The sequence below is a fragment of the Marinobacter sp. tcs-11 genome (genome assembly GCF_002049515.1).
Classification (GTDB): domain Bacteria; phylum Pseudomonadota; class Gammaproteobacteria; order Pseudomonadales; family Oleiphilaceae; genus Marinobacter; species Marinobacter nauticus.
This window is the reverse complement of the sequence record NZ_LLYU01000025.1, coordinates 1-52756: the sequence shown is the minus strand read 5'-3', so window position 1 is coordinate 52756 and position 52756 is coordinate 1. Positions and strand designations below refer to the sequence as shown.

At 55.5% G+C, this 52756-nt stretch carries 57 protein-coding genes; 40 read left to right on the top strand and 17 right to left on the bottom strand.

The genetic code is table 11. From position 1 onward, the window contains the following. Positions 1 to 160 precede the first annotated feature (160 nt). The 4 genes from ARC85_RS17900 (at position 161) to ARC85_RS17885 (ending at position 4107) form a co-directional block, all read left to right on the top strand. Positions 161 to 427, top strand: a complete 267-nt coding sequence (locus ARC85_RS17900; protein ID WP_076657156.1) for a DksA/TraR family C4-type zinc finger protein — start codon at positions 161 to 163, stop codon at positions 425 to 427. A 441-nt stretch (positions 428 to 868) separates the two neighbouring features. Next, positions 869 to 1198 (top strand): YMGG-like glycine zipper-containing protein, encoded by a 330-nt coding sequence (locus ARC85_RS17895; RefSeq protein WP_199452419.1) that lies wholly within the window; start codon positions 869 to 871, stop codon positions 1196 to 1198. 369 nt (positions 1199 to 1567) lie between these two features. Further along, positions 1568 to 3061: a type VI secretion system PAAR protein gene (locus ARC85_RS17890; RefSeq protein WP_199452418.1), complete on the top strand. Its 1494-nt coding sequence runs from the start codon at positions 1568 to 1570 to the stop codon at positions 3059 to 3061. A 419-nt stretch (positions 3062 to 3480) separates the two neighbouring features. Continuing rightward, complete coding sequence (locus tag ARC85_RS17885; protein WP_199452417.1) at positions 3481 to 4107, top strand: ankyrin repeat domain-containing protein; 627 nt, start codon at positions 3481 to 3483, stop codon at positions 4105 to 4107. A 78-nt stretch (positions 4108 to 4185) separates the two neighbouring features. Here the strand turns inward: ARC85_RS17885 and ARC85_RS17880 are convergent, their stop codons facing one another. Next, positions 4186 to 5127, bottom strand: coding sequence for a LysR family transcriptional regulator (locus ARC85_RS17880; RefSeq protein WP_199452416.1), 942 nt, complete (start codon positions 5125 to 5127; stop codon positions 4186 to 4188). A gap of 46 nt (positions 5128 to 5173) precedes the next feature. On the opposite strand from ARC85_RS17880, the gene ARC85_RS17875 reads away from it, so the two are divergent. Next, entirely contained in the window at positions 5174 to 6157 is a 984-nt protein-coding gene (locus ARC85_RS17875) for an aldo/keto reductase (protein WP_022993462.1), read from the top strand. After that, a complete protein-coding gene (locus ARC85_RS17870; RefSeq protein ID WP_199452415.1) occupies positions 6154 to 6588 on the top strand; it encodes a carboxymuconolactone decarboxylase family protein in 435 nt (144 codons plus the stop codon). Before ARC85_RS17875 ends, ARC85_RS17870 begins: the two co-directional genes overlap by 4 nt. A 350-nt stretch (positions 6589 to 6938) precedes the next feature. On the opposite strand, the gene ARC85_RS17865 is transcribed toward ARC85_RS17870, so the two are convergent. From ARC85_RS17865 to ARC85_RS17845, 5 genes are all read right to left on the bottom strand, one after another. Beyond that, positions 6939 to 7496, bottom strand: coding sequence for a nucleoside 2-deoxyribosyltransferase (locus ARC85_RS17865; protein ID WP_199452414.1), 558 nt, complete (start codon positions 7494 to 7496; stop codon positions 6939 to 6941). Between the two features lie 64 nt (positions 7497 to 7560). After that, positions 7561 to 7854 (bottom strand): helix-turn-helix domain-containing protein, encoded by a 294-nt coding sequence (locus ARC85_RS17860; protein WP_022992835.1) that lies wholly within the window; start codon positions 7852 to 7854, stop codon positions 7561 to 7563. After that, positions 7851 to 8174, bottom strand: a complete 324-nt coding sequence (locus ARC85_RS17855) for a type II toxin-antitoxin system RelE/ParE family toxin (RefSeq protein ID WP_022992834.1) — start codon at positions 8172 to 8174, stop codon at positions 7851 to 7853. Before ARC85_RS17855 ends, ARC85_RS17860 begins: the two co-directional genes overlap by 4 nt. 69 nt (positions 8175 to 8243) lie before the next feature. Continuing rightward, positions 8244 to 8678 (bottom strand): DUF3010 family protein, encoded by a 435-nt coding sequence (locus ARC85_RS17850; protein WP_023008506.1) that lies wholly within the window; start codon positions 8676 to 8678, stop codon positions 8244 to 8246. A gap of 28 nt (positions 8679 to 8706) precedes the next feature. Continuing rightward, positions 8707 to 9051 (bottom strand): PBPRA1643 family SWIM/SEC-C metal-binding motif protein, encoded by a 345-nt coding sequence (locus ARC85_RS17845; protein ID WP_023008505.1) that lies wholly within the window; start codon positions 9049 to 9051, stop codon positions 8707 to 8709. A gap of 114 nt (positions 9052 to 9165) precedes the next feature. Between ARC85_RS17845 and ARC85_RS17840 the strand changes: the two genes are divergently transcribed. Continuing rightward, entirely contained in the window at positions 9166 to 9798 is a 633-nt protein-coding gene (locus tag ARC85_RS17840; protein WP_022992831.1) for a DUF1294 domain-containing protein, read from the top strand. 2 nt (positions 9799 to 9800) lie between these two features. Further along, complete coding sequence (locus ARC85_RS17835; RefSeq protein WP_031209987.1) at positions 9801 to 10136, top strand: thioredoxin family protein; 336 nt, start codon at positions 9801 to 9803, stop codon at positions 10134 to 10136. A 48-nt stretch (positions 10137 to 10184) separates the two neighbouring features. Here ARC85_RS17835 and ARC85_RS17830 read toward each other — a convergent pair whose 3' ends face one another. Next, positions 10185 to 10796, bottom strand: coding sequence for a DUF938 domain-containing protein (locus tag ARC85_RS17830; protein WP_199452413.1), 612 nt, complete (start codon positions 10794 to 10796; stop codon positions 10185 to 10187). A 143-nt stretch (positions 10797 to 10939) separates the two neighbouring features. Between ARC85_RS17830 and ARC85_RS17825 the strand changes: the two genes are divergently transcribed. Both ARC85_RS17825 and ARC85_RS17820 read left to right on the top strand, forming a co-directional pair. Further along, positions 10940 to 12295, top strand: a complete 1356-nt coding sequence (locus tag ARC85_RS17825; RefSeq protein ID WP_199452412.1) for a hypothetical protein — start codon at positions 10940 to 10942, stop codon at positions 12293 to 12295. A gap of 16 nt (positions 12296 to 12311) precedes the next feature. Continuing rightward, positions 12312 to 12704 carry a hypothetical protein gene (locus ARC85_RS17820; protein ID WP_199452411.1) on the top strand — a complete coding sequence of 131 codons (393 nt, stop codon included), beginning with the start codon at positions 12312 to 12314 and terminating at the stop codon, positions 12702 to 12704. A gap of 73 nt (positions 12705 to 12777) precedes the next feature. Here the strand turns inward: ARC85_RS17820 and ARC85_RS17815 are convergent, their stop codons facing one another. After that, the gene (locus ARC85_RS17815) at positions 12778 to 13056 is read right to left on the bottom strand and encodes a YebG family protein (RefSeq protein WP_022992826.1); all 279 of its coding nucleotides are present in this window, start codon (positions 13054 to 13056) and stop codon (positions 12778 to 12780) included. A gap of 181 nt (positions 13057 to 13237) precedes the next feature. Here ARC85_RS17815 and ARC85_RS17810 point away from each other — a divergent pair, with 181 nt between their 5' ends. The 7 genes from ARC85_RS17810 to ARC85_RS17780 all read left to right on the top strand — a co-directional run bounded on the left by ARC85_RS17810 (position 13238) and on the right by ARC85_RS17780 (position 20028). Further along, positions 13238 to 14113: a metal-dependent hydrolase gene (locus tag ARC85_RS17810; RefSeq protein ID WP_199452410.1), complete on the top strand. Its 876-nt coding sequence runs from the start codon at positions 13238 to 13240 to the stop codon at positions 14111 to 14113. 62 nt (positions 14114 to 14175) lie between these two features. Further along, entirely contained in the window at positions 14176 to 15933 is a 1758-nt protein-coding gene (gene radD / locus ARC85_RS17805) for a DNA repair helicase RadD (protein WP_023008502.1), read from the top strand. Positions 15934 to 16039: 106 nt separating this feature from the next. Next, entirely contained in the window at positions 16040 to 16978 is a 939-nt protein-coding gene (locus tag ARC85_RS17800) for a DUF4124 domain-containing protein (protein ID WP_023008501.1), read from the top strand. Positions 16979 to 17000: 22 nt separating this feature from the next. Continuing rightward, on the top strand, positions 17001 to 17429 hold the full coding sequence (locus ARC85_RS17795) for a hypothetical protein (RefSeq protein ID WP_023011209.1): 429 nt from the start codon (positions 17001 to 17003) through the stop codon (positions 17427 to 17429). A 115-nt stretch (positions 17430 to 17544) separates the two neighbouring features. Then, complete coding sequence (locus ARC85_RS17790; protein ID WP_502688020.1) at positions 17545 to 18453, top strand: bifunctional transcriptional activator/DNA repair enzyme AdaA; 909 nt, start codon at positions 17545 to 17547, stop codon at positions 18451 to 18453. Positions 18454 to 18553: 100 nt separating this feature from the next. Then, on the top strand, positions 18554 to 18715 hold the full coding sequence (locus tag ARC85_RS17785) for a PFL_1563 family small protein (RefSeq protein ID WP_022992820.1): 162 nt from the start codon (positions 18554 to 18556) through the stop codon (positions 18713 to 18715). Between the two features lie 152 nt (positions 18716 to 18867). Beyond that, on the top strand, positions 18868 to 20028 hold the full coding sequence (locus ARC85_RS17780; protein WP_023011206.1) for an AI-2E family transporter: 1161 nt from the start codon (positions 18868 to 18870) through the stop codon (positions 20026 to 20028). Positions 20029 to 20047: 19 nt separating this feature from the next. Here the strand turns inward: ARC85_RS17780 and ARC85_RS17775 are convergent, their stop codons facing one another. After that, complete coding sequence (locus ARC85_RS17775) at positions 20048 to 20500, bottom strand: MgtC/SapB family protein (protein ID WP_011786395.1); 453 nt, start codon at positions 20498 to 20500, stop codon at positions 20048 to 20050. A gap of 74 nt (positions 20501 to 20574) precedes the next feature. Beyond that, positions 20575 to 21030: a pyridoxamine 5'-phosphate oxidase family protein gene (locus ARC85_RS17770; protein ID WP_286715653.1), complete on the bottom strand. Its 456-nt coding sequence runs from the start codon at positions 21028 to 21030 to the stop codon at positions 20575 to 20577. 249 nt (positions 21031 to 21279) lie between these two features. On the opposite strand from ARC85_RS17770, the gene pdxR reads away from it, so the two are divergent. The 4 genes from pdxR (at position 21280) to ARC85_RS17750 (ending at position 24516) form a co-directional block, all read left to right on the top strand. Next, positions 21280 to 22701: a MocR-like pyridoxine biosynthesis transcription factor PdxR gene (gene pdxR / locus ARC85_RS17765; protein ID WP_031211335.1), complete on the top strand. Its 1422-nt coding sequence runs from the start codon at positions 21280 to 21282 to the stop codon at positions 22699 to 22701. A gap of 57 nt (positions 22702 to 22758) precedes the next feature. Continuing rightward, positions 22759 to 23214 carry a DUF4112 domain-containing protein gene (locus tag ARC85_RS17760; protein ID WP_199452407.1) on the top strand — a complete coding sequence of 152 codons (456 nt, stop codon included), beginning with the start codon at positions 22759 to 22761 and terminating at the stop codon, positions 23212 to 23214. Positions 23215 to 23240: 26 nt separating this feature from the next. Beyond that, positions 23241 to 23978, top strand: a complete 738-nt coding sequence (locus tag ARC85_RS17755) for a ZIP family metal transporter (RefSeq protein WP_023009196.1) — start codon at positions 23241 to 23243, stop codon at positions 23976 to 23978. Between the two features lie 82 nt (positions 23979 to 24060). Further along, the gene (locus ARC85_RS17750; RefSeq protein WP_011786390.1) at positions 24061 to 24516 is read left to right on the top strand and encodes a GatB/YqeY domain-containing protein; all 456 of its coding nucleotides are present in this window, start codon (positions 24061 to 24063) and stop codon (positions 24514 to 24516) included. A gap of 24 nt (positions 24517 to 24540) precedes the next feature. On the opposite strand, the gene ARC85_RS17745 is transcribed toward ARC85_RS17750, so the two are convergent. Next, complete coding sequence (locus tag ARC85_RS17745) at positions 24541 to 25209, bottom strand: glutathione S-transferase family protein (RefSeq protein ID WP_114435461.1); 669 nt, start codon at positions 25207 to 25209, stop codon at positions 24541 to 24543. A gap of 159 nt (positions 25210 to 25368) precedes the next feature. Here ARC85_RS17745 and ARC85_RS17740 point away from each other — a divergent pair, with 159 nt between their 5' ends. From ARC85_RS17740 to ARC85_RS17725, 4 genes are all read left to right on the top strand, one after another. Beyond that, the gene (locus tag ARC85_RS17740) at positions 25369 to 25950 is read left to right on the top strand and encodes a DJ-1/PfpI family protein (protein ID WP_113880724.1); all 582 of its coding nucleotides are present in this window, start codon (positions 25369 to 25371) and stop codon (positions 25948 to 25950) included. A gap of 54 nt (positions 25951 to 26004) precedes the next feature. Next, positions 26005 to 26337, top strand: coding sequence for a ribbon-helix-helix domain-containing protein (locus ARC85_RS17735; RefSeq protein ID WP_011786387.1), 333 nt, complete (start codon positions 26005 to 26007; stop codon positions 26335 to 26337). Between the two features lie 68 nt (positions 26338 to 26405). Further along, positions 26406 to 27044 carry an SDR family oxidoreductase gene (locus ARC85_RS17730; RefSeq protein ID WP_014422316.1) on the top strand — a complete coding sequence of 213 codons (639 nt, stop codon included), beginning with the start codon at positions 26406 to 26408 and terminating at the stop codon, positions 27042 to 27044. A gap of 36 nt (positions 27045 to 27080) precedes the next feature. After that, a complete protein-coding gene (locus tag ARC85_RS17725) occupies positions 27081 to 27467 on the top strand; it encodes a DUF2750 domain-containing protein (RefSeq protein ID WP_023009191.1) in 387 nt (128 codons plus the stop codon). A gap of 6 nt (positions 27468 to 27473) precedes the next feature. Here the strand turns inward: ARC85_RS17725 and eutC are convergent, their stop codons facing one another. After that, positions 27474 to 28298, bottom strand: coding sequence for an ethanolamine ammonia-lyase subunit EutC (gene eutC, locus ARC85_RS17720; RefSeq protein ID WP_278351425.1), 825 nt, complete (start codon positions 28296 to 28298; stop codon positions 27474 to 27476). Positions 28299 to 28300: 2 nt separating this feature from the next. Next, positions 28301 to 29704, bottom strand: coding sequence for an ethanolamine ammonia-lyase subunit EutB (locus ARC85_RS17715; protein WP_286715651.1), 1404 nt, complete (start codon positions 29702 to 29704; stop codon positions 28301 to 28303). A gap of 196 nt (positions 29705 to 29900) precedes the next feature. Between ARC85_RS17715 and ARC85_RS17710 the strand changes: the two genes are divergently transcribed. The 6 genes from ARC85_RS17710 to mtgA all read left to right on the top strand — a co-directional run bounded on the left by ARC85_RS17710 (position 29901) and on the right by mtgA (position 36465). Next, positions 29901 to 31616: a sensor domain-containing diguanylate cyclase gene (locus tag ARC85_RS17710; protein ID WP_286715650.1), complete on the top strand. Its 1716-nt coding sequence runs from the start codon at positions 29901 to 29903 to the stop codon at positions 31614 to 31616. A 149-nt stretch (positions 31617 to 31765) separates the two neighbouring features. Further along, positions 31766 to 32095, top strand: a complete 330-nt coding sequence (locus tag ARC85_RS17705) for an ElaB/YgaM/YqjD family protein (RefSeq protein WP_011786381.1) — start codon at positions 31766 to 31768, stop codon at positions 32093 to 32095. Then, on the top strand, positions 32095 to 32604 hold the full coding sequence (locus ARC85_RS17700) for a hypothetical protein (RefSeq protein ID WP_199452400.1): 510 nt from the start codon (positions 32095 to 32097) through the stop codon (positions 32602 to 32604). The genes ARC85_RS17705 and ARC85_RS17700 overlap by 1 nt, the downstream gene beginning before the upstream one ends. A 17-nt stretch (positions 32605 to 32621) precedes the next feature. Next, the gene (locus ARC85_RS17695) at positions 32622 to 33929 is read left to right on the top strand and encodes an MFS transporter (protein ID WP_286715648.1); all 1308 of its coding nucleotides are present in this window, start codon (positions 32622 to 32624) and stop codon (positions 33927 to 33929) included. Positions 33930 to 34006: 77 nt separating this feature from the next. Further along, positions 34007 to 35746 (top strand): N-acyl-D-amino-acid deacylase family protein, encoded by a 1740-nt coding sequence (locus tag ARC85_RS17690; protein ID WP_153740752.1) that lies wholly within the window; start codon positions 34007 to 34009, stop codon positions 35744 to 35746. Positions 35747 to 35757: 11 nt separating this feature from the next. Continuing rightward, a complete protein-coding gene (gene mtgA / locus ARC85_RS17685) occupies positions 35758 to 36465 on the top strand; it encodes a monofunctional biosynthetic peptidoglycan transglycosylase (RefSeq protein WP_011786377.1) in 708 nt (235 codons plus the stop codon). A 21-nt stretch (positions 36466 to 36486) separates the two neighbouring features. Here mtgA and ARC85_RS17680 read toward each other — a convergent pair whose 3' ends face one another. After that, a complete protein-coding gene (locus ARC85_RS17680) occupies positions 36487 to 37416 on the bottom strand; it encodes a helix-turn-helix domain-containing protein (RefSeq protein ID WP_286715645.1) in 930 nt (309 codons plus the stop codon). A gap of 123 nt (positions 37417 to 37539) precedes the next feature. On the opposite strand from ARC85_RS17680, the gene ARC85_RS17675 reads away from it, so the two are divergent. Beyond that, entirely contained in the window at positions 37540 to 38445 is a 906-nt protein-coding gene (locus ARC85_RS17675) for a DMT family transporter (protein ID WP_286715643.1), read from the top strand. Between the two features lie 16 nt (positions 38446 to 38461). Here ARC85_RS17675 and ARC85_RS17670 read toward each other — a convergent pair whose 3' ends face one another. Then, on the bottom strand, positions 38462 to 38953 hold the full coding sequence (locus ARC85_RS17670) for a hypothetical protein (protein WP_011786374.1): 492 nt from the start codon (positions 38951 to 38953) through the stop codon (positions 38462 to 38464). Between the two features lie 612 nt (positions 38954 to 39565). Between ARC85_RS17670 and ARC85_RS17665 the strand changes: the two genes are divergently transcribed. Next, entirely contained in the window at positions 39566 to 41446 is a 1881-nt protein-coding gene (locus ARC85_RS17665; protein ID WP_286715641.1) for a pyruvate kinase, read from the top strand. Positions 41447 to 41449: 3 nt separating this feature from the next. Next, positions 41450 to 42775, top strand: coding sequence for an acetyl-CoA hydrolase/transferase family protein (locus ARC85_RS17660; RefSeq protein ID WP_286715639.1), 1326 nt, complete (start codon positions 41450 to 41452; stop codon positions 42773 to 42775). 47 nt (positions 42776 to 42822) lie between these two features. On the opposite strand, the gene ARC85_RS17655 is transcribed toward ARC85_RS17660, so the two are convergent. Both ARC85_RS17655 and ARC85_RS17650 read right to left on the bottom strand, forming a co-directional pair. Further along, positions 42823 to 43704, bottom strand: coding sequence for a phosphate/phosphite/phosphonate ABC transporter substrate-binding protein (locus ARC85_RS17655; RefSeq protein WP_286715637.1), 882 nt, complete (start codon positions 43702 to 43704; stop codon positions 42823 to 42825). After that, on the bottom strand, positions 43701 to 46025 hold the full coding sequence (locus ARC85_RS17650; protein ID WP_286715635.1) for a putative bifunctional diguanylate cyclase/phosphodiesterase: 2325 nt from the start codon (positions 46023 to 46025) through the stop codon (positions 43701 to 43703). Before ARC85_RS17650 ends, ARC85_RS17655 begins: the two co-directional genes overlap by 4 nt. 235 nt (positions 46026 to 46260) lie before the next feature. Here ARC85_RS17650 and ARC85_RS17645 point away from each other — a divergent pair, with 235 nt between their 5' ends. From ARC85_RS17645 to ARC85_RS17620, 6 genes are all read left to right on the top strand, one after another. Beyond that, positions 46261 to 47841 carry a beta-helix domain-containing protein gene (locus tag ARC85_RS17645; protein WP_278351213.1) on the top strand — a complete coding sequence of 527 codons (1581 nt, stop codon included), beginning with the start codon at positions 46261 to 46263 and terminating at the stop codon, positions 47839 to 47841. 196 nt (positions 47842 to 48037) lie between these two features. Further along, complete coding sequence (phnD, locus tag ARC85_RS17640; protein WP_011786671.1) at positions 48038 to 48985, top strand: phosphate/phosphite/phosphonate ABC transporter substrate-binding protein; 948 nt, start codon at positions 48038 to 48040, stop codon at positions 48983 to 48985. Between the two features lie 18 nt (positions 48986 to 49003). Further along, positions 49004 to 49822 (top strand): phosphonate ABC transporter ATP-binding protein, encoded by an 819-nt coding sequence (gene phnC / locus ARC85_RS17635; RefSeq protein ID WP_011786672.1) that lies wholly within the window; start codon positions 49004 to 49006, stop codon positions 49820 to 49822. Continuing rightward, a complete protein-coding gene (gene phnE, locus ARC85_RS17630) occupies positions 49822 to 50640 on the top strand; it encodes a phosphonate ABC transporter, permease protein PhnE (protein WP_011786673.1) in 819 nt (272 codons plus the stop codon). The genes phnC and phnE (ARC85_RS17630) overlap by 1 nt, the downstream gene beginning before the upstream one ends. Continuing rightward, positions 50637 to 51452, top strand: a complete 816-nt coding sequence (phnE, locus tag ARC85_RS17625; RefSeq protein WP_011786674.1) for a phosphonate ABC transporter, permease protein PhnE — start codon at positions 50637 to 50639, stop codon at positions 51450 to 51452. Before phnE (ARC85_RS17630) ends, phnE (ARC85_RS17625) begins: the two co-directional genes overlap by 4 nt. A gap of 4 nt (positions 51453 to 51456) precedes the next feature. Continuing rightward, positions 51457 to 52404, top strand: a complete 948-nt coding sequence (locus ARC85_RS17620; RefSeq protein ID WP_011786675.1) for an HAD-IIA family hydrolase — start codon at positions 51457 to 51459, stop codon at positions 52402 to 52404. Positions 52405 to 52756 lie beyond the last annotated feature (352 nt).

Here is a 52756-nt window from a genome sequence, read left to right as displayed (position 1 = left end):
CTCGGGGGAAGAAGCAGTTCCTGGCCAGGCGAATACGGGCGGAAAGTGGTTCCCATCAGTCATCCTGTTGCTGAAGAATTTTGATCTATTGTGCCAGAATGTAGCTTCTGCCGCGCAGACTCCTAGGCTGAATCAATTCAATTGATGATCGGAGAACGCTATGGCTGGTGGATGGTCACGGGACGGCGCTGTTCAGGATCAGATAGATGCGAGTATTGAAGATGAAGTGCAAAGGGCACGGAGTCAGCTTGGTAGCGGTGAGAGTGCGCTCTATTGTGACGAGTGTGGCCGGGCGATTCCCGAAGCTCGCCGTAAGGCAATTCCGGGTGTTCGGCTTTGTATTGCCTGCCAGTCTGCGCTTGAGAAGCAGCAATCGACATCACGCGGTTTTAATCGGCGGGGCAGTAAGGATAGCCAGTTGAGGTGAGTACGATGATGGGGTCTATCGTTTCCTATTGAGTTTCGGCGCCCTGTTTATGGCAGATTCATTGCTATCGTCGGTTTTTGCATCAACTTTCCTGAGCCCCCGTGGCGCAAGGTTGTCGCCTGGTTAACCCTAGGTTTCCAACACAGTTATCCACAGCTTTTGTGAGTAAAGTTCGTGATAAAGCTGTTCAGGAATCAGGCCGACGTTGCCGCCTCCGGTCTGCCCAGTCTAGCCGCTGATCGTGCATCTGAACCCGGAAGCCAGCTGTTAAGGATTTGTAACCTGTTGAAGTATAAATAAAATGTAAGGGGTGGCTTCTCGTGTGACTCTGTTATTCTCGAATGGTTCAAAACTGACAGGTGCCTGGTGGGGCGATGAGAACAGGGTCTCCCACCCGCGATACAGGACAAGTCAGACCACCTGAACCATGGGATTTACATCATGAATATGAAATCACTGCTCGTTTTTCTGTCTCTGAGTGCCACCTCGTTGGGTGCCGTTGCGGGTGATACCGCCGAAGCCGCGCTGGGTGGAGGTATTGGCGGCGCACTGGGGGCCGCCATCGGCAACGAGGTGGGTGGCAGAGACGGAGCGATTCTTGGCGGTGCTGTCGGTGCGGCAGCGGGAACGGCCGTGACTACCCGGGACCAAAGGGAACACGATCGCGATTATGATTATGATCGCCGTCGGTATGACGATGATCGTGGGTCTTACCGGAAGTCTCGCGGCCATTTCTGCCCACCGGGCCAGGCGAAAAAGGGTAACTGCTGAGACACTTGTGTTGCTGACGAAATGTAACGCGTCTGCGCTGGGGCAGTGTGCCTAACTGCGCATCGTCCATTTTTGCATCAAGTTTCCCGAGCCCCCGCGACACGGGGCTTGAGAGTGTTTAATCCGAGGTTTCCAACACAGTTATCCACAGCTTTTGTGAGTAAAGTTAGTGGTAAAACCGGTTAATCCTTAAGCTGCTACCGACGACAATCCTTGGCCCCCTCGGCGTATTGATATCACGTTATGGTTATTGAGCGCCCGGCTATGCTTGGGAAATCATTCGGCTTTGTTTACCATGTCTTGGTTGGTTGCCATTGACGGCGGCCCAGGGAAGTCTGCGTAAATCTTCAAGGATAGAAGGATTCAGGAATGAGCAAGAAAGTTGTGCTGTTGGGTGACTTGGGAACAGACCACCAAGGATTCCCTCCCACTCCGGTGATTGCCGGCTCACCCGATGTGTTGATTGATGGCAAGCCCGTCGCCCGCGTTGGCGACCCTCTCTCGCCACACTCCAAACCAAAGCACCCTCCTCATCCTCGTGCTATTGCTGCGGGTTCTGCAACGGTACTGATTAATGGCATTCCAGCCGCTGTGACTGGCAGTGCAATCTCTTGTGGTGGTGTCACGATCGGCACTGGTAGCGTTGTGATTGGTGATAGCCATTCGCCTGCGCCGTTTTCAGGGATCTCACCCGCGCCGTCAAAGATCGCTTCACGGGCGGCACCTCCTGCTACTCACTCTGGCAGCGCTATTCCTGCATCACCAAGGACCAATGGTTCCGGGAGTGGTGCGAGTAATCCTGTGGCAGGTGGGCCGGTAGCATCCAGTATGACTGGGCCAGGTGTGACTTCAACTCCAACTAATGGTCAGCCAGAGCCCGAGATAGAGCCGGGCTTCCATGTCGTTCAGGCACCCATGAGCAAAACAGAATTGTTGAGCGCTCTGTACGGCGATGCCTCGGCAAAACCAAATAGCTTTGACTGGTTGAATCCGGATCTTGGCGCACAGGTGTTGCCCGGTGAGATGATTGTATTGGGCGACCCTGAGAGCACGGAATGCACCCAGAAAGAAGCCGAATTGATGGAGGTGGCTGCTAGCGTAAATGCTCAGGTGAGGTCGCTGAAGCAGGACGAGGCGGAGTTCCTCGTTAAGTATTATGACTTGTTGGAAGCCATTACCTCAACGGGTTCGGCGGGGCTGGGTGCAGGCGCCGTGATGGTGTCGAAGCAGATCAGCAGTATTGAGAAGACGTTGAGGAACATTGAGCGTCTTCATCAGGAGAGTTACCGCAAACACGGCCATCTAAACCATTCGGAGTTCTTCGAGAAACGGCGGGCGCTTTTCAAGGAACTGGATTTTGCTTTGGGAAGCATTGCCCGCCGGGGAATGTCGCTGGATGACGATGCCAAGCTGAAACGAGCGCTGGGGTTGTCGTCGAAAAGTATTGTTAATCACTGGAATAAGGCTGGGGTGGGTGACATACCCGGATACGCCACCAATTTTGAGCGGGTTGCGGCGGGCGCCAAGTATGCAAAGGGTGTTGGCTATCTCTCGATTGGGCTCGATGTTGCTGCTTCGGGAATGAAAATTCATGCGGCGTGCACAGCAGGACAAGCGTCTGAATGCAGGCGCGTTAAGTACGTCGAAGGTGGTCGACTATCTGGTTCTGCCATTGGTGGCAGCGCGGGTGCATTTGCTGGACCATTAGTTTGTGGGGCCATAGGGCTTGCGACAGCAGGCCCAGGTGGTATCGCATGCGGAATCATAATGGCGGGTGTTGGCGGTTTCGCCGGCGGGGCAGTAGTTGGAGGCATCGGTGAAGATGTTGGTGAAGTAATTTACGAGGTAACGATAGATGAATGACACGCTCCAGATAACAGCTGCATTCATCGGGGCTGGAGCGCTTGTTTTGGGATTGGTTTCACTATGCATCATGCTAACGTTGGCCTTCTCTCGAGTGTCGACAATCGAGGAAAGAATTTCTCGCCCTGGAACCTCTGCACTGGAACACCGGAAAATCTGGGGCAACGACCCTCTGGGCCGATTAATGAGAAGCGGCTATGTATTTACGTTTCTTGTTCTTCGGTCAGTACCATCAAGCCGGCTTAATCGCTCAGCGGCGAAAATTGGTGATGTATCCACACAATTGCCTTTGCGAATGACCCTGTGGGCGGTAGTGCCTCCGTTGCTTTTGTATGGTTGCGTTGCAGTGTTGTTAATTGTCGGCTTGCTCTTGTGAGGAGCATCTGTCGGCATTGTTGACTTCCTCAAGGATGAATAGCGTGCTGATTAAATATTTCCTGAGTCACAAAAAGGCACTGACGCTTTGCGGAGGGGCCTTGGTGATTGCCCTGACGTTATATCCGATGTTTTATCGCACCTGGGCGTTTGGCTCCGATGCCTGGGGGTTATCCGTCATAGCGATTCTTGATCCCGAAGAAGTGCCCTGGAGCCCTTCGGATTTCAACAGCCTGGCGATCCGGCCTGCCGTTGCCTACTGGCTTCTGACAAATTTCGATTGGCCTTATGAGCGCTGTGGTAAAGCGATGACCGCGATGGACGGTTGTTCTCAGCCTCTGGTTAATTTTGTGGGCACTACGCTGGATACGCACGAACCTGACTCGATCATGACGCGCCGAGGCTATGGGTTGCTTCGGCATTTTGCGGCACGGGGAGAGCCGGTGAATGGCTATTACAACGGGCTGACGCCGGTGCATGAGGCCGTACTCTATGCCAATGTGGACTACCTTCACGCCTTGCTGGAGCTGGGGGCGGACCCGAACCTGCCAATTGATATGCAGGAGAAGGACTACCATGGCTTCAATGCGTTTGAGTTTGCGGTGTTTTTGGAGGCCCGGAATCCGGAAATGTATCAGGTTATTCGGGTAGTACTTGGCGGCAGCGAGTGAGCTACTTTGAATGCGAGTCGACGATCAGCGCAGCGCTGAAATAGATCTGCGTGTAGCTAGAAGAAATGGAGGCATACGTTACCCGCCCAAGCGCTCACTGTTTCTGGCCACCACGTCTATTAGAAAGTCTGCCAGGGCCCTGATTCGTCTAGACTTTGCCAAGTCGGTTTGTATGACGAGATAGATAGGCTGATCGACTCCAAGATCGGTGTCGACACAAACGAGTCCTGAGTTCCGAGCGATGAAATGTGGCAACAGTGCGAGCCCAAGCCCTGCCTTTGCTGCGGCCACCTGGGTGGCTAGTGAAGTGGTTGTCAGGGCGGGTCTTCTTCCACGCAAGATCCGCTCTATCCACTGAGCGGCAGGCAAATGTGAGTACATTTCCCCCCAGGTAATGAAATCATCCGTATCGTAGTAACCTAGGTCCGGGTTGCTCTCACGTCTTAGCTCATAGGACGTGCTGCAGTAGAGTCCATACCCCAAGGTGCCAAGAGCACGAAGTGTGACGTTGCCCCTTTCTGGCCGCACCATTCGCAATGCTAAATCCGCATCGCGTCGATGCAGGTTGGCGGTTGATATGTCTGTAACCAGCTCAACCAACAGATCGGGGTATTGGGCTCGAAATGCCGGGAGTTCCGGCAGTATGAGTTCGGTGGCGACATTTTCCGCTGTAGCCAGACGCACGTGGCCACTCATCTGCGCTTGGGTGTCTGCGCCTACGGCAAACGCGTGCGCTGCAGCCTCCAAGGCTTCGGCCTTTTCTATCAACTCAGCACCGTCCTCAGTTAACTCGTATCCCGATTGCTGACGTACGAAAAGCGGAAGTTTTAGTGCCGACTCAAGCCGCTCGATGCGACGTGAAAGTGTCGCAATGCCTACATTCAAGTTCTGGGCTGCGGCGCTTAGCGTGCCGCAACGGGCCACTGCCAGAAAGGCGCGGGTGTCATCCCAAACCATGCCCCTCGGCATCTCGTTTCCGATAATGGAAATCCTTTTGCCAAATTTGTTTGTATTTTCCATTTTTCGAGTCTGTCACGATTTAGTTCTAGACATCAAGGAGTCAGACATGGAAAAACGAGTGCTTGGAACAGGCTTCTCCGTTTCATCGATCGGATTAGGGTGCATGGGGATGAGCGAGTTCTATGGGCCCCGTGATGACAGTGAGTCGTTGCGTGTAATGGAAAGGGCGGTGGAGCTCGGCGTTGACTTTTTCGACACCGCCGACATGTATGGGCCGCACCACAATGAGGAGCTTATCGGTCGATTTCTAGCCGGTAGTAAGGCGCCTGTTCACGTCGCGACTAAGTTCGGCATTGTGCGTAATCCTGGCGAATATAAGCGGAGCTTGAAGAACGGTTCCGACTATGCGCGCAGGGCATGCGAAGCCTCTCTTCGTAGGTTAGGAATTGAGCAAATCGATCTGTATTACGTGCATCGCGTCAATCCGGAGGAGCCAATAGAGGAGACGATTGGCGGGCTTGAGAAGCTCATTCAATCAGGGAAAATCGCCCGTATTGGTCTTTGTGAAGTGAGCGCTGAAACCTTACGAAGGGCTCATGCGGTGCACCCGATTACCGCTATTCAGACTGAGTATTCACTTTGGGCTCGAGAGGTAGAGCGCGATGTTCTGCCGACATGCCGTGAGTTGGGTATTGGTTTTGTTCCATACTCCCCCCTGGGCCGAGGTTTTCTGACAGGGCGATTTCAAGACCCTGGAGAGTTCGATCATAACGACTTTCGTGCTCACCTCCCACGGTTTGCGGAAAGAGCAATCGGCGCGAACCGCCGAATTGCCGATGTTATAGCTGAAAAAGCCAAGCTTAAAGGGTGCACGCCAGCTCAGCTCTCATTGGCGTGGCTGTTAGCCCAAGGGGACGATATCGTTCCAATCCCTGGTACCAAGCAGTTGCGCTACCTAGAAGAGAATGTCGCAGCAGCAGATGTCAGTCTTACCGTAGCGGAGCAGCGGGAGCTCGAAACCGCCACTGAGTCACTGCCAGTAGTGGGTGAGCGTTACAGCGAGGAAGGCATGAAGGGGGTGAATGTATGAGTTCTCCAGGCTCTGATCGCCGCACTCAAGCTTTAAATCTACTCGAATCACTCGACCCGGCCGCGCCGGGAAAGGTTGCCGCAAGCCTTGATGAGTTTCACAGCGAGGCTGTAGAAATACTTCTCGGGTTTTCCTTTGCTGATGTAGTGGCGCGTGAGGGGTTATCACTTAGAACACGAGAGATGCTCACTGTCGCCATGTTGTCTGCCGTAGGCACGGCACCAGGCCAATTGGAGTTTCATATGCGCGCAGCGCTGCATATTGGAGTGACGCAAGAGGAAATTGTCGAGATTGTCCTCCAAGTTGCTGTATATGCGGGAATTCCTGCCGCAATGAATGCCATTACAGCGGCAAAATTGGCCTTCAAGGAAGACCGGTTGGGCACACAGTCTCATGGCGCAACGCAGGGAGGTGAGAAAAATGTACGCTAGAACCACAACCTGGCGTGATTGGGTTGCCGTGACCGCACTTGGTATTGGTAGCTTCACAATTGTCACTGCGGAATTGGCACCGATTGGATTGCTCTCCGATATTGGGAACAACCCGGTCTAGGCTATCGACAATAGATATTCTACCGGCTGCGCTTACTTCGACCGCACAAGGAGCGGAACAGCTCTATCGCGCCTTGCTGGAGCAGGGGGCGGCCCCGAACTTGCCCAGTGATATGCCGGAGAGGGACTGCCACGGCTTTAAGGTGGTTGAGCTTGCAGCGTTTTGGGAAGCCTAGAGTCCGGAAATATATCAGATTACTCAGGCAGAACTTGGCGGTAGCGAGTGAGTATTACCTGGAGTTGGAGTAGTCTATCAGCGCCTGAACACAACGGCGGAACAGTTCAGCCGAGAAAAACCGGTGTTCGCCGGGCTGTTCTGCCACGAGTAGCTGGCCACCGGACTCCTGGAGGCCACATTCAATCATCAGGTTGTCGCTCATCTCGAAGTCTTCAATGCTGTGGCCCAGTTCATCCCGATCGGCTGCGCCCGCGCGTTCACGGTAGTGCCTGCGGTCCATTGTGAATCCGAATGCAGCTTTGCCCTGGCCGATAATGTAGCCGACTTCGAACACCGTGCCCGGGTCCGCACTGATGCCTCGGAAGGGGGTGAGGTTGGCAATGACGGCGTCGCAACTGTCCATCAGTTCGCGGTTGGCCTGGTAGATCCGGTGGCCGCGCGCCGGTTTCGCTTCCTCGTCGGAAAACGTCAGGGCGGTGTCCAGTGGGTCTATGCCTTCATAGCCGGCTTCGCGCAGCAGGCGCTTTTTCTCGGCGACGATAGTGTTGTGTTCTTCGTGTGGGAAAAACACCTCCGGGCCGGCCAGGTAGATGCGTTTGGGTTTTGTCATGGCGAAGTCGTTTCCTGCTTCAGTCCTGGCAATTGCCCAAATCCAAACCGTATTGGACTGGCGATCAATGCTGAGAGGCTGGGTCGTATTCAATTGCTTCCAGTTTTACCCGAAAGCCACAGGCTGCTGCGTATTTGTTGAGCGTTCCCCAGCTTGGGTTGCTACGGCCTCTCTCAAGCCTCGAGATGTTGCTTTTGTTGGTTCCGAGCTTTTTCGCAACGTCTTCCTGAGTAAGGCCTGCTTTAGTCCTCATTGCGATCAACTGGTCGATCAGGCTGAATTCTTCCTGGAGGGCATCGTACTCCTGGTGAACTTCCGGATTTTCGAGTGCCTTTTGTCTGAACTGTTTGAAATTCATGATTTTTTGACCTCCTTTAAACGCTCTTTCGCGAGCTCTAGGTCTTTCTTCGGTATCTTTTGATCCTTTTTTACAAACACGTGCAGGATGATGATCCGTTTGCCCTGCATGTAGCAGAAGATTCCTCTACCTATTCCTTCTTTGGCTTTTGCTCGGATTTCAAACAGCTCACCACCTAAAGACTTTGTGTGCGGCTCTCCAAGGTTGGCCCCGTGCTTCTCCATCAATTCCATCAGCCGAATCATTCTGGCCTGAATCTTTGGCGGCATCTTAGCCAACTCTTCGCCTACTGAGTCGTAGAATTCAATCTCCCAATCCATGGGTGCTCCTTTGCCTTTTTGTTATCATATACGATAACTCTGAGCTTGAACACTATCTTGATAGCCGCCTCAACGAGCCTGAAGCTGTGCCACATAGGCGGTAATAAAAGCATTTTCCTGGAAGACTTTCAGGCCTGTGTCGGCAAAGGTGATGGGCACGGGGTTGGACGCCAGGGTGGATTTGATCAGGGCCGGAGGCACCAGGGTCACGTTCAGCTCAGAGTCGGCAATCAACTGGATGGCGGCTTCCATTTTGAAGCTGATGGCGCCACCGGCAAACTTGCCTTTTTGCATCCGCTCTTTTATCGCGACCGTGGCCACTCCGTATTCGGCCATCAACTCCGCAAAGGTGGCCTGAAACGTTTTCAGGTCGTCCCGGCTGTGGTTTTTCGGTAGCGACAGTTTGCGTACTTTGCAGTCGGGCAGGTTGAATTGGCCCCGGTCCATATTCAGCATACACACCACCGCATCGCTGCCGGTCAGTTCTACTCCGCATACAATCATAATAATGCCCCCTATGCCCCGGTTACTCTCAGCCGCAGCATTTCTTGAATTTGAGTCCGCTACCGCAAGTGCAGGCGTCGTTGCGGGAGGGAGATTTTGCTGTGGTGACTGTTCCCGTTTTATTCAGGATAGCCGTGAGCTCGTTGACGGATTCAACGGCGCCTTCGCGGGTATCAACGGAGATGGTTGCGTGAAGCTTCGCCGCGGCCACCTGGGCCTCAACTTCTTTCCTGCGTGCTTCACTGGTAACCACCAGCGTTAGTGGGTACTTCTTGCTGCCGCTCTTTTGGCTGGCGTTTGTCTGAAAGCCGCCGTAAGCCGTGTGGTGCTGGCGGGCATCTTGCCGACCTTTATAGAAAAATTTATCTGACATGCTGATATCCTGAAGGAGAGAATACCCAGGCGACGGCCGGGCGCAATCTTTTAGCACGCTTGCGGAAACAGTGATATAGGGAAAATCGGAAAAGACTAATCAAGGAAGCACCACGTGAATCAAAAAGGCTTACTCACCTCATGGAACGACGCCAAGGGTTTCGGTTTTATCACGCCAGAGAAAGGTGGCGAGCGTCTGTTTGCCCACATCAGCGCCTATCAGGGCCGGGGCAGGCCCTCGGCCAGCCGCAAGGTGGTCTACGCACAGACAAAAGATGAGAAGGGGCGGCTGAGGGCGTCCAGTTTCCAGTACGCTGGCGTGGCGAGACACAGCGTAGCGGTCGCCACGGGCGTTTGGTTTGCTCTGTTGATTGCCGCTGCAGTCGCAGGGGCGGTTTCTGTGTTGTACGTTCAGGGTTATGTGCCAGTGCTGTTGCCGGCGGCCTATGGCGTAATGAGTGTAGTGACCTTCTTGATGTATGCCGTCGACAAGGGGGCAGCTGAGAGCGGCAAGAGGCGTGTCCCTGAGGGGCGGTTGCATCTGTTTGAACTCCTGTGCGGTTGGCCGGGGGCACTGGTGGGCCAGCAATTCTTTCGTCATAAAACCCGAAAGACCTCGTACCAGGTGTCTTTCTGGTTCAATGTCGTCCTCAATCTCGCAGTGCTTTGCTGGTTGTTACTGTGGCCGGGCGCCGAGTTCGTCAGGCAGGCCCTGGAGATCAGGCCGGTTATGCTTCTAAGGTTTTGATGATGCAAAACGTCTGCTCGGACGACGAGCTCTCAACATTGCTGCAGTCCAACCCTGCGGTGCTGCTGCTATATGGCGGGGCAAGTTGTGGCGTCTGCCAGGCTATCAAGCCCCAACTGGAGCGCCTTTCCAGTGAACAATTCCCGAAGCTGGTTACTGCCTACATTGATTGCCAGGCATCAGCCGGTGCGCTGTGTGCGGCTCAGGGTATTTTCTCGCTGCCGGTGGTGCAGTTATGGTTTGAGGGGCAGCGATTTGCGGAATTCGCCAGGGTGTTTTCAATCGGCGAGGTGCGGGTAGCTCTTGAACGGCCATATGGGCTTTTGATCGAGTGCTGAGCCCTCTCTGTACTCGTGGCAGGACCCAAATCTCGCTGTGCGGATTGGCTACGGCTCGCAGATGCCCCTAACAAACACCAGCAGTTCATTATTGGCGGGCATTGCAAAATCGTCCCGGAGTTGCAGGCCAACGGCCTCGGCCAGCTCAGACAGGGCTTCAATATCTCGGATGCCCATGTGGGGTGCTTGGGATTTCAGCGACTGATCAAACGCCTTGTTGCTCTCGCTGGTGTACCCGCCCTTATGCTTGAACGGTCCGTACAGGCAGAACGCACCGTCTTTTTGAAGGCAGGCGCCGACACCTTGAAACATCTTTTCAACTTCCTCCCAGGCCATGATGTGAGCTGTGTTTGCTGAGAATGCCCATCGACAGGCGGACACAGGCCATGGCATTTGGTTTACGTCCAGCTCAAGGATTGGGAGGACGTTGGGCAAGGCGGCCTGTTGCAGTCGGGCAACGGCCAGGTGCGCCGCTCTGGGGTGGTCGGTGGGCTGCCATTTCAGGTGTGGCAGAGCCGCAGCGAAGTGCTCGGCGTGCTGGCCGGTGCCGGTTCCTATTTCCAGGACGGTACCTGGTGCCATAAAGACGTCACGCAGTTTTTCCAGAATGGGGGCTTTGTTGTTTTCGCAGGCCTGGGAGTAAGGCAAGGGGGTGTTCATTTGAGCTCTCCTTCTTCAGGGTGGCACACAGCATGTTGCGTGGTCGGCGATGACTGGTTTTACCAAAGCGTGGCATTCAAGGGTAAACTGCGGGACGTTTTATGTCTGACGAATCTCTGAAAATAAACCATAGGAAATCCAACATGCTAAAAGTGCGAACGCTGTCGCCGGTGCGATCGCCCATTAGTGCAGACAGCGAGCGTCGCGCTGCGGATACCCTGAAACAGATGGCGGAGGCTGGCTCCAGTGCCGGCGGATTGGTCAATCTGTTAGCTGAAACCGACACCCTCAGTAGCTTTGAATGGCCGTGGGCCAATGGCTACGGGACGCTTGAGCACGATAACCTGCCAGCGTTCTTCCAACCCTTCGCATGTTACTCGGTTGCGATGGGTGACGTGTCTTTGCCTTCTGATATCAGCCAACTATTGGTCAACAACGGAGGTGCGATCGAGTGCTGTCGTTTGTACCTTTACGATGACACAGTCGCCTTGCTCCAGCTGGATGTGGCCTTTGAAACCAGCGAATCTGGCCTTGGTGATCTGCTCCGAGGGCATAGCCTGGACGGCGCGCTTTCCAATCTGGCCAAACGGGTCTATGAGCACGCGGTATACCCGGCGTTTCACCAGTACGCACTCGGATTCCGCAAGAGCAGGCGATACAAAGCCTCCGGCGCGGTCTCGTACCTTCGAGATCCGAAGAAGCTTACGGTGTTTCGGGATGTTTCGTTCGATTCGCCGGAAGCGCCAGACACCTATGTGCTGTGGACAGGGCGATACGTGGTGACGCCTCCGAGCACCCTGAACGGTCCGCTTGGAGACAGTCTGCGACTTTGGGCGTCGTATACCGGATCAACGGAGGCTTTGTTGGAGGCCAGACAGTTTGTGGGCTCGGGCAACATCCTGGCGGTTGCGGACGATGCCGAGGCTCAGGCGGACAACTGGCTGCGCGGCCTGTCCGTCTGCCAGCTTTACAATGCCGTGTTGTCGATATACGGCGGTATCCTGAAGTCCAGTTATTCGGAGCTTAACGACTTTGCGGGCTCGCGACACCGCAGTAAAGATTTGCATCGGCTGATGGCCGACATTACGAAGACCTTGGACCATCTGGAATTCACTCGCCTTGAATTCAATGAGGCCATCATCGGGGTTCAGGCTGAGCGAGCCAAGGTGGTCAGAGCTGCGTATGCGGCCTGGAATCTCGGCGAGCTGATTGAGGGTTCCCTGGAGCGCACGAGCTTGATTCGCTCCAAGATCTCCCGCCTGCTGGAGGCACGAAAAAGCCAGCTTGATCGTTCGGTTGAATTGATTCTTGTCGGTATCGGTGGCGTTGCCGTTATTGATCTGTTTATTTCGTTGACGACTGCTTCCCGGAGCCTGGACCGTGATGATATTCCCGGAGTGCTGGATGTGTTTGAGTGGCTCCAGCCGGATGGTTCCATTGCGCTGTCGACGACCATTCTTGTGCTGATCTCGTTCTACATCTATCTCGCCAAGCGTTGATGAAAAGGAGTTTGCCATGTCGGGCAGTGAAAGAATTCGTTTTCTTGTAATTCTGTCAGCAGAACCGGGACAGATCCCTCGGGCGAGTGAGCAGATCGCTCGGCAGCTTTCCCGGAAGTTTGGGGGGGCGACGGTGATGGGGGGGCTGGATAGTTCCTGGCTCGCCGGTTACTGGGCTGAAGATGGCCATGCCTTCAAAGGCGAATACGATGGCGAGGTTCACAAGGAGTCCGTGTTCGCCGTCATGCTGATGGTGCTACCGGAAGACGAGGCCCGGGCCTTTGCTGAAATCCGGAATGCCGTGAGGCAAGCGGTGTCCGATTTTGGCCTGAACAGCCGCCACATTCATGTGGAGGTGAGTTCCGTGCGATCACGGCACTTCGATATTCAGGATCATGAGCCTGACTAAGTGTCTTCGAGCATGATCGCCCATGGCCACCTTCACGGCCAGGGCGTTCAACATCTCTGACCAAGGGCGGGGGTTACTCGGCCTCGACGGTTTCGTTCAGCAGTTCCGGCTTTTTCAGTGCCTTGGTGAACAATTCTTTTTCTTCCGCAATGGCCAGGGCGCACTGTTCTGCCAGCTCTTCAGACAGGCCGCCGACCTTACGTTGCAGGAAGGTGGTAATCTCTTCGGACAGTTCAAGAACCTTGTCCCGGGCATCGGCTTCTGCTTTGGACGAAAACAACATTTTGTCCGGGTTTTTCAGTGCCATGTCCAGTCCGTCCCTCTCGGAATAGTAGAGTGCTTTTACGCCCATGGTATGCCATCGCCTCCGGGGTAATGATGGTTGGTAAGACCGTTAATGAAATCACAGCTTATCACGAATAGTGTATATTTATACAGTATTTTGCTGCGTCATCCTGTCCTCTTTTGCTGTTCCAGCGCCGGACCTGGCCCCCGTATGATGGATTGTCAGACATCAGCTCCGGAGTCCTGAAATGAACGCCAGAACAACCATAGCCGGTACTCAACCCACGCCGCCTCCCAAGACCAAGGCGCCCCTTCCCGAAGTCCGTCAGCCGGATTTTGATCTGGCGGAAGATGTGCCCAAGTACTGGTGGGATAGCGATCCGGCCAAAACGCTGTTGCTGGCGGCCTTGTCGGCGAGTTTTCCGCCCGGTGAGCGGTTTTTTATCGACTCCGTGCGCCATTATCAGAAAGAGATTACAGACCCGGAACTGAAGGCGGCAGTGCGAGCGTTCATCGGCCAGGAGGCGCACCACTCAAAAGAGCACGAGGCCCTGAACGGATACATGCAGGCGCGCGGCATCAACCTCAAACGCCTTGAGCGCGAGGTGATGTGGCTGATGAATGTGCTGCGCAAGCGGCTGAGCCCGGAGCGCCAATTGGCCCATACGGTGGCGGTGGAGCATTTCACGGCACTGATGGCAGAGGAATTCCTCCTGAAATATGACGCTCTGGAAGAGATGGACCCGCGTATGGCCCCCATCTGGGCCTGGCACGCGATTGAGGAATCCGAGCATAAAGCCGTGGCGTTCGACGTGTATAAGACCATCGGAGGCAGCGAGTTTGTCCGGTTGACCGAGATGATGGTGGTGAGCGTGCTGTTTCCAGTCTCCAGCGGTATTCATCTGATTCAACTGATGAAAGAGGACGGCCAGTTGTTCAATCTGAAATCCTGGGCGAACGGTCTCAATTACATGTGGGGCAAGCCAGGTGTATTCCGCAAACTCCTGCCCTCTTACTTCAAGTACTACAGCCCCGGCTTTCATCCATGGAATCACGATGCCCGTGATCTGGTGGAGAAAGCCAAACGGAAGTGGCTCGCTCCGGTGATGAAAAAGGCCGCGTGACGCCTAACACATTTGCTACCATGTCGGACTTTTCACTGGGTTGAGGATCTAAGTCCGGCAAGATGAATGCGCCTTTCACGCTGCGGCCTTACCAACAGGAAGCGGTCGACGCCACGCTGAACCACTTCCGTAAATCGGATGAATCTGCGGTCATTGTGCTGCCGACCGGTGCCGGTAAGAGCCTGGTGATTGCCGAGCTGGCTCGCCTTGCGCGCCGAAAGATCCTGGTGCTGACTCATGTGAAGGAACTGGTGGAGCAGAATCACGCCAAGTATCAGAGTTATGGTTTGTCGGGGGGAATCTTTGCGGCCGGGCTAAAGCGCAAGGAGAACCACCATCAGGTGACCTTTGCCAGCGTGCAGTCGGTGGCGGCGAATCTGGACCAGTTCCGGGATGAATACTCGCTGGTTATTATCGATGAGTGCCACCGGGTGAGTGGCGAGGAAACCAGCCAGTACCAGCGGATCATTGAGCTTTTACGGCAGCAGAATGACTCCCTGAAGGTGCTTGGGCTCACCGCCACTCCCTACCGCCTGGCCATGGGATGGATCTATCGTTACCACTACCGGGGTTTTGTTCGTGGTTCTGATGACGAACAGGACAAGCCTTTCCGGCACTGCATCTACGAATTGCCCCTGAGCTACATGATCAACCGTGGTTACCTCACCCGGCCTGAATTGGTTAACGCCGCCGTGGCCCAATACGATTTCTCCACGCTGACGCAGGACCGTTTTGGCGAATACGCCGAGAAAGACGTCAACCAATTGTTGAGCAAACATCAGCGGGTGACACGTGCCATCATCGAACAGGTGATGGAGATGGCGGCCGAGCGCCAGGGGGTGATGATTTTCGCGGCGACAGTGCAGCACGCGCAGGAAATTGCCGGGTACTTGCCCGAGCAGGAAACCGCCCTGGTGACCGGCGCGACTGATCTGCGAGATCGCGACCAGCTGATCCAGCGCTTCAAACAACGGCAGTTGAAGTACCTGGTGAATGTGTCTGTGCTGACGACCGGGTTTGATGCCCCCCATGTGGACCTGATCGCCATCTTGCGGCCTACTCAGTCTGTAAGCCTGTATCAGCAGATTGTCGGCCGAGGCTTGCGGTTGGATGAGGGGAAACGGGATTGCCTGGTGATTGATTACGCTGGCAATCATGTCAATCTGCATCATCCGGAAGTTGGGGAGCCGAAGCCCAACCCCGACAGTGAACCGGTGCAGGTGTTCTGCCCGGGCTGCGGTTTTGCCAACATCTTCTGGGGCAAAACCGACAGCGACGGGCGTGTCGTTGAGCATTATGGCCGCCGGTGCCAGGGCCTGCTGGAGCCTGCTGACGATGACCGAGGGCGGCCACAGCAATGTGACTACCGGTTCCGCTTCAAGGAGTGCCCACATTGTGGCGCTGAGAACGACATCGCTGCCCGCAACTGCGGGCACTGCCACCAGGCCATTATCGACCCGGATGATCAACTGCGGGATGCCCTGAAGCTTAAGGATGCCATGGTCATCCGTTGCGCCGGGGTTTCGCTTGCCGTAGAAGGCCAAAAACTTCGGATCACTTACCACGGAGAAGACGGGGAGGAACTCCGGGAGTCGTTTGATTTCAGCAAGCCCGCCCAGCGAGCCGTGTTCAACAAGCTGTTTGGACGACGATTTGCCAATGGTCAGGCTCCGAAAGTCTTTGCCCGGGCAAATGAGGTGCTGGAGATGCAGGTACTGTTACCCGCGCCGGATTTCGTGATTGCTCGCAAGCAGAAGCACTACTGGCAGGTGCAGGAGCGGGTTTTTGATTATCAGGGGCAGTATCGTAAGGCGTATTGACTGGCTAAACGATGCTCGGGTGGCGCATTGGATGCCATCTGGTCTATCGCCCTGTATGATTCGGACATAATCTCTCGTCAGCTTTCAAGCGGTGTTTACTCGGATCATGTCGGTAACCCTTCGAACCACAGTGCTCGTGCTGCTCCTGCTTGTAGCGGGGTTAGGGCATGCCAAGATCTACAAATGGGTAGATGAGCACGGCAAGGTGCACTTCAGCGACCGCCAGGACCATAGCGTTAAGCAGGAAGTGGTTAACGTGAAGCCCAGGGCCTCGAAGTGGTCGCGTTTTGATATCCGCATTGAAACGGTCGATCTGGAGCTGACTGCCGAGGAAAACCAGCAGATTGTCGATGGCGTGAACCATGTTTACGAGTTTTTCGACCGCGTGCTGTCTTTCGATATGTACCGGACGGTGCCGGTTAATATTCTGATTTTCAAGGATATGGTCAGTTACCGGAACTACCTGATTCAACGGGACAGGGGCTGGGCGGTTGCATCCTACGGTTTGTACATGCCATCTGAGCATCAGATCGTGGTTTATATTCAGGAGGACAGGGAACGCACCTTCAGAACCATCAAGCATGAGGTCAGTCATGCGGTTGTCGATACCATCGTCCCCTATGCTCCCGCCTGGTTGAACGAGGGGCTTGCCGAGCAGATGGAGATGCTGGAACGGGATGATTCCGGCTTGTATTTCGAGAGCCACCCGGAAAACCGATGGATTGTCGCTAAAGCCCGTGAGCAGGGGCGGTTAACCGGCATCGACCAATTCCTGAAACTGCCCAGCAACAAGTGGCGACACTCCGATATGTCTGGTAGCGGCAGCGTGCGTGCCCAGGCTGGCCAGTTTGTCTATTTCCTGCTTGCCAAGCCCACGCGCCGCAGTTTTCTGGTGCGGCTGATGCATAACTTCAACCGAGGTGACCGCACACTCTCGTATTACCTGGTAGACGACAACTACATCGGCGGGGTCAACATGCTGGGCCTGGACTGGCGACGCTGGCTGCATGCCCAGGGTGAGGGCTCGGTGCGGTTTGCGTTCTGACATTTTAGGCGGGGGCGTTGTTGTGAAGGTTTTCAAATCATTGGTGATTGCCGGAGTACTTGCGCTGTCGGGTTGCACCAACGTGATCGGGGACGTGCCCCGTTCCATTCATCTATCCTCGTCTGCCGGGCAGGAAGCAGGGGAGCTGTTGTCGGTTGCCCGCGATTTCTTCAGCGGCTCGGGGTATCAGTGCCATACCGATCAGCCTGCGGACAGCCTGCGTTGCAGTCGACCACTCCGGGACCTGTACATTCATCAAACCACGGCAGTGGTCCGCATTTATTCAGTCGATGAAGCCACCCCTGAGGTGACCCTGGTGACAACGCGCTGGGATGAAGGGCTGATTCCCAGCGAGTTTATCTCGGACGAATTCCACAACCCGGATGTCGAGGCGTTTTGTGAGTACGTGAAGGCGCAGGCTATGGGAGCGTGTCAAACCATCTCGAGCTAGGGTCTGCCGTTGTCAGGGGGCAGAACCGAAAACCAATGGCGGCAACAATCGGATGGAAACCATTGGCGAAGTCGGTTTTACTCATCGCGACGACCATGATTAAAAGGGTGATGAGATGTCCCGCTCCCCGGAACAGGATAGCGATTGGATGACAGGCGTCGGCGACTCTGCGGCAGGAGAGAGTGCACGGGTGGCCAGGCTGGTCAGGGTGGCACAGCACATCGAGATGCACGCCGATGAAGCGCTCACGCTCTCGAGCCTGGCGAAGGTGGCCGCTCTGTCACCGTCCCGTTTACAGAAGCAGTTCAAGGCGGCGTTTGGTGTCTCTCCAAAAGCCTATCAGGATGCCGTCCGCATGCGGCGCTTCAAGCAATCCCTGAAAGACGGGAGTAAAGTGACGGACGCGATATTCGCCTCCGGGTTTGGTTCGGTCAGTCGTGTCTACGGTGAAGCGAACCGTAGCATCGGTATGCCGCCCAGGGCCTATCGGGCCGGTGGTGCGGGTGAAGCCATCGTCTATGCCGGCCGAACCACCGCGCTGGGGCTGATGATGATGGCGGCCACGGATAGGGGTGTTTGCTTTGTGGAATTCGGTGACGATGAAGCGTCGCTGATTGGCCGACTGAGGTCGGAATTTCCTGAGGCTGAGCTGGCCGCCTCACCAGCCCGGAACGCCCCGGAACTTGATGCCTGGGTGGAAGCCCTGGATCAGCATATCAGTGCGGGAGCCCCACGGCCGGATTTGCCGTTGGATATGCGAGGCACCGCGTTTCAGGTAAAAGTCTGGCAGTTTCTGTTGAGTATCCGCGAGGGCGATGTCCTGAGCTACAGCGAGGTGGCCGCGAGGATCGACAAGCCCAGGGCAGTTCGGGCTGTGGCCTCCGCTTGTGGCAAGAACCGGATTGGTGTGTTGATTCCCTGCCATCGTGTATTGCGAGGCGATGGCGGGCTTGGCGGTTATCGATGGGGATTGGAGCGAAAGCGGGCGTTGTTGGAGGCTGAGCGGAGGAGTCTTGTGCGTTAATAAACGACCCTGAAGCACTCCCCCGGCAATTATTTCCTGTTTCAGATACACTGTCGCTTTGATATTGGCGAACAGGCCGATATCCAATCGGGGAAATGTCATGAGCAAGAAAGTCGTCAAAGTTGTTTTAACGTCTGCAGAGATTGAAGAGCAGACGGCTGCCTTTTTAAAGTCCGGTGGGCGCGTTGAGTATGTGGCTAAAGGTAAAAGTTCGCAGTTGACCTCGGCTGGCCCGAAGCAGATTAATCTGAAGAGTAATTAAGAGATTTTTAAAAAGGTAGCCTCGGCTGCCTTTTTGTTTATGTGCCACTCATATCAGTCGAACCACACCATAAAATATCGTAACCACTGGCCGGCAGCAGGCAAGCTACACTCTTCTGAATCATGGATCTGATATGAGGCATAGCTGCGGTTATGAGTCACAACGAGGAAAGCCCGGGTGTCGGGTCGGGTTCTGGCGAACAGGACTCAACCACGGCCCTGATTGAAGCCATCAATATCCGCAGCATGTCGTTGATTGTGCTGACCAGCATCGCCTCCCTGTATTTTATCGACTGGGCCCAGCCTGTTCTGCTGCCACTTGTGGTCGCAGTTTTGATCAGTTACGCCCTGGATCCGCTGGTGGCAACACTGGATCGGATTCACATACCCCGTCCATTGGGTGCAGCTCTGGTTCTTTGCGCACTGATAGCGATTCTGGCGGCGGCAAGTGTGCCACTCAAGCAGGAAGCCATGGCCATGCTGGACAAGATTCCCCAGGCCATCAAGGAGCTTCAGCGTGAAGATGCGTCTGCGTCCGAGGATGAAGAAAGCATCATGGAAAAAGCCCAGATTGCCGCCAAGCAGATTGAGGAAACCGCCGAGAAAAGCCAGGAGGAACCGGCTGTTCAGGCCGGCGTGACACCCGTACGGGTGGTGGATGAGCCGATGGACGTTCGTGACTATGTCATCCGCAATTCGCCGGCCACAATAGTTCTTATTTCCCAGATGTTTTCTGTGCTTCTACTGGTGTTTTTCCTGCTTTCCGTCGGCAAGCTATACCGGCGTAAGATCGTTAGAATATCCGGCCCGTCGTTCCGGCGTATGCGCAAGGCGGCACGAATTATGAACGAGCTGCATCACCAGGTACGCCGGTTCCTTTTTGTCATGGTCATCAGTGCGCTTTTTGTCGGCATTCTCACCTGGCTGGCATTCCTGCTATTAGGAGTTGAGCAAGCGGCTTTGTGGGGCGTGGTGGCTGGTATTGCCAGTGGTGTGCCGTATCTGGGGCCTTTCCTGGTTCTGGTCGGCTCTGGGGTGGCCGCATTTCTGCAGTTCGGCGAGCTCAATACTGCCGTGATTGTTGCGCTTACATCGCTGGTCATCACCAGTATTCAGGGGAATCTGCTGATGCCGTGGCTGACGAGTTACGTCTCCAGTTTGAATGCCGTCGCCATTTTTATCGGGTTGTTGTTCTGGGGTTGGTTGTGGGGGCCAGTGGGCTTGATTGTGGCTACGCCCATTCTCATGATCGCAAAATCCGTGTGCGATTATGTGGTGAACTTTCGTCCGGTAGGAGAGTTGTTGGGTAAATGATTCGGGTGTGACCACAGCTTCAATCCTTGATGACTTCTCGCTCGAATCGGCCAAGCACGACCACGATAATCAATGAAAGCACCGTCACCATGCTGGCAAGGGCCAGGGTGCCAAGGCCGCAGGCTACGCCAATGGCGCCGGATACCCAGATGGAGGCTCCCGTGGTAATGCCCTGAACATTGCCGCGGCTCTGGATGATACTGCCGGCGCCCAGAAAGCCAATGCCGCCAATCACGCCTTCGACAATGCGTGTGGGGTCAATTCGGGCGGAAGGGTCGCCTTCCGCCGTGGCGAGCAAAATGTGCATGCCCATCATGATGAATGCGGATGCCCCCACGGAGACGAGCATGTGCGATCGCAGTCCCGCTGGCTTCCCTCGTAGTTCACGTTCAAGCCCAAGCACCAGTGCCAGGCCAGCCGCCATAAGCAGTCGAATGACCATGTCCATTAAGGGGATTTCGCTTTCCAGCACAGATCGTCTCCTGGTCTTTCAGTTTTGTTTGTATCTGCTCACGCAGATTAGCAGGTAAGGCCGGGATCGTCCTTTTATGAGGTTACTGCCGGCACGGTTCCGTGCCATATTGGCAATTCCATATCCTCGGGATCTTCGTTGGGGCCACCGGTCCGGCTCTTGAATGAGCCTTCCTCAATCGGTATCCGGAACAGCGCGGTTGCCCGGCGCTCCTTCTGGTTCGGTGCCCGTACCTGCTCCCAACGTCCTGGCTCAATCTGGTTGATGATGGCCCGGAATGCGGCGTCGAATTCTGCAGAGTCTTCCACGAGCTGTGCGCAGCCGAACAACACCAGAGATTCGTAGTTGGCGCTGTGGTGGTACGCAGACTTGGTCAAAACCCATTCATTGGTGACGGCAAACGAGATGCAAAGGAGTTGGCCCGAGCCGAGGCGTTTTGACAACCGGCCTCCATTAAGAGTGTGAACGTACAGGTGGTCATCCATTCGCCAGGCGGTAATCGGGATGATGCGGGGCTCGCCGTCCTCCACAAAGCCCAGGTGCGCGGTTTTGAGTCGGTCAAATCAGCGTATAGGCAACCTGGCGGTTCACCGAGGCTCTTTTGGTGGCCCGCCTCACGGTGCTCCTTGGGCAGGACGTGAGAGGTGAGGCTTGTTGAGTATTTGGCTGATTCATTCGGTGGTCCTCAAGGCTGTGGATTGGACAGTTGCGTTCTATTTCACGTCACTTCTGATACCCTCAAAAGACCCAGATTGTGTTTTTTTATAGGACCAGTGGTTGTGATTGATGATATTCGGTTTGATGCTGACCAATCTCTGCAGCTTCAGCTCTATCGACAGTTGGCTGATCGGATTCTGGCTCAACGCTATCCTCCGGGATACCGGTTGCCGTCCAGTCGCCAAATGGCGGAGGATCTTGGCGTCAGTCGGAACACAGTGAATGCGGTCTACGATCAGTTGAAAGCAGAAGGCTTCCTTCAGAGCCATGCAGGTAGGGGAGTATTCGTTCACGAGGATATCGGGTCGGCTATCGAACCGGCTGGGAAAAAATTGAAAATACCCTCTGGCGGGAGTTTCCGACTGCCTTCACTGCCAGACAGGGTGCGTGGGACTCCCCGCAGAGCGGAAGATGCCTGCTTGCCATTTCAGCCCGGCCTGCCGGATCTGGACGCCTTTCCCGTCAACGCCTGGAACCGCGTGCTGCACCATCAGGAAAGCCGGCGGGGGCTTCGCGGTTATGACAGCACTCAGGGCTACCTGCCGCTGCGGACGGCCATTGCGAACTACCTCCGAACGTCGCGTGGCGTGCGTTGCCATGCCGATCAGATTGTGATCACCAATGGTGCGCAGCAGGCCTTGTCGTTGCTGGCGGATGTGTTTCTGAGTCCCGGCGATCGTGTCCTATGCGAGAATCCGGGCTATCGAGGTGCCCGCAATGCGTTGGGGCGCCTTGGCAATCCGTTGGTGCCCATTCCCCTGAAAAATCAGGTTCTTGATGTGACCGCGTTGCCACATCTGGGCTCCGCCAGGTTGCTGTTCTGCACCCCCACCCATCAATATCCCATGGGGGGGATTCTGGACCTCTCCCAACGGATGGCCCTGGTGCAGTGGGCTCGGCAGAACGATTGCTGGATAGTGGAAGACGACTATGACAGCGAATTTCATTTCTTCAACAAGCCGTTTGCGGCGGTGCAGGGTATGTTCGACAATGCGCCGGTACTGTACGTGGGAAGTTTCAGCAAAACGCTGCTGCCGGCATTAAGAGTGGGATATGTCGTTCTTCCGGAGGAAGTAGTGGAGCCGGTGCTCTGGGCCAAACAGGTCGGTGGTGGCGAAACGCCCTTGCTGATTCAGGCCACTATTGCCGAGTTTATGGAGAGTGGCCAGTTCGTTCGACACGTTCGCCGGATGCGTCAGTTGTATCGGGACAAGTGGCAGTACTTCCAGGACGCGGTGCAGAGGAAACTCGGGGATCTGGTGCACCCTGTGGCCGAGAGTGCGGGTATGCATCTGGTGCTTGAAGGCCGGTTTGATGACTCAGCCTTGAGTGGATGGCTGAGGAAACAAGGCTTTGGCAGCACGCCCTTGAGTGCGCACTACATCGGAGATACCGCATCATCCGGTCTGGTCATGGGGTTTGCCAGTGCCAGTGAGCGGGAAATGGAGGATTGCGTCAGCATCCTCAGAAGCGCGTTAACCTGAATGTAACCGCAGCTTGTAATTGACTCAAAATCCGTCGGAATAGCAAAGGGAAGCAGCATGACAACACCATCCGAGGCGAGACAGCGCGCCATTCTGAATCGTCTTGACCGGTTCAGTCGCCTCATGGACAGCAACATCGGCCTTCCATTTACCAGGTTCCGGATTGGCATAGAGGCCATCATCGGGCTGTTACCGGTGGTTGGTGATATGGCTGGCCTGATCCTGTCGGGCTATGTGCTGGTAGAAGCGCAACGGGCGGGCGCCAGCAAGGCTGTGAAGTTAAGAATGCTCAGAAATATGGTCATCGATTTCCTGGGTGGCCTGTTGCCGGTGGTGGGAGATGCCTTTGATGCCGTGTATAAGGCGAATACTCGCAATACCAGACTGCTGAGAAACTATCTTGAGAAGCAATTGGCGATTGAACCACCGCCACCGCCGTTCCCCTGGGGAACGCTGATTGGCTTGTCGATCCTGTTTGCGGTTATAACCGGTGGTTTGTCACTCATTCTTTGAACACCCGAACTGACTATGGATAGAGCATGATGCTGGACGCACTTCAGGCCAATGGCCTTATGCAGATACTACTACTGACATTGATGGCCGGTCTTGCAATGCCTGTGGGCGCAGCACTGGCATCGGTGGAGCGTATTCACCCGCGCTGGCTGGAAACCGAGGTGCGGCACAGTGTGATCGCGTTTGGCGGTGGCGCGCTGCTGGCGGCTGTTGCGCTGGTACTGGTGCCAGAAGGGACGGCTAACTTGTCCATGGTGGGCATCGTTGTCTGTTTTGCCGGAGGCGGTATCAGCTTTATGCTTCTGGATCGATGGCTGGCTGCCAACGGCACACCGGCGAGCCAGTTGGTGGCCATGCTTTCGGATTTTGTGCCGGAAGCCATGGCCCTCGGCGCCACTTTCTCGGTGTCCAGTGAGGGCGGAATTCTGCTGGCCGGCATCATTGCGTTGCAGAATATTCCCGAGGGCTTTAACTCCTATCGGGAACTGGTGGACGCGACCCATTATCGAGGATTGAAGATTGTGGGTGCCCTGGCGCTGATGGCGTTGCTTGGGCCGGTGGCCGGTGCCCTTGGTTACTTTCTGCTGTCGGATGCCCCGAGTGTGGTATCCGGCATCATGCTGTTTGCGGCAGGGGGTATTCTCTACATCATTTTCCAGGACATAGCGCCTCAGGTACGCCTGAAAAAACACTGGGCGCCACCATTGGGGGCGCTTGCGGGCTTCCTGCTTGGGGTGATGGGAGAGGTGGCGTTATCCGGATAGGGGACGTTCCGGCGTAGTTTGGCTATCATTCTGTCCTTTATGCGTTGTTTACTTTTTATTTTCCCAGAACAGGAGATTAACCGTGGCGGATACATCACTTAAGGAAAAACTTTCCAGCGCAGTCAAGGACGCAATGCGGAGCAAGGACAAAGATCGCCTGGTGACGCTACGTATGGCTCAGGCTGCGGTGAAGCAGATTGAGGTCGACGAGCGCCGGGAACTCACTGATGACGATGTTCTGAAGGTGCTGGACAAGATGTTGAAACAGCGCCGGGACGCCGCTGCACAATATGATGACGCAGGCCGGGGCGAACTGGCAGACAAAGAGCGCTCGGAGATGGTGATCATCGAGGAGTTTATGCCTGCCGCGCTGTCTGAGGACGATCTGGATGCGCTTATCCGCGAAACCATTAACGCGACGGGAGCCTCCGGTATGCAGGACATGGGAAACGTGATGAATGAACTCAAGCCTCAGGTGCTCGGCCGGGTGGATATGGGGCATCTGAGCAAGAAAGTTCGAGCTGCGCTGGCGGGCTAAGCCAGCGCTGGGACCGCGGCCTGGTCAGGCGAAGTCGTAGTCTCCACCTTTCTCCAGTGCTCTCTGGTACGCGGGGCGCGCATGCACCCGCGCTACCCATGCCTTGATGTTTGGCCTGTCGTTACCAACGATGCCCCTGGCGACGGACGCCTCCAGAGGAAAGCTCATCTGAATATCCGCCGCACTCAGCTGTTCCCCAAGAAACCAGGTGTTTTTGGCCAGTTGTGACTCCACGAAGTCCAGGTGGGTCTTGATCATCGGGCCGATAAAAATCTGGTTGGTTTTGTCCGAAATTCCTTTGGCGATCGGCTTGATAAAGAACGGCATTGGGCTGGTCTTCACCTTTTCAAACACCAGGCGCATGACCAGCGGTGGCATCAGTGAACCCTCGGCATAGTGCATCCAGTAGGTGTAATCCAGCCACTGTTGGCCTCCGGCTTCGGGCAGCATGGTGTCTTTACCATAGGTGTGCGCCAGATATTCGATGATGGCACCGGATTCGGCAACCACCAGATTTCCGTCGGTGATGACCGGCGACTTTCCGAGCGGGTGCACCTTCTTGAGACTGGCTGGAGCCAGCATGGTTTCAGGGTCGCGCTCATAGCGCTGGATCTCGTAGGGTACGCCCAGTTCTTCCAGCATCCAGAGAATGCGTTGTGAACGTGAATTATTGAGGTGGTGAACTGTGATCATTCGGAAGCTCCGTTCCCGTTTTATAAGTGGTCAGGGTAGTACAGTAGGCTGAAAAAGGCTGATTGGTTCACTCGAAATGTAGTATTCCGCTGTTACCTATCCCTGTTGAAAGTGGCGCATGATGGATATGCATTGTTGATCAAACAGGGAGGAATGAACATGTCGAATAAAAAACTGTTGCTGCTGGCCGGCGATTTCACCGAAGACTACGAGACCATGGTGCCGTTCCAGGCACTGACCATGCTGGGCTACGAAGTACACGCGGTTTGCCCGGAAAAGAAATCCGGCGACAGCGTGAAAACCGCCATCCATGATTTCGAAGGTGACCAGACTTACACCGAAAAGCCGGGTCATAACTTCGCGCTCAATTACGATTTCGATAAGGTTCAGGTTGATGACTATGCTGGGCTGGTGATTCCCGGTGGTCGGGGCCCGGAGTACCTGCGCCTGAATGAGCGGGTGATTGAGATCGTGCAGGCGTTCAACAACGCGGGCAAACCCATTGCGTCGGTTTGTCATGGCGCCCAGATTCTGGCTGCCGCTGGAGTGCTGGAGGGGCGCGAGTGCAGCGCCTATCCGGCCTGCGGGCCGGACGTAAAGATGGCCGGTGGTCGCTACATGGACATTCCGGTCGATCAGGCACACGTTCAGGGCAACCTGGTGACGGCTCCGGCCTGGCCTGCTCATCCGGCATGGCTGTCAGCGTTTGCTAAACTGCTTGGTGCTCAGATCTCGATCTAGTCTTAACCCGGCAGCCTCCGCGGGAGGCTGCCGTTATCACAGGAGACGGACTCCATGTGTGAACTCTATGTGAAAGCCGACCCGATCCTGTTTGAAAGTCGGTCCCGTTCTCTCCGTATCCGGGGGGTGGTCACAACGCTTCGGCTTGAGAACCAGTTCTGGGATATTCTCCGGGAGATTGCCGAAGTGGACGGCATGACCACCAATCAGCTCATCACCAAACTCCACGAAGAGGTGATGGAACTGAGAGGTGAAGTAGAGAACTTCGCCTCCTTTCTCCGTGTAAGCTGCACACGCTATCTGGCGCAGCGCGAAGCCCGTCCCGTTCCCCTGATAACGGCTCATTCATCGGGTAAGGCCCAGTCCCGGGTCGCGTCGGTCCCTTGAATTATCCGCCGTCCGGGCGCAGCTAGTAGGGTAGGTTCATTTCACACAACAGACAGGGGAGGCACCCCATGCATGTATTCATTGCCGGAGCCAACGGGCAGATCGGGCGTTTTCTATTACAGGAAATCGCGGATAGCAAGCATGAGGCACGAGCACTGGTTCGCCACGCAGACCAGGGGCCGGAGTTGCAGCAGCTTGGTGCCACGGAAACGGTGATTGGCGACCTGGAGCAGGATTGCAGCGAAGCCATGCGGGGCTGTGACGCCGTTATCTTTACTGCCGGGTCCGGCCCCCATACTGGTCCGGACAAGACAGTAGATGTGGATCAGGATGGCGCGATTCGCCTCGTGGATACCGCCAAGGCCATGGGCATCAAACGTTTCATCATGGTCAGCAGTATGCGAGCTGAAGAGCCCGAAAAAGGCCCTGAAAAGCTTCAGCATTACCTGCGTGCCAAGCGTAATGCCGATGAACACCTGAAAAGCAGTGGTCTGAATTACACCATTGTGCGCCCTGGCCGACTTACCAATGACGATGGCAACGGTAAGGTGTCTGTCAGCGAGCGACTGGACGCGTTCGGAGAGATTCCTCGCCAGGACGTTGCCCGGGTTCTGTTGGCTGTGCTGGATTCTGACAATACCGGCAATTGCGTTTTTGATGTAGTGTCTGGAGATGTGCCGGTGCGTGATGCGCTGGCGAACCTGTAAGCCGCATCCGCCGGCATGATCAACAAGAGAGCCGCAATGAGCGATAACCCGTTAGCCTCGATTCTGGAAATGGATGGCGAAGAACGCTATGACTATTTTCTGGATGCTGTGGTGGAAGAGCGTGAGCTCTGGATACTGGTCAATGGCGATAACCAGTTTCTCAAAATTGTCTCGGAGGAAGATGGCGTCGGGTATCTCCCTGTGTGGCCCGCTGAGGACTTTGCAGCAGATTATGCAGGGCCTTCGGGTGACTTGAGCCCCAAAGCGATTTCATTGCCGGACTTCTTCAAAAAGTGGGTGCCCGGGTTAAGCCGTGACGGGCTTGAGGTGGGTGTTTTTCCGGGCGCCGACAGTGAGCTATGGATAACGCAGCCGGAAGAGCTGAAGCAGGATCTTCAGGAAGTGTTGTCGGGATCTTTCTGATCCCGGCTACACCAGAAAATTCCCCCTCTCTGAAACGGTCAGTTCCACTTCTTCGCTTCGATCCTTCAGGGCGACCCCTGAGGTGCCCAGTCGCCTGGCTTCCTTAAGAAGGTAGATCACTTTCTCGCTCGCCTGTTCCACCCCCAGTCCGGCAGGGCGGATATTGGATACGCAGTTGCGGCGGGCATCTGGCAGCCCCGGCTCGGGATGATGAGTAAGGTAGACGCCGAGGCTGTCGGGTGAGCTGAGCCCCGGTCGCTCGCCGATCAGTACCACCACTTGTTGTGTCTGGAGCACCTGACCTATGTGGTCGCCAATCGCTACGCGCCCCTGTTCTACCAGCAGAGGTGTTGCAACCCGCCACTCAGGGCCGTCATGGGCCAGTTTCCGGAGGAAGCTGCGCATGAACGCCGGGGCGTTTTGCTGCACGGCTCTGGCTGACAGTCCGTCGGCGATCACTATGGCCAGATCAGGGGGCTCAGCAGAGCCTGTTTTCGACGATTGTAGACGGCTGCTGGATGATTCGCTCAGAACACGCCCCAGATCCGGCCTTTGCAGGTAGCAGGCCCGGTCTGGTGCCTGGCTCTGAAGTTGAATCGGTGGGCCCAGGGCCGACATCTCGGGTATCTGCTGAAATTCGACGATCAACTGCTCAATATCCAGTGGATGGTGCACGGCATCCCTGGCGCGGGCATGTGCCAGCTGAAACTCAAGAAGCTCTGCTGTGGGGAGGCTGACGCCCGCCCTGCCAAGGCCGATGCGGGCTGGGGTGCACTGGCGCAGACCTCGCCAGGGGTTGTGAACGACGATCGGGAACTTTGAGTCGGTCATGGTTATGCTCTCCTTCGCGGGCCGGAGAGGCTGTGGCGGAAGGCCGCTGGTATGTCGTTATTCAGCGCCACCCGATCCGAATCCTCGAAAATCTGCATGGCACGCAACCATTGCTCGAACTCCGGTGCCGGTTTCAGGTTGAGCACACGGCGGGCGTAAAGGGCGTCGTGGAATGACGTGGTCTGGTAATTGAGCATGATGTCATCTGACCCTGGAATGCCCATGATGAATGTGCACCCGGCGACTCCGAGCAGCGTCAGCAGGATATCCATATCATTCTGGTCGGCTTCGGCGTGGTTGGTGTAGCAGATGTCGCAACCCATCGGCAGCCCGAGCAGCTTTCCGCAGAAATGATCCTCCAGGCCTGCCCGGGTGATCTGCTTGCCATCATAGAGATATTCCGGGCCGATAAAGCCGACCACCGTATTCACCAGCAGCGGGTCAAAATGGCGGGCGACCGCGTAGGCCCTGGCCTCGCAGGTTTGCTGGTCAAGGCCGTGGTGAGCATTGGCGGAGAGGGCGCTACCCTGACCGGTTTCAAAGTACATTACGTTTTGGCCGACGGACCCGCGTTTCAGGCTCAGAGCGGCTTCCTGGGCCTCTTTCAGGGTGGCGAGGCTGAATCCGAAACTCTGGTTGGTGGCTTCGGTGCCGCCTATAGACTGAAAAACCAGATCTACGGGCGCCCCCTGTTCGATGGCTTCGAGGGTGTTGGTCACGTGCGTAAGCACGCAAGACTGAGTTGGAATGTCGTAGCGCTGGATTACTTCGTCGACCATGGTCAGTAGCCGCTTGGTTTGAGCCACGTTATCGGTCGCTGGATTAATGCCGATGACGGCGTCGCCATTGCCATAAAGCAGGCCATCAAGAATGCTGGCGGCGATGCCTGCCATGTCATCTGTAGGGTGGTTCGGTTGCAGCCGGGTGGAAAGGCGCCCCGGCAACCCGACGGTGTTTCGGAATGCCGTGGTTATCTGGCATTTCTGCGCAACCAGGATCAGATCCTGGTTGCGCATGAGCTTGCTGACCGCCGCCACCATTTCCGGCGTCAGACCGGGACGCAGTCGTGCCAGCACCTCCGGCGAGGCGTTATCGCTCAGAAGCCAGTTCCGGAAATCGCCAACCGTCAGGTGAGAAACGGGGGCGAAGGCGGCGGCGTCATGAGAGTCCATGATCAGGCGGGTTACCTCATCCGTTTCATAGGGAATCAGGGCGTCGGTCAGAAATGTCTTGAGTGGCAGGTCGGCCAGACACATTTGTGCCAGTACCCGCTCTTCAGCCGACGCTGCGCCAACGCCGGCGAGATGATCGCCTGAGCGCTCTGGCGTTGCCTTTGCCATCAAGGTCCCCAGGTCCCTGAAATCCATGGTCTGAAATCCCATACGGTACGTGTACTGGCCACTCATGGTCTTCTCCTTTAATCCCGGGGGCGACTCTGGCATGCCCGCATCAAATTCCTTTAACTACACTGTAGTTTCTTGAAGCGGATGCTGTCTCTCAATTTGCCAACCGATTGGGCAACTGACTCGGTCTAAGGTTCTACTGCCTTGAATTGCGACAGGTGCTAGACTTGGAACCCCTGCAGGTGTAAGGAAACCCTCAATGGCGCTTGGCCGTTTGCTGCTCGTTGTGTTGATGCTGTCGCTTGTTTCTCTCCCCGCCCTTGCTCTGGAATCGGTTGCGCCGGGAGAGCAAGGTGTGGCGCTGACAGACTTTCCCATCGAATACTTCATTGATGGATCGCAAACGAAAGACTACGAAACCGTTCGGCTTGAGTCTTTCGACCAGACCATGAGCACCACCACCCTCGGTACCCGGGCGGCGGTGACCTGGTATCGGGTTTCATTACACAACTCAGGTTCTGATGACCGTTCGCTGTTTCTGCACCTTCCCAAGGCTTATCACGTTCGTTCAATCGATATTGTTGAAGAGCGCTCCTCACGCGTCGTCAATCGACTTTCCGTTAACCTCAATGAGGCTGACGCCCACCCTGCCATGTATCGGGGAACACTGGTGTACCCGTTCGAACTGCAAGCCGGGAAAACGACGGTTGTGTATGTGCGCAGTCACGCATACTCACACCAGTGGTTCTCGTTGAAGGTATACGATGACGAGAATTCCCGGCGGGCGCTGGCCGGGGGGCACCTCGATATTGCCCTTATGGTGGGGATGATGCTGGCGCTGGTCTTCTATAACGGCCTTTTGTATTTCGCCACCAGCAAGAAGGAAAACATTTACTACTCACTCTATCTGATTTCAGGCCTGGTCTGGATCGCGCTGTCTTACGGTTTGGTGGCGAAGGCGTTCAACGCTTACGGCGACGCAGTGTTTGTCCTGAATCTCTCGTTGATAACCATGCCGATTTTCCTGCTGTTGTTCATGATGGCCATTTTCGAAACACATGAGTATTTCCGAACCGAACATCGCGTGCTTCAAGGTATGCTGGCATTGCTGGTGGTGACGTTTGTTTACGGCCTGTTTGATATCGCGACGGCCCTGAAGCCTGCCAGCAGTCTTGCCGCCCTGATGATGGTAGTGACCTTCTCCGTGAGCATTTCGCTGTTCAGGAAGGGGCACCCTCTGGTCAAATTCTTCCTTGTTGGTCACACCTTTTTTGTGGTGTTCAACGGGTTTGCCGTTCTGTACTACAAAGGTCTGGTTCAACCGAACTATATCAATAGTCATGGAGTCGGTATTGGTATAGTTCTGGAAGCGCTCACCCTGGCTTTCATTATTTCTTACAGGATCAAGGTGTTGGAGGATATCCGGTCAAAGCAGGATGAGCTGAAACGCCAGGCCTCGACGGACCCTCTGACACGGCTCTTCAATCGCCGGTATTTCATGGCAGAGGGAGAGTACGTGCTGGAACAGGCCCGGACCTCGGGTGAGCCGTTGTCGGTTATTGCCATTGATATCGATCATTTCAAAGCGGTCAATGACACCCATGGCCACAATGTGGGCGACCTGGTTCTGGTAGAAGTTGCCTCCGTATTTCGTCAGTTCAGCCGGGACAGGGATCTGGTCGCGCGCTTCGGTGGTGAGGAATTCGTCATTCTCCTGCCGGGTGCGGATCTGGCAGAGGCGTTTGGCTGTGCTGAACGTATCAGGAGCGCTGTCGAAGCCATGATCATTGATGGAGGCGATGGGTTGGTGGTTCAAGTCACAGTAAGTGTCGGTGTGGCTGAGGTAAACCCCCTTCTGGAATCTGTGGAGGGGGCGGTCAAGCGGGCCGACCGTTCACTGTATGAAGCCAAGGCCGGGGGCCGCAACCGGGTTTGTGGCTATGATGGTCCGGCAGGCAAGGCCCTACCCACCTGAGGGTGGAGATCCTCCAATGGCGTCCCGCACATTAAGAAGCGCTAATCACGTTGTTTGAACCCTGTGCTAGAGTTGGAGTGACCGTGGTTGCTTTTGGATACACGCAGCCATAGCCGAAATAGCAGTAATCATACTGATAAGGAGGCAAGATGATGGAAGCGAAATCCGGTCAACAAAATGAGTACGAACAGGTACGTGAGGATCTGCGCCGTCTTCAGGAAGATATGGCCAAGCTGACCAGAAGCGTCGCTGAAGGCCAGAAGAACAACATCAGTCATCTCCGAGACGAGATACGCCGCGAAAGCCGGGAAGCGTTTGACCAGGTAAAGCGGCGGGGCGATGAAGCCCTTGATCGCGCAAAGGATGTCAGCGGCAAAGCGGTGGAAAACGTGGAACACAAAATTGAGGAGCGTCCATTCCTCAGTATTGTTCTTATGTTTCTGGCCGGGTTGTTGGTGGGTCGCTTGTTGGATCGCTGATGATGCCTGACTCGGCCTGGTTGCAGGGCGCGCTGCGCAAGGTAGTCGCGGCAGTTCTGGGTTTACTGCTGGCGCTGGTTTTGCTGGTGGCCCTGCTCATTACCGGTTTTTACATGCTCGTCAACGCCGCCACGCTGGCCCTGGCTCCTGTGCTGGGTGAAGCCGGTGCTATGGCCGTGACGGGCTTTTTCTGCATTTTCCTGTTAGTGCTTTTTTTCTATCGTATGACACGGCCGGCCAGGTCTCACGGACAGGCCGATTCCGGCGAAAGTTCAGGCATGTCATCGCCGGTAGAATCTTTAAGGAACCTGATTCGAAAGAACCCTCTGGAATCGGCGTCTATTGCTTTTGTGCTGGGCATCGCCGAACAGGGAGATCCCCGGTTGAAGTCTCTGTTGCTTCAGGGCGGTATGGTTTTGATGAAGGAAGCCGAAGCTGAACGTGCTTCCAAGCCTGAGCATATGCCTGGCTCACAACCTTCCGATAGCCCGTCGGAAACAACGCAGTAACAGACCAAGAGCAAGACATGCCACCATCACCATTACAGTCCAGCCTACCTGGTGCGCCTGAGAATAAACGCGCACTCTGGTCTTGGGCGCTCTACGACTGGGCAAACAGTGCCTTCTTTACGATCATTCTTACGTTTGTCTTCGCCCAGTACTTCAGCGTCTCGGTGATTCAGGATGAAGTGGCGGGCACGCGGGCATGGGGCAACATCGTTGGTATAGCTGGGGTGGTGATTGCCATACTTGCTCCAATTCTCGGTGCTATTGCCGATCAGTCAGGCCGGCGCAAACCCTGGTTGATCAGTTTTACACTCCTGTGTGTGGTTTCGTCGGCCATGTTGTGGACGGTGACGCCGGATCAGAGTCAGTTCTGGACGGCCGCTCTGTGGGTGGGGTTGGGTACACTCGGGGCTGAGTTCGCTTTCATCTTCTATAACTCGATGTTGCCGGATCTGGCTCGGCCGGAGCGAACAGGGCGTTGGTCTGGCTGGGCCTGGGGGCTGGGATATGTGGGCGGTATCGCCAGTCTGGTGGTGGCTCTCTATGGCTTTATTGAAGCGGACGGTACGTTTTTTAACCTTGATCGAGACGCCGCAGAGCATGTGCGGGCAACCTTTGTTCTGGTGGCGGTGTGGTATCTGGTGTTTGCGTTGCCGGCCTTCTTTTTTATCCCGGATCGGCCATCAACCGGTTTGAGTCTGGGGGCTGCGACGCGGGCTGGACTGGTCCAGTTGAAAGAATCCATTGCTCATGTGCGGCAATACCGGGACATCGTGCGGTTTCTGGTTGCGAGGATGCTGTACACCGATGGCCTGGCGACGATTTTTACCTTCGGTGGCGTCTACGCTGCCGGCACGTTCAACATGAGTCCCACGGAAGTGCTGCAGTTCGCCATTGCCCTGAACGTCACTGCCGGGCTGGGCGCGCTGGGCTTTGCCTGGATTGACGATGCCCTGGGTGGTCGCAATACCATCCTGCTGTCGCTGGTGGGCCTGGGCTGCAGTGCGTTCGCAATTCTGGTGGTGGATGGGGCCACCGCGTTCTGGATATGGGGCATGATTCTGGGCATTTTCGTGGGGCCGCTGCAATCGGCCAGCCGTTCTCATCTGGCCCGTGTGGCCCCGCCGCATCTGCAGACTCAGATGTTCGGCCTGTTCGCTTTTTCCGGGAAGGCAACCGCGTTTGCCGGCCCGTTGCTGGTGGGTTGGGTGACGTCGGTTACCGACAGCCAGCGTTGGGGCATGAGTACGATCTTGCTGTTCCTGCTGATCGGGTTTGTGCTGATGCTGAAAGTGCCTGCGACTGAGGCCCGAAAAGCGGAGGACTGACACGGTATCTGCCCCAGCTTCGGCTATTCTGATTCATAGCCATCCCACAACAACAAGATCCTGAGGGGCGTTTTGCCATGGCCAGATATGACTTCATCATCAAGGGCGGCCGCTATTTCGACGGCACCGGGGCACTCTCGTTTACCCGCAACCTTGCTATCAAGGATGGCCGGGTTGTCCGTGTGACGGCCGATCCGATTGCTGATGACGATGCCGAGCGCGTGATCGATGCCTCCGGGCTTTGGGTGATGCCAGGTTTTCTCGATACCCACACGCATTACGATGCCGAGCTGCTGGTAAGCCCAAGCCTCTCGGAATCTGTGCGCCACGGCGTGACAACCGTGCTGGTGGGGAGCTGCTCCTTGAGCATGGTGTGCAGCGACTACGAGGATGCCTCGGATATCTTTACGCGGGTCGAGACTGTACCCAGGGAGCGGGTGTTGCCAATTCTGAAAGCTCACAAGACCTGGTCGACGCCGCGTCAATGGGTGGAGCATCTTCGTCAGGTTCCTCTGGGCCCAAACATTATCAGCTTTCTCGGGCACAGTGATTTGCGGGTGGGGGTGATGGGGCTCAGTCGGGCAACGGATCTCTCAACACAGCCTACCGAGGAAGAGTTGAAAACCATGGAACGCTTGTTGAAGGAAGCATTGGATGAGGGCTTCCTGGGACTTTCGACCATGTGTCTGAAGTGGGACAAGGTGGATGGCGACCGTGAGTGGTCCAAAAGCCTGCCCAGCACCTACGCGCGCTGGAGCGAGATTGCGCGCCTGAATAAACTGGTGCGGGCCTACAACCGCGTGCACCAGGGGGCGCCCAATGCGGCCACGCCATTACAGATCCTACAGTACGTGCGTGAATGTCTGGGGTGGTTGCGCCAACCGCTCAAGACAACACTGATCAGTCAGATGGATCTCAAAGGCAGCGCTTACCTGACCAATCTGACCAAACTGACCTCGCGGGTGACAAATGCGCTTCGGGGCGACTTCCGTTGGCAGGTATTGCCGACGCCCTTCACCGTGTATGCCGATGGCATTGATGTCGTGTTCTTCGAGGAGTTTGGCGCCGGTGAGATGGCGCTGGACCTGAAAGATGCGGTGGAACGCAATGATCTCCTGAAAGACGAGTCGTACCGTCGACAATTCCGGAAGTTCTATGGTGAGAAGCTCAGCCCCCGGGTGTGGCAAAGGGATTTCGGTGATGCCATGATTATCGACTGCCCGGATGCAGCCCTGATCGGCAAGAATTTCGAAGAGGTGGCCAGAGTCCGTGGTGTGCATGTCGTCGATCTGTTCCTGGATCTGGTGGTGGAGTTCGGCAGGAATATTCGTTGGTACACCACCGTCGGGAACCATCGAAAACAGGTACTCAAACGCCTGGTGAAAGACCCCCGGTCGCTGATTACCTTCAGTGATGCCGGCGCCCATATTCGGAATATGGCGTTCTACAACCTGCCACTGCGCATGCTCAAGCTCGTTCATGAGTCTATCAATGACGGAGACCCCATCATGACCATGGAGCAAGCCGTACATCGGTTGACGGGAGATCAGGCCGACTGGTTCGGTGTGGATGCGGGCAAGATTCGTGAAGGGGACCGCGCCGATGTTGTGGTTATTGATCCGGCGGGGTTCAATCAGGACCTTGAGCAGGTGCACTGGGGCGAGATGGAAAACTTTGATCTGCAGCGTTTGGTCAATCGCAATCCCGGCATTGTAAAAACGGTTCTGATCAACGGACGGCTGGCGGTCGACGACGAGGAATTCTCGCCGTCATTCGGTCGTGAAATGGGCTATGGACAGTTTATCCCGGCGAGGTAATTAATCAGGTTATGGCCAAGGCCTCTTTTGCTAGAAAGTCACTGCGGCTGATGTTCTGGGTAGTTGTAGCCGCACTGGTGCTGATGTTTTCAATTATCCTGCTGTTCAGGTTCGTGAACCCTCCGACCTCGGCCTTCATGCTGGGTTATCAGATGGGTGATGCCCGCGAGCCTTTGCAGCACGAATGGGTGCCAATATCTGAGGTATCCGAATGGATGGCGCTGGCGGTGATCGCCAGTGAAGACCAGCGATTTCCGGAGCACCACGGGGTTGATTTCAAGGCTGTTCATAAGGCGGTCTCTGAATATCAGGCTGGAGAGGGCTTGCGAGGTGCCAGTACCATCACGCAGCAAACGGCCAAGAATCTGTTTCTCTGGAATGATCGAAGCTTTGTCCGAAAAGCCATCGAGGCGGGTCTGGCACTGGCAATTGATGCGATCTGGCCTAAACAGCGGATTCTTGAAGTCTATCTGAACATCGCAGAATTCGGACCGGGCATCTACGGTGTACAGGCAGCCAGCCGCGCCTACTACCGAATTCCGGCGGGCGTGCTGTCGCCACTCCAGGCGGCACATCTCGCTGCAGTCCTTCCTAACCCGAACGTGTTGAGCGTGCTTTCGCCCACGCCTTACGTCCAGGAACGAGTGGCCTGGATTGAGGGGCAGATGGCTCGGCTATCGAGGGCGGGGTATCTCGCCGAAATCAACGCTGGCAGGTAATGCCAAACCGTTGTTGAAGGTTCACCGGCTCTTTGATGAGTGGGCCCCGCTCCGGTACTGGGAGGGGGTCATACCAAACCGGGCTTTGAATGCCCGACTGAACTGGCTGGCGTCGTTGAAGCCGCAGGCGAGAGCGATGGCGGTGATTTTTGTGGTTGATTGTCGCAGATGATCGCGTGCCCGGATGAGCCGTTGTTCCTGTACATATTGGTAGGGGGCGCAGCCAAACGTGGCCCGGAACAGTCTTGCGAAATGGTAGGGGCTGAGGTTCACCCAGCCGGCCATTTCCGACAGTGTGAGAGGCTGGTCCAGTTCCGCATGAATCTGCTCCTGTAACAGTCGCCGGTACTGATGGGACAGTTGCCCGGTAACTGCGGGAGGTGCTTTGGTGACGCTGGCGTGTCGGCTGACCACCTGTAGCAGGAGCCACTGTGCCAGGTGATCCATCGCCATTGCCTGGCCGGGTGCCTGCCAGTCGCTAAGCACCAGGAGTTTACCTGCCTGGGCCAGGATCGGATCCTCACGGTGGTAGCACTCGTTCAGTTGAATCTTATCCGGGTCGGAATCCCAGGTTTGACTGGCACATCGCGCGACATCGACATCATTGAAATAGAAATGGAAAAACTCGAATTGTCCGCCGATTTGCCAGATGGAGCGGCTGCCCGCAGGAAACAGGCACATGGCGCCGGGAAAGCCGCGGCTGACCGCCTTTCCGTTGACCATCCGCTGGGCTTGCTGGCCCTTGTCGATGTAGATGCTCAGGGCGTGATGACGAGGGCGCTCGTAGCGAACCTCACCCTCGCGGTTCTGCCATTGGGCGAGGGTTTTTCCATGCTCCAGGTCCATCATTCTCTGCGGCGCAACGCCCGCCGTGCGAAGGCTGTCGGCAATGTCCAGCTGCCCCCGTCTGTCTTGCAGCGGTGACGGGTTTGTTGTCGTTGGGTTGTCCATAATGCAAGGCCTCCGCAAGAATCATCCACGGTTCCGCAGGATCTGACAAGCTATCGCGCGTTCGTTTCCATAATCTGACCACCTGACGCCCGAACTTGCCATTTAACTGGGAGCCTCTGAATCATGCCCATTAGTGCCCATTATGGACTGACTGTATTGATATGGGGTCTGACCTGGACGGCGATTCGACTGCAGGTCGAATCTGCGTCTGTGGATTTGGCAGTGTTCTATCGCTTTGTGATGGCTTCTGTGGTTGCACTTGCGGTTCTTGCCGTTACCCGGCGGCTGAGCAGGTTGACGCCTGGCCAGCATGGCTGGCTTTTTTTGCAAGGGCTGACGCTATATAGCGTGAATTTTCTCCTGATCTATCGGGCCGCCGAATCGATGACCAGTGGGTTGTTGGCGGTCGTGTTTTCTCTGGCGGCACTGTTCAACGCGTTCAACGGTTGGCTCTGGTTGCGAACCAGACCGACAGCGAGGCTCTACCCCGCCGTGGCCCTTGGTGTGACCGGTGTCGCGCTGCTGTTCTGGCATGACCTGCAACTTGGCAATGCCACTGGCGCGAGCATACTGTTTGCGGTCGCTGGAACCTTCTGGTTTTCCATGGGTAACCTGGTGAGCGTGAAGGTGAGGGCCGCAGGGGTTCCGTTGTTTACGGCCAATGCCTGGGCAATGGTTTATGGAGCACTTATTCTCGGATTGTGGTGCCTGATCCAGGGGGTAGAGTGGATGCTGCCTGCCACCTCAGTATTCTGGGGAGCGACCGTGTTCCTTGCCGTTCCCGGCTCTATTGTGGCGTTCTACTGCTACATTACGGTCATCCAGGTGCTGGGCGCCGACAATGCAGGCTACGCCGCGGTATTGTTCCCGGTTGTCGCTCTTTCGGTCTCCACCTGGCTGGAGGGATTCGAGTGGACGACGCCGGCTATGCTGGGCGCCCTGCTGGCCATATTGGGAAACTATGTGTTGTTTCGTCCCGGCAAGCGTCAGAGCGTCAGCGCAACCAGCGTTCCCGAGCAACGGACCTGACTCTGTTGCTATGGGCTCACTTTGTCGTGCAGGACTCATCGCACCCGTTCGCACCGATCTCTTTTGGGGCCATTTTTAAAAACACACCTAGTGCGGCCAACAACAATGCTGTACTCGCAATAATCGCAACCGGATAAACGAGATTCCCCGCCAAATCAAGCTGGCTGTATTTGATGATCATGATCAGGCCTTCAAGCGACATGGCCACGCAAACGGTACTGATGAAGCGGGGCAGGGTGCGGCGCATCATAGTCACTATATCGTGAGTTTCTGAACGGCCGCTGTATTCCGAGCGGATCACCATCGCCAGTTCGTAAACGGCCAGTGCGATTATGCTGCCGTTAACGCCATTAATCATGGCCTGCATCAAGGGCTCATCGGAGTTCAGGAGCTCAAAAACATCGACGATGGTTGCTGCCACAAGAGCGAAGGCCAATCCGAAAAACAACCAGGAGAACAGCCTGGCGAACAAACCGCGTACTGGAATACTTCTCAACCTGTCGAGCATGCGTTTTCACCGTGACCTGTGGATGTGATGAGACAGGCTACGGATATTTCGTAAAGGCTGCGATTACAGGTTGCACACAGCGCGGTAACCTTGAAGCAAAGGGCGAGTTGATTATTTTACCTCCGCTCATCGCCAGGCCTTGTGGTTGAGCCATTCACAGCGGCTATCCTTGGGTTGCCAACACAGTTATCCACAGATTCTGTGGGAAAACTCTTTGCTGTTTGATCATTGTTTCGCTGGTTGTGGAGGCGGTTATTGAAACCATAACTCGGCGCTTTCAAGGCGTAGTAAACGCTACGGTCGCAAAGCGAACATTCGGATTTGGGGATAACTCCCGGCTCACTCGCTACCTCCACGCCTATTCCAGACAGATTCGCGCCGTGCATTTCGTCGTTGACGTATGGCTACACAATAAAAATATGGCGAAAGCACCTCATTTTTCGTAACACTTCCACGAATACGGTAATAATTTAATCCGCGTCGTTACCACTGAAACAAAAATGTCACACCGCTGACATATTTCAGGACGACTCTATTACTGTATGGAATTTAGTCAGCCTCGCATCGAAAACATTCCGCGCATGAAGCTTCATGCAGCAGGGGAGGCCAGAAATGGACGAAATAATCCCGAGAGCCCTCACTGCATCAGAGATTGAGTACATGGGTGAGCTACTGGAAGATCTCACCAATCTTCGAGATAGCCTTTGCTCTATGGCTGCCCAACCCCCATTTAGCCTCAACGAACTCGACTCTGGCTATCGTATAAGCGCCGAAAACCTTCTGCATTACCTCGCGTTGCGCCGACAGGATATCCGACTGCTCCAGCAGCGCCTTGTTACGCTTGGATTTTCCTCATTGGGTCGTTCGGAATCCTGCGTACTGCCGACACTAGACGTCATCATCCGCACACTTTCCTTACTACTCGGACAGTCACTAAAAGCAGATTGCGGCGAAACTTCCACGATCACGATTCAGGATGGCCCCCGGTTACTGCTGCAGCATTCGAAAGAACTACTTGGGGCCACGCCCGAAGCTAGAAACGTACGGATAATGGTCACCATGCCAACGGAATCGGCACAAGATCCCTCAATCATTCGCGATTTGCTGAAAGCCGGGATGAATTGCATGCGTATAAATTGCGCCCATGATGACCCAGAAACCTGGCTGGAGATGATCAATAATCTGCAAACTGCAAAAGAGGAGTTCGGACAGAGTTGTCAGATTTTTATGGATTTGGGTGGGCCGAAGATACGCACGGGTGAGATCGAACCCGGACCGCACGTTGTGCATGTACGCCCCAAACGTAATGAATACGGAATCACCGTTTTCCCTGCGCGCATACTGCTGGTGCCGGAGGGAAGTTCAGCACCGGAAATTAGCGATAACCAGACTGTTTTCGGTGTTCCAAAGAGTTTTCTACAAAAGCTCAAGAGATTTGATGAGATCCGGCTCCTTGATGCACGCCACAAGTCCCGGAAATGGACTGTTGTTGAAGTTTGCGACTTTGGATGCCGGGTTGAGAGCATCAAAACATGTTACGTAGTGCCCGGAACGCCTCTTGAGCTGAAAGAAAAACAACGCCCGAAAATCACAGCCAAGATTACCAGTGTCCCCAAGCAACCGGGGTTTATAGTCCTCCGCCGAGGCGATTGTCTTGTAGTTACGGCCGACTTGACTGCCGGACATTCCAAGCATTTAGACACCCAGGGAAATCTTGTTACTCCCGCTACGATAAGCTGCACGATGCCCGAGGTCGTTTCTCAAGTTCATCCGGGCGAGAGCGTCTGGTTTGACGACGGGAAAATTGGTGGTGTCATTGAAAAAGTAGAGACAGACCGATTCTGGGTAAAAATCCAACACGCTCGTCCAGAAGGCAGCAAACTTAGAGCCGGTAAAGGCATGAACCTTCCGGATAGCCAGCTTAACGTCAGCTCTCTGACGCCTACCGACATCAGCCACCTGACATTCATCGCGAAGCATGCAGATGCCGTCCAGATGTCATTTTTAAACTCCGCACATGACGTCACATTGCTTGACGAAGCACTGTCCCGGGTAAAGGGGGATCACTTAGGCATCGTCCTCAAGATCGAAACTCGAAGAGGATTTGAGAATTTGCCCTCTATGCTGCTGACCGCTATGCGCCGACCCAAGGTGGGCGTCATGATTGCAAGGGGCGATCTTGCTGTTGAGTGTGGATATGAGCGACTGGCAGAAGTCCAGGAAGAGATATTGTCAGTGTGTGAAGCCGCCCATGTACCCGTTATCTGGGCGACTCAAGTACTAGAAAACCTGGCTCAGAAAGGCATGCCCTCTCGCGCAGAGATTTCAGATGCAGTCATGGCGCACCGTGCAGAGTGCGTCATGCTGAACAAAGGGCCGCACGTTATCGAAGCGCTTGGTGTGCTCGACAGCATTCTCAAGCGCATGGAACAGCATCAAACCAAAAAAAGGGCACTACTCAGGGCACTGAGATTGGCCCAGAACGGACGGTAACAAGTGGATACCGATGAAGGATTGCTAGCCAGCTATCTAAAACGGAAGTTGTCTGCCCATGAAGCGGTCGAGACCATTTCAGGCTGCAGAAACCTGATTCTCGGAATGAGCGCCGCGCAACCGCCGGCATTGATGGCAGCCACTGCAGATGCCCTCAGAGATCGATTGATTGGTCCGTTAAACGTCTATTATCTGCATGGTACGGAACATCTTCAGCAAACTCTTTTAGCTCCAGATCTCATTGATCTCGTAACACCTCGTCCACTCTTTCTAAGCCATTCAGACAGGGCTGCCATTGCACAATCCAACTCTACAAATTGGATTGAATTCGTACCCGCAATGCTCCACCAGGCCGGCCGCCTGCTGACAGAGCACATAGATCCGGAATGTTTTTTTGTGACCGTATCGCCGATGGATCGCCATGGATATTTCAGCCTCGGCACCAACGCTGATTACGGAGCGTCGGTGATCCGAAAAGCAAGGAAAGTCATTGTCGAGGTCAACCGGTATATGCCTCGAACCTTTGGTGAATGTTCCGTCCATATTTCAGAAATAGACCACATCATTGAGCACGATCAACCGCTGGTAGAGGCAATCCCCAAGGCGCCCACAGAGGTCGATAGAAAGATTGCGCAGCAGATCATCGAACGGATTAACGATGGGGACACCTTACAGATCGGAGTGGGCGGAGTACCAAATGCCGTGCTCTCGGGGTTGAAGCAGCACAAAGATCTGGGGCTACACAGCGAACTGTTCTCCCCGGCAATGGTTCCCCTGATTCAGGCCGGGATCTTGAATGGTCGACGCAAGACATGGATGCAACACAAGCACATTTTCACCTTCGCTCTCGGAGACCGTGCGCTCTACGAGTTCCTTGACGATAACCCTGCTATCGTTGGATACCCTGCGTCCTGGGTAAACAATCCAGACATCATTCGGCTTAACGACAACATGGTGTCTGTAAATTCAGCACTCGAAATAGATCTGACTGGCCAGATCAATTCTGAACAAATTGGCGATCGCCCCTTTTCAGGCACCGGTGGCCAACTCGATTTTGTTCGTGGTGCTTACGCTGCAAGAAACGGCCGCTCTTTCATTGCATTAAGGTCAACCGCTCAATCGGGCTCTGTCAGCCGTATCGTCCCGCGTCTACTCAGCGGTGCCGTCACAGACCCCCGGAATGATGTGCAATTCGTAGTGACGGAATATGGCTGTGTTAACCTCAAAGGCCTTTCTATTCCTCAAAGAGCCAAGGCTCTCATACAACTTGCATGCCCCGAATTTCGCGAGCAACTTGAGCGAGAGGCAACATCACTTGGATGGATATAGGCACTATAGATCGGACCACTGAAATCAGAGCGCTGGATAATACCAAGCTAGTTGTTTAGAACGGCCTCAATCGCCCGGTAATCATCATATGTCACGAGGTTTATTCCCACCGCTCGCTGAGTATTCAGGTATTCCGAGAGCATTGGCGAAGGCGTTGTCAGTAGATTAATGACCCGGCTCCGAACGTCCTCGCAAATTCCACTGCGGAATACAAAAGGGTCATAGTGTAACGGTACCGAACGCCAGAGAACCGTTAGGGTGTCCTCCGCAATCATGCCGCGCCTGAGCGCTTCATCTGCTCTTGAGCTGGAGACAAAGGCAGCCTCCGCCTTGTTGTCCAGCAACGCCATCAATGCCTTGTCATGGCTACCCGCGTATATGTTGGCTCCAAAGAAATCGGAGAATGGCTCGCCGATCGTGGTTGCAAACTCGTTTTTGGGAATGATAGCCCCTGATGTACTGGAAGGATCTGTCAGCAGTATCCTGGTATTTCTCAGGTCCTCAATGCTGTTTATCCCCGCTGCCGTTGGAACTACCAGTAACGAATAATAGAAACTCCCCTCGGGTGTAAAGAGCCCGGCCTCGGTGGTTAGAGAAGCGAAGGCATCCAGACCCGGGTCTGTTCGATGGGCGATAACATAGGATGCCGGCCCCATAACGGCCAGGTCGACACCGCCCGAGAGTACACCGTCCATCACGCTCTCGTAAGAGGTGGCTCTAACCAGTTCTACCGGCATCCCAAGCCCCTGCTCTAGCAGCGTAATCAACGGCTGATATTCAGAGGCCTGCTGGTCGATATCTTTTTTTGGGATCATCGTGAAGGTCAATCTGTTCATGTTGCAGTTTTTGACCTCTCGGACGGCTCCCCAACTATAAAACGATGCAAAGGCGAGCGATGCGAACGCGAGAATTAACGTCAGCAACCTCATGCTCTGGCTTCCTCTTCTGCGAAGGTTCTCAGGAACTCAGGAATCTTCTCCGCTGGCATGGGGCGCCCCAGGTGATAGCCCTGTGCAATGTCACAGCCGGCGACTTTCAGGTGAACCAGCTGCTCACGGGTTTCCACGCCCTCGGCCACCACTTTGAGCGCCATGCGCTTGGCCAGAATAATGGTAGAGGACACGATCGGACTGTCATCATGGCTGTTTGAGATGCGGTTAATCAGGCTTCGGTCAATCTTGAGCTTGTCTACCGGTACCGCCTCCAGGTGGGCGAACCCCGCGTAACCGGTGCCGAAATCGTCAAGACTGAGGCGGATACCTGCCGCCTTGAGGCAATGCAGGCTCTCAACTGCCCGGCCTTCCAGCATAGCAGTTTCCGTGATTTCCAGTTCCAGCAAGTCGGTGGTCAAACCGTAGTCCGCCAACGTCGCCAGAACGTCTTTGCAGAAACCCGGCTGAGCAAGCTGTATCGGAGAAACATTGACTGCGACTGGCTTCGAAATCCCATGTTTCTGTTGCCAGTCGGATATCTGGGCACAGGCCAGTCGAACCACTTCCATGCCCAGGGACACGACAAAGCCGGTTTTCTCGGCCACCGGAATAAATCGGTCTGGATACAGCAGGCCGAAGCCCGGATGTTGCCATCGAACCAGAGCCTCGTACCCAATAATTTCCATAGCCTCCAGGCAAACCTGGGGTTGGTAATGCAGAACAAACTCCCGGTTTTTGAGGGCCTCTACAAAGGCTTGTTCCAGGTGAAATTCTTCCACATCACTCACATTCAGTGACTGGTCGAAAAACCGGTACTGGCCACGGCCAGCTTTCTTGGCCGAATACATCGCGGCATCAGCACATTTGGTCAGTTCATCAATACTCTGGCCGTCCCGAGGGCTGATGGCGATACCAATGCTAGGACTGGTATTCAGCTCTGTTCCTTCCAACATGTAGGGGGCGGACAAATGCGCGGTTAAAGCTGCGGCCCACTGCTCGATGTCGGCCTCACTGCGATCACCCACCAACAGCACCACAAATTCATCACCGCCGAAACGAGCGGCAATATCACCTTTACCCAGCATGCGTTGAATGCGACCGGCTACGGCCTGCAGTAGCAGGTCACCGATGTGGTGGCCAAGAGAATCATTAATGGATTTAAAGCGATCCAGATCGATAAACAGCATGGTTGACAGCTTCCGCTGTCGACGCTGTTCCAGTACCAGCGAATCTGCCACATCGAGAAACTGGCGACGGTTGAACAGACCACTGAGATGATCAATCGAAGCGGCACGGCTACTGCGGGCATGTTCGGTTTCAAGGCGCTCAATCAGTTGCTGGTTGTTCCGCTCCGACAACCGCAATGCCTCCAACACTCTTTGCTGTCCGGTCAGGCTCCGGATCAGCCAGAACACGATACCGAAAACCAGTAAGGTCATTACGCTGTTGGCAATCAGTTGCTTATTCTGGCCAGGCGTAAGCGGTGCAAAGATCTCGTAGTAAGGCTGGGCCACACTGACTGTAAAACCATTCGCTGGACGGGTCACGAAAACATATTGGTATTGCTCGCCCGCCAACTCCATCGTGGCTTCGCCGGTCACAACACGGCCTTCAGCCGCAATCTGCACTTTTGGCACCTGAGGCCCTCCAACCACAATGCCGCTTTCATTGGCCCGCATCCACTCATCCCCCCTGGAATCCAGAATCTGAATAAAGCCCGAGCCCAGCTCAACATTCTGTAGAAGCCCAGCCAGGTAGGCGATGTCCAGCTCAATCAAGATCAATCTTGAGGAGCGAGACAAATCTGCCAGTCTGAGTGGAACCAGGAATGGCAATCGCCAGGCAGGCTCTGCGGGTACGTATGCCGGATCCGCAACTCGTTCGGGAAGCACTGGCACAAATCCAGTTCCTGCAAAGTGGTCCTCAGTTCCAGACAACCAACTACCGAGCTTTGAGCGTGCCGAACCCAAATGACTGGTGTAAATCAGATCTCCAGACAAATTGTAAACACTGAGCCGGTTGAAAACGGGGTCTTCTGCCAGAAGCGTCAAGAGCCTGGTTTCTGCTTCTTGATGTGCGACGACATCGTCACTCACCAGGCTACCCATGGCTTTGGCTCGATCAGTCATCTGCTTGAGGCTCTCCGACACAATCAACGCCAGATTGCGGTTCTCGAAGAGTCTTGCATTGAGGGTTTCCGCCCTCGTTGCAGATGCCTGCCAAAGGAATAACACCCATAGGAACAAAACGATAACAACCCCGAGTGCCAGCATGGTTAGCTGAACGCTATTCAAGGGAGTATCAGACTTCGCTGTCATCAAGCTAGAACCTGGAGAAAAGGGATAGGTAAAAGTCAGCCTCTCCAGTGGCCGGATAAATCCTGTGAATCGGGTGAGGCATTTCGCCAGCAAAACCCAGATCCTTCGAAGCCTAGACGTCAATTATGGCAGTTACATGACAGGCCGAAATTGTTAACGGGCTCACACTTTTGAAACAGGAACTTCATTTCTCAATGTTAAGTGTACGGCTCCCATCCATAACGGAGCAGCAGTAATGTCCGGTCAATCATCCCTTCTGGTAGAAAAGCTCTGGCGCCTTAAACGCCGCATCGACAAAGGCCAATGCCCCGGTGTCGACTTTATTCATCTGAACGTCCTGCTTAGAGAGCCTGCTTATCGGGCCGATGTTCTCAGGCGGGTAGAAACAAACGGCTCGCCCGAACTCCAGGCGCTTGCCCGGGAAATTATGGCAAACGATCCCGGTGAGCCGCTGATGGCGAAGTCTCCAACGGAAACACTGGCGAAAACGTCAGCTGACAAGGCGCAACGACGTAGCTGGCTTACTCGCAATAGTATCGTCGTCATCCCGATATCGGCGGCCTTTGTGGCAGCGATTGCCGGTTTTACCGCTTTTGAGAATCGAGCTGTCCGTGTTACTGACGATATTGTCTCTGATACCGTCTGGCAAAGTGGCCGTCGCTACATTCTGGATGACGTTATCTATGTGGATAGCGCCAGGCTCACCATAGAACCGGGCGCAACCATCGAAGGCGAACGCGGTTCTGCTCTCATCGTCACCAAGGACGGCCGACTCTTCGCCCGGGGAACCCGGGAACAGCCCGTTGTGTTTACCAGCCACCAACCCGTGGGCCAGAGAACCCGAGGCGACTGGGGCGGCCTGGTTCTGCTCGGCAAAGCGCCGGTTAATCAGCCCGCCGCAGCCATAGAAGGTGTAACGGAGGCGGATCTCCGTGGCCAGTTTGGCGGTACCGACCACAGCCACAGTTGTGGCGTACTGCAATTTACCCGCGTCGAATTCGCCGGCTTTGAGGTCTACAAAGACAACGAACTGAATGGTCTTACGCTGGGTGGTTGCGGCTCAGACACCATTGTCGAAAACGTGCAGGTACATCGCGCGCTGGACGATGGCATTGAGATGTTCGGTGGTACCGTAGACCTGAAAAACATTCTGGTAACCGGCGCCGCTGATGACAGCATCGATTGGGATTGGGGTTGGACCGGTAACGTCCAGTTCGCGGTCATCCAGCAATATGGTGATGTGGGTGACAATGGTTTCGAGGGCGACAGCAATGGTTCTGACCACAACGCCTTACCTCGATCAGAGCCCACCTTCTACAACGTAACGATGTACGGCGCCGGCCGTTCCGCTAAACAGCACCGTGCCATGCTTCTGAGAGAAGGTTCTGGTGGCCATTTCCACAACATGATCATCGACAGCTTTGCCATAGAGGCCCTCGATACACGGGATGAGGTCAGGCCACTCGTGGCAATGGAAAAACTCACCTTTAGCCACAACCTTATCGCCAACAATGGCCGTCTCGGCAATCTGACAACAGAACCTGAGGCTGACGACGATGATTTTGGCTTTCAGGAGGAGGTGTGGATTCAGGACCCGGCCAACCGCAATCATCAGCTGGCGGAAAGTGGCTTGCAGCCAACCGTGACAAGCACGACTTCACCGAATTTCCGATCCAGAGGCCTTATTCGAAATATGGAAGCAACACGACCACCCAAGTCGGAGTTTTTCGACGAATCTGCTGACTACCTGGGCGCTATTAATCCTCGCTCCAGTGACACCTGGCTGGATGGCTGGACCGCGTTTCCGGAGTCATAAAGCATAGTCGTCCGTGCGTCTATGGTTAGCCAAGGATGGCCTTGTCAGAAATGTGGATGAGTTGGTAGCAGGGCGAGCTTGGGCTGAGGAGTACAAGAATTCCAGGTTATGCCTCTGCAATGGTTGTCACAAAAATATCATCAAACAAGCTTACGGTTGACTCAGAGACATTACTAAGGATCTGAGGAGACAAACAATGAAAAAGCTTCTGACCCTGGCCTGTGCCACCATGCTCACACCGGTGCTGGCTCACGGCGCTTTCCAGCTTGACAGCCGTTACCAGGACAACGATGGTGATCTGATTGCTGACATCCCTTCCGACGAGTCAAAGCTGGTGGATCCCTCAACCCTGGTCTTTGCCTATACCCCGGTGGAAGATCCGGCCGTTTATAAGGAAGTCTGGTCCGAGTTTCTCGACCACCTGGCGGACACCACTGGCAAGAATGTCCAGTTTTTCCCGGTACAGTCCAACGCAGCCCAGATCGAAGCCATGCGTGCTGGCCGCCTGCATATCGCGGGTTTCAATACCGGTTCCAACCCGCTGGCCGTCGCCTGTGCCGGCTTCCGCCCGTTTACCATGATGGCAGCGGCTGATGGCTCCTTTGGCTATGAAATGGAAATCATCAGCTACCCCGGGTCCGGTGTGAATGATGTGGAAGACATCCGTGGCGGCGAGCTTGCGTTCACCTCGCAGACATCCAATTCCGGCTTCAAGGCTCCCTCTGCCATTCTCAAGGCGGACTACAATATGATCGCCGGTGAGGATTTCGAGCCGGTGTTCTCCGGCAAGCACGACAACTCCATCCTCGGCGTTGCCAACAAGGACTACAAAGCCGCGGCGGTTGCAAACTCGGTGCTCAACCGCATGCTCAGCCGGGATGTGGTTAGCGAAGACCAGATTGTCAGTCTCTACAAGTCCCAGACTTTCCCCACCACGGGTTACGGCATCGCCCACAACCTGACACCCGAACTGCAGGAAAAAATCCAGGACGCGTTCTTCTCCTTTAACTGGGAAGGCACTGCGCTGGAAGAAGAATTCTCGAAATCCGGTGAAGCCCAGTTTGTACCAATCACCTTCAAGAATCACTGGGAAGTGATTCGCAAGATCGACGCAGCCAACGGTGTTGCTTACAACTGTCGTTAACAGGCCGAGCGGTACCAAGTGCTGAAACTGGACAAGGTTTCGAAAACCTACAAGACCGGCGACAAGGCCCTCCACAATGCCTGCTTTGAAGTTCCGGCAGGCCAGGTGGTGGGCCTGATCGGACCTTCAGGGGCGGGCAAATCCACCCTGATCCGCTGCATCAATCGACTGGTGGAGCCCACTCAGGGCTCAATCACCCTGGGCGACACCGAGCTGACCGGATTGAATCGTCGGGAGCTGCGTCGCGCCCGGCGGCGGATTGGCATGATCTTCCAGGAATACGCCCTGGTGGAACGCCTGACCGTGATGGAAAACGTGCTGTCGGGTCGGCTGGGCTATGTGCCAGCTTGGCGCTCCTACCTGCGAAAATTCAGCGCGGATGATATCGCCCAGGCATTCTCCCTGCTGGACCGGGTCGGCCTTGCCGATCATTACAACAAGCGGGCGGATGCGCTCTCCGGTGGCCAGCGGCAGCGCGTGGGCATTGCCAGGGCTCTGGAGCAGAACCCGGAACTGCTACTGGTGGATGAACCCACAGCTTCCCTTGATCCGAAGACTTCCCGGCAGATCATGCGGCTGATTCGCACCGCCTGTCAGGAGCGCAACCTGCCCGCGATCATCAACATTCACGACGTGATGCTCGCACAACAGTTCTCGGACCGGATCATCGGCCTGAAGGCTGGCGAAATCGTGTTCGACGGCGCACCGGATGCTCTCACCGACGAGGTGTTGACCACCATCTACGGGGATGAAGACTGGACCCAGCTGCGTGGTGACAACGCCGAACAGTCAACGGATCCGGAAACCCCGGCGGTCGATCTGGCGGAGGGGGTGTAATGGCTGAAGAGCCAATGGCCCAATCCTATCCGACCCGCTGGAAACGACCACCGGTATTGCTGACCCATCCCCTGTGGCGGAAGATCATCCTGCTTGGTGGCCTGGTGTATCTGGTGCTTGCCATTCAGACCGTTGAGGTCGACTGGCAGCGGGTCTATCTGGGGCTGGAGCGCGGCTGGCGATTCGTGCAGGGCTTTCTGGTTCCGGACTTCACCACTCGGTGGAATGATATCTACGCCGGCCTGATGGAAAGCCTGACCATGACCGTGACGTCCACGGTGGCTGGCATCCTGATTTCCGTTCCCATCGGTATTGGCGCGGCCCGCAACCTGGCGCCGGCTCCGGTATACCTGGCCTGCCGCGGGATTATTACCGTCTCGCGGTCCTTTCAGGAAGTGATCATTGCCATACTGCTGGTCGCCATGTTCGGTTTTGGTCCTTTTGCCGGGTTTCTGACCCTTGCCTTTGCCACCATCGGCTTCCTTTCCAAGCTGCTGGCAGAGGAAATCGAAGATTGCGACCGTAGCCAGATTGAGGCTATCCGGGCCACTGGTGCCAGCTGGTGGCAAGTGGTCAACTATGCGGTTCAACCCCAGGTCATGCCTCGTCTTGTTGGGCTATCCCTCTATCGGCTGGACATCAACTTCCGGGAATCGGCGGTGATTGGCATCGTCGGCGCCGGCGGTATCGGGGCGACCCTCAATACCGCCATCGACCGTTACGAGTACGATTCCGCCGGCGCCATCCTGATCATCATCATCGCCATTGTTCTGGTGGTGGAATACTCGTCCTCATACATCCGCAGGTGGGTACAGTGAACACTCAGGTTCCCGGGGCACCATCATCCTGGCAGTTCCGGACTCCACAGCAGACCCTGCTGCGCTGGGTCGGTTGGTTCTGGCTTGTTGCCCTTACCGTTTTCTGCTGGCAGGTCATGAATGAGAATACTATCTGGGCCTTTGTCAGTGATGCGCCGGAGCAGGCCGCCGACATCGGCGACCGAATGTTCCCACCGGCCTGGGGCTACATCAATAATCTCTGGGAGCCACTCTGGGACACCATCAACATTGCTACCCTTGGCACCTTGCTGGGCATTCTGATCGCGGTGCCCGTGGCGTTTCTGGCAGCTACCAACACCACCCCCAGTACCCGGTTCGTGAGACCACTGGCGCTTTTGATTATCGTCGCCTCCCGCTCCATCAATTCCCTGATCTGGGCGCTCCTGCTGGTGGCGATTATTGGTCCCGGTCTGCTGGCGGGCATCGTCGCGATCGGCCTGCGGTCCATCGGGTTTATCGCCAAATTGCTGTATGAGGCCATTGAAGAGATCGACGATAAACAGGTGGAAGCGGTGCGCGCCACCGGAGCCTCGGGGGCCCAGGTGATCGATTACGCGGTGGTGCCACAGATTCTGCCGGCGTTCTGGGGCATCAGTGTGTTCCGATGGGACATCAACATCCGGGAATCGACCATTCTCGGGCTCGTGGGCGCTGGCGGGCTCGGGATTCAGCTCAACGCCTCGCTGAGCACCCTGGCCTGGAATCAAGTGGCCATGATCTTCATTGTGATTCTCGGGACCGTCGTGATCTCGGAATGGGTTTCCGCAAAGGTTCGTGAGGCGGTACTCTAAGCCGATGATCGATACCCACCCGATTTCCTTTGCTGGCCTAACGCCTTCCCCTGCCTGGGCGTTCGCCGAATATCAGCGTATCCGCAAGACTCTGCCTGCCGGCCTGCCGCCGGAACAGGCTCCCTGCACCCGGGAACTGGAATCACTCGAACCTCTTCTCGACCATTTCCAGGTGTTTGTATTCGACGCCTTTGGCGTGCTGAACGCAGGTCCCCGGGCCTTTCCTTCAGCCATAAGCCGGATCAGACAGCTCCAGCAACGGGGCAAGACCGTCAGGATCCTCTCCAACGCAGCCACGGCCAGCCACAGCGCGCTTGTCGCCAAGTACCGGGGTATGGGTTTCGATATCGGGCATGATCAACTGATTTCCAGCCGTTCGGTGCTTGAGCAGTCGTTATCTCGCCAACTCCGCAAAGGCAAGTTCGGTGTCCTTTCACCCGCATCCTCCGCTCCGGATACCCTGGGGGTGGACTGGCTGCCGGTCCGGCCGGGCATCCGGGCAGACGATCTGGACCGGCTGGACGGTTTTATCTTCCTGAGCAGTGAAGGCTGGAATGAAGAGATTCAGGAAGCGCTGGCCAAGAGCCTGGCGCGCCACCCGCGCCCGCTGCTCGTGGCCAACCCCGACCTGGTGGCTCCCCGGGGCGACTGCCTGACCCTGGAGCCCGGTTATTTCGCCCATAGGTTGATGAGCCAGTCCGCCATAGAGCCGGAGTTCTTCGGCAAGCCCTATAGACCTGCCTTCGATGCGGTTCTTGAGAATCTTGGAGCGAAAGACCCAGGCGAGGTCCTGATGGTAGGCGACACGCTGCATACGGACATCCTGGGCGGGCAGGCCGCGGGCATGAAAACCATGCTGATAACGGCTGAAGGCGCCTTGCAGGGCATGAACATTCCGGACTGCATTGCGCAGTCTGGAATTGTGCCTGACTTCATCGCTCCGATGATTTGAGGTCGTTCAATCAGGAGGGAAACCGGTTCCGGGTGCGGCGCATCAGCATGAGCGGAACTGTCACCAGCACGCCAACCGCCGAAGCCTGATCGACCTGGACACGGTCAGGCGCTGTCGTCCTAGCAACCAGCGATGAACCATAAAAAAGCCCTACACGGAGGTAGGGCTTCTTTACGTATAGCTAGCAACAAAGTATCCGGACTCTTACCGGATACGGCGCGCTATATGGCAGTTTATGCCGCTTTCTTGAGCTTTTTCTTCAGGCTCTTCAGCTTGCCTTCCTGCTTGGCGATCTTTGCCTTACGGGCTTTGATTTCTTTTTTCAGGCTGGTTACTTTCTTCGTAGTTTTCT

Bases quoted from the DNA above. Each gene is read 5' to 3' on its own strand.
- ARC85_RS17900 (WP_076657156.1), top strand. From the start codon at position 161: ATGGCTGGTGGATGGTCACGGGACGGCGCTGTTCAGGATCAGATAGAT.
- ARC85_RS17895 (WP_199452419.1), top strand. From the start codon at position 869: ATGAATATGAAATCACTGCTCGTTTTTCTGTCTCTGAGTGCCACCTCG.
- ARC85_RS17890 (WP_199452418.1), top strand. From the start codon at position 1,568: ATGAGCAAGAAAGTTGTGCTGTTGGGTGACTTGGGAACAGACCACCAA.
- ARC85_RS17880 (WP_199452416.1), bottom strand. From the start codon at position 5,127: ATGGAAAATACAAACAAATTTGGCAAAAGGATTTCCATTATCGGAAAC.
- ARC85_RS17875 (WP_022993462.1), top strand. From the start codon at position 5,174: ATGGAAAAACGAGTGCTTGGAACAGGCTTCTCCGTTTCATCGATCGGA.
- ARC85_RS17870 (WP_199452415.1), top strand. From the start codon at position 6,154: ATGAGTTCTCCAGGCTCTGATCGCCGCACTCAAGCTTTAAATCTACTC.
- ARC85_RS17865 (WP_199452414.1), bottom strand. From the start codon at position 7,496: ATGACAAAACCCAAACGCATCTACCTGGCCGGCCCGGAGGTGTTTTTC.
- ARC85_RS17860 (WP_022992835.1), bottom strand. From the start codon at position 7,854: ATGAATTTCAAACAGTTCAGACAAAAGGCACTCGAAAATCCGGAAGTT.
- ARC85_RS17855 (WP_022992834.1), bottom strand. From the start codon at position 8,174: ATGGATTGGGAGATTGAATTCTACGACTCAGTAGGCGAAGAGTTGGCT.
- ARC85_RS17850 (WP_023008506.1), bottom strand. From the start codon at position 8,678: ATGATTGTATGCGGAGTAGAACTGACCGGCAGCGATGCGGTGGTGTGT.
- ARC85_RS17845 (WP_023008505.1), bottom strand. From the start codon at position 9,051: ATGTCAGATAAATTTTTCTATAAAGGTCGGCAAGATGCCCGCCAGCAC.
- ARC85_RS17835 (WP_031209987.1), top strand. From the start codon at position 9,801: ATGCAAAACGTCTGCTCGGACGACGAGCTCTCAACATTGCTGCAGTCC.
- ARC85_RS17830 (WP_199452413.1), bottom strand. From the start codon at position 10,796: ATGAACACCCCCTTGCCTTACTCCCAGGCCTGCGAAAACAACAAAGCC.
- ARC85_RS17825 (WP_199452412.1), top strand. From the start codon at position 10,940: ATGCTAAAAGTGCGAACGCTGTCGCCGGTGCGATCGCCCATTAGTGCA.
- ARC85_RS17820 (WP_199452411.1), top strand. From the start codon at position 12,312: ATGTCGGGCAGTGAAAGAATTCGTTTTCTTGTAATTCTGTCAGCAGAA.
- ARC85_RS17815 (WP_022992826.1), bottom strand. From the start codon at position 13,056: ATGGGCGTAAAAGCACTCTACTATTCCGAGAGGGACGGACTGGACATG.
- ARC85_RS17810 (WP_199452410.1), top strand. From the start codon at position 13,238: ATGAACGCCAGAACAACCATAGCCGGTACTCAACCCACGCCGCCTCCC.
- radD (WP_023008502.1), top strand. From the start codon at position 14,176: ATGAATGCGCCTTTCACGCTGCGGCCTTACCAACAGGAAGCGGTCGAC.
- ARC85_RS17800 (WP_023008501.1), top strand. From the start codon at position 16,040: ATGTCGGTAACCCTTCGAACCACAGTGCTCGTGCTGCTCCTGCTTGTA.
- ARC85_RS17790 (WP_502688020.1), top strand. From the start codon at position 17,545: ATGTCCCGCTCCCCGGAACAGGATAGCGATTGGATGACAGGCGTCGGC.
- ARC85_RS17785 (WP_022992820.1), top strand. From the start codon at position 18,554: ATGAGCAAGAAAGTCGTCAAAGTTGTTTTAACGTCTGCAGAGATTGAA.
- ARC85_RS17780 (WP_023011206.1), top strand. From the start codon at position 18,868: ATGAGTCACAACGAGGAAAGCCCGGGTGTCGGGTCGGGTTCTGGCGAA.
- ARC85_RS17760 (WP_199452407.1), top strand. From the start codon at position 22,759: ATGACAACACCATCCGAGGCGAGACAGCGCGCCATTCTGAATCGTCTT.
- ARC85_RS17755 (WP_023009196.1), top strand. From the start codon at position 23,241: ATGATGCTGGACGCACTTCAGGCCAATGGCCTTATGCAGATACTACTA.
- ARC85_RS17745 (WP_114435461.1), bottom strand. From the start codon at position 25,209: ATGATCACAGTTCACCACCTCAATAATTCACGTTCACAACGCATTCTC.
- ARC85_RS17740 (WP_113880724.1), top strand. From the start codon at position 25,369: ATGTCGAATAAAAAACTGTTGCTGCTGGCCGGCGATTTCACCGAAGAC.
- ARC85_RS17735 (WP_011786387.1), top strand. From the start codon at position 26,005: ATGTGTGAACTCTATGTGAAAGCCGACCCGATCCTGTTTGAAAGTCGG.
- ARC85_RS17730 (WP_014422316.1), top strand. From the start codon at position 26,406: ATGCATGTATTCATTGCCGGAGCCAACGGGCAGATCGGGCGTTTTCTA.
- ARC85_RS17725 (WP_023009191.1), top strand. From the start codon at position 27,081: ATGAGCGATAACCCGTTAGCCTCGATTCTGGAAATGGATGGCGAAGAA.
- eutC (WP_278351425.1), bottom strand. From the start codon at position 28,298: ATGACCGACTCAAAGTTCCCGATCGTCGTTCACAACCCCTGGCGAGGT.
- ARC85_RS17715 (WP_286715651.1), bottom strand. From the start codon at position 29,704: ATGAGTGGCCAGTACACGTACCGTATGGGATTTCAGACCATGGATTTC.
- ARC85_RS17710 (WP_286715650.1), top strand. From the start codon at position 29,901: ATGGCGCTTGGCCGTTTGCTGCTCGTTGTGTTGATGCTGTCGCTTGTT.
- ARC85_RS17705 (WP_011786381.1), top strand. From the start codon at position 31,766: ATGATGGAAGCGAAATCCGGTCAACAAAATGAGTACGAACAGGTACGT.
- ARC85_RS17700 (WP_199452400.1), top strand. From the start codon at position 32,095: ATGATGCCTGACTCGGCCTGGTTGCAGGGCGCGCTGCGCAAGGTAGTC.
- ARC85_RS17695 (WP_286715648.1), top strand. From the start codon at position 32,622: ATGCCACCATCACCATTACAGTCCAGCCTACCTGGTGCGCCTGAGAAT.
- ARC85_RS17690 (WP_153740752.1), top strand. From the start codon at position 34,007: ATGGCCAGATATGACTTCATCATCAAGGGCGGCCGCTATTTCGACGGC.
- mtgA (WP_011786377.1), top strand. From the start codon at position 35,758: ATGGCCAAGGCCTCTTTTGCTAGAAAGTCACTGCGGCTGATGTTCTGG.
- ARC85_RS17680 (WP_286715645.1), bottom strand. From the start codon at position 37,416: ATGGACAACCCAACGACAACAAACCCGTCACCGCTGCAAGACAGACGG.
- ARC85_RS17675 (WP_286715643.1), top strand. From the start codon at position 37,540: ATGCCCATTAGTGCCCATTATGGACTGACTGTATTGATATGGGGTCTG.
- ARC85_RS17670 (WP_011786374.1), bottom strand. From the start codon at position 38,953: ATGCTCGACAGGTTGAGAAGTATTCCAGTACGCGGTTTGTTCGCCAGG.
- ARC85_RS17665 (WP_286715641.1), top strand. From the start codon at position 39,566: ATGGACGAAATAATCCCGAGAGCCCTCACTGCATCAGAGATTGAGTAC.
- ARC85_RS17655 (WP_286715637.1), bottom strand. From the start codon at position 43,704: ATGAGGTTGCTGACGTTAATTCTCGCGTTCGCATCGCTCGCCTTTGCA.
- ARC85_RS17650 (WP_286715635.1), bottom strand. From the start codon at position 46,025: ATGACAGCGAAGTCTGATACTCCCTTGAATAGCGTTCAGCTAACCATG.
- ARC85_RS17645 (WP_278351213.1), top strand. From the start codon at position 46,261: ATGTCCGGTCAATCATCCCTTCTGGTAGAAAAGCTCTGGCGCCTTAAA.
- phnD (WP_011786671.1), top strand. From the start codon at position 48,038: ATGAAAAAGCTTCTGACCCTGGCCTGTGCCACCATGCTCACACCGGTG.
- phnE (WP_011786673.1), top strand. From the start codon at position 49,822: ATGGCTGAAGAGCCAATGGCCCAATCCTATCCGACCCGCTGGAAACGA.
- ARC85_RS17620 (WP_011786675.1), top strand. From the start codon at position 51,457: ATGATCGATACCCACCCGATTTCCTTTGCTGGCCTAACGCCTTCCCCT.